Source organism: Hydrogenophaga sp. (assembly GCF_036675665.1).
Lineage (GTDB): Bacteria > Pseudomonadota > Gammaproteobacteria > Burkholderiales > Burkholderiaceae_C > Hydrogenophaga.
In genome coordinates this window covers 1-55423 of the sequence record NZ_JAKFEO010000083.1, presented here as the reverse complement: position 1 = coordinate 55423, position 55423 = coordinate 1, and the positions used below count along the sequence as shown (strand labels likewise).

The 55423-nt window shown below is 67.1% G+C and carries 55 protein-coding genes (1 of these 55 cut by a window edge); 22 read left to right on the top strand and 33 right to left on the bottom strand.

Annotated elements, in window-relative coordinates; genetic code table 11:
* Positions 1-106, top strand: the 3' portion of a protein-coding gene (locus V6M63_RS19995; protein ID WP_332744739.1) for an FAD-dependent oxidoreductase. It extends 1106 nt beyond the left edge of the window; only the last 106 of its 1212 coding nucleotides appear in the window; its start codon lies beyond the left edge, outside the window; it ends in the stop codon at positions 104-106.
* Here the strand turns inward: V6M63_RS19995 and V6M63_RS19990 are convergent.
* Complete coding sequence (locus V6M63_RS19990) at positions 79-489, bottom strand: low affinity iron permease family protein (protein ID WP_332744737.1); 411 nt, start codon at positions 487-489, stop codon at positions 79-81. The genes V6M63_RS19995 and V6M63_RS19990 overlap by 28 nt on opposite strands.
* A gap of 84 nt (positions 490-573) precedes the next feature.
* On the opposite strand from V6M63_RS19990, the gene V6M63_RS19985 reads away from it, so the two are divergent.
* Positions 574-1407 carry a DUF4399 domain-containing protein gene (locus V6M63_RS19985; protein WP_332744735.1) on the top strand — a complete coding sequence of 278 codons (834 nt, stop codon included), beginning with the start codon at positions 574-576 and terminating at the stop codon, positions 1405-1407.
* A 21-nt stretch (positions 1408-1428) separates the two neighbouring features.
* Here V6M63_RS19985 and V6M63_RS19980 read toward each other — a convergent pair whose 3' ends face one another.
* The 4 genes from V6M63_RS19980 to senB are packed head-to-tail and all read right to left on the bottom strand — an operon-like array spanning position 1429 to position 4598.
* The gene (locus V6M63_RS19980) at positions 1429-2124 is read right to left on the bottom strand and encodes a haloacid dehalogenase type II (RefSeq protein WP_332744733.1); all 696 of its coding nucleotides are present in this window, start codon (positions 2122-2124) and stop codon (positions 1429-1431) included.
* Positions 2121-2504 (bottom strand): RidA family protein, encoded by a 384-nt coding sequence (locus tag V6M63_RS19975; protein ID WP_332744731.1) that lies wholly within the window; start codon positions 2502-2504, stop codon positions 2121-2123. The genes V6M63_RS19980 and V6M63_RS19975 overlap by 4 nt, the downstream gene beginning before the upstream one ends.
* A gap of 3 nt (positions 2505-2507) precedes the next feature.
* On the bottom strand, positions 2508-3581 hold the full coding sequence (gene selD / locus V6M63_RS19970) for a selenide, water dikinase SelD (RefSeq protein ID WP_332744729.1): 1074 nt from the start codon (positions 3579-3581) through the stop codon (positions 2508-2510).
* A gap of 48 nt (positions 3582-3629) precedes the next feature.
* Positions 3630-4598 (bottom strand): selenoneine biosynthesis selenosugar synthase SenB, encoded by a 969-nt coding sequence (gene senB / locus V6M63_RS19965; protein WP_332744727.1) that lies wholly within the window; start codon positions 4596-4598, stop codon positions 3630-3632.
* A 22-nt stretch (positions 4599-4620) separates the two neighbouring features.
* On the opposite strand from senB, the gene senA reads away from it, so the two are divergent.
* On the top strand, positions 4621-5790 hold the full coding sequence (gene senA / locus V6M63_RS19960) for a selenoneine synthase SenA (protein ID WP_332744725.1): 1170 nt from the start codon (positions 4621-4623) through the stop codon (positions 5788-5790).
* A 3-nt stretch (positions 5791-5793) separates the two neighbouring features.
* Here senA and V6M63_RS19955 read toward each other — a convergent pair whose 3' ends face one another.
* Complete coding sequence (locus tag V6M63_RS19955) at positions 5794-6588, bottom strand: AraC family transcriptional regulator (protein WP_332744723.1); 795 nt, start codon at positions 6586-6588, stop codon at positions 5794-5796.
* A 96-nt stretch (positions 6589-6684) separates the two neighbouring features.
* Here V6M63_RS19955 and V6M63_RS19950 point away from each other — a divergent pair, with 96 nt between their 5' ends.
* Complete coding sequence (locus tag V6M63_RS19950; protein WP_332744816.1) at positions 6685-7635, top strand: DMT family transporter; 951 nt, start codon at positions 6685-6687, stop codon at positions 7633-7635.
* Between the two features lie 92 nt (positions 7636-7727).
* On the opposite strand, the gene egtD is transcribed toward V6M63_RS19950, so the two are convergent.
* On the bottom strand, positions 7728-8729 hold the full coding sequence (egtD, locus tag V6M63_RS19945) for an L-histidine N(alpha)-methyltransferase (protein ID WP_332744722.1): 1002 nt from the start codon (positions 8727-8729) through the stop codon (positions 7728-7730).
* A gap of 157 nt (positions 8730-8886) precedes the next feature.
* On the opposite strand from egtD, the gene V6M63_RS19940 reads away from it, so the two are divergent.
* The 4 genes from V6M63_RS19940 to phnE all read left to right on the top strand — a co-directional run bounded on the left by V6M63_RS19940 (position 8887) and on the right by phnE (position 12352).
* Complete coding sequence (locus V6M63_RS19940; protein ID WP_332744720.1) at positions 8887-9747, top strand: putative selenate ABC transporter substrate-binding protein; 861 nt, start codon at positions 8887-8889, stop codon at positions 9745-9747.
* 16 nt (positions 9748-9763) lie between these two features.
* Positions 9764-10597, top strand: a complete 834-nt coding sequence (locus tag V6M63_RS19935; protein WP_332744719.1) for a phosphonate ABC transporter ATP-binding protein — start codon at positions 9764-9766, stop codon at positions 10595-10597.
* 2 nt (positions 10598-10599) lie between these two features.
* Positions 10600-11442 (top strand): PhnE/PtxC family ABC transporter permease, encoded by an 843-nt coding sequence (locus V6M63_RS19930; protein ID WP_332744718.1) that lies wholly within the window; start codon positions 10600-10602, stop codon positions 11440-11442.
* 163 nt (positions 11443-11605) lie between these two features.
* Positions 11606-12352, top strand: coding sequence for a phosphonate ABC transporter, permease protein PhnE (phnE, locus tag V6M63_RS19925; protein WP_442909623.1), 747 nt, complete (start codon positions 11606-11608; stop codon positions 12350-12352).
* Between the two features lie 31 nt (positions 12353-12383).
* Here the strand turns inward: phnE and egtB are convergent, their stop codons facing one another.
* From egtB to V6M63_RS19900, 5 genes are all read right to left on the bottom strand, one after another.
* Positions 12384-13754: an ergothioneine biosynthesis protein EgtB gene (gene egtB, locus V6M63_RS19920; RefSeq protein WP_332744715.1), complete on the bottom strand. Its 1371-nt coding sequence runs from the start codon at positions 13752-13754 to the stop codon at positions 12384-12386.
* Between the two features lie 9 nt (positions 13755-13763).
* Positions 13764-14882: a PQQ-dependent sugar dehydrogenase gene (locus V6M63_RS19915; protein ID WP_332744713.1), complete on the bottom strand. Its 1119-nt coding sequence runs from the start codon at positions 14880-14882 to the stop codon at positions 13764-13766.
* Between the two features lie 86 nt (positions 14883-14968).
* The gene (locus V6M63_RS19910; RefSeq protein WP_332744711.1) at positions 14969-15553 is read right to left on the bottom strand and encodes an NnrU family protein; all 585 of its coding nucleotides are present in this window, start codon (positions 15551-15553) and stop codon (positions 14969-14971) included.
* 143 nt (positions 15554-15696) lie between these two features.
* On the bottom strand, positions 15697-17169 hold the full coding sequence (locus tag V6M63_RS19905) for an aldehyde dehydrogenase (NADP(+)) (RefSeq protein WP_332744709.1): 1473 nt from the start codon (positions 17167-17169) through the stop codon (positions 15697-15699).
* Positions 17166-17936, bottom strand: coding sequence for a FadR/GntR family transcriptional regulator (locus V6M63_RS19900; RefSeq protein WP_332744707.1), 771 nt, complete (start codon positions 17934-17936; stop codon positions 17166-17168). Before V6M63_RS19900 ends, V6M63_RS19905 begins: the two co-directional genes overlap by 4 nt.
* Before the next feature lie 166 nt (positions 17937-18102).
* On the opposite strand from V6M63_RS19900, the gene V6M63_RS19895 reads away from it, so the two are divergent.
* The 9 genes from V6M63_RS19895 (at position 18103) to V6M63_RS19855 (ending at position 27175) form a co-directional block, all read left to right on the top strand.
* The gene (locus V6M63_RS19895; RefSeq protein WP_332744705.1) at positions 18103-18912 is read left to right on the top strand and encodes an NAD-dependent epimerase/dehydratase family protein; all 810 of its coding nucleotides are present in this window, start codon (positions 18103-18105) and stop codon (positions 18910-18912) included.
* A 5-nt stretch (positions 18913-18917) separates the two neighbouring features.
* Positions 18918-19820 carry an SMP-30/gluconolactonase/LRE family protein gene (locus tag V6M63_RS19890; RefSeq protein ID WP_332744703.1) on the top strand — a complete coding sequence of 301 codons (903 nt, stop codon included), beginning with the start codon at positions 18918-18920 and terminating at the stop codon, positions 19818-19820.
* A gap of 48 nt (positions 19821-19868) precedes the next feature.
* Positions 19869-20852, top strand: a complete 984-nt coding sequence (locus tag V6M63_RS19885; protein ID WP_332744701.1) for a TRAP transporter substrate-binding protein — start codon at positions 19869-19871, stop codon at positions 20850-20852.
* A 132-nt stretch (positions 20853-20984) separates the two neighbouring features.
* Positions 20985-21530 carry a TRAP transporter small permease gene (locus V6M63_RS19880; protein WP_332744699.1) on the top strand — a complete coding sequence of 182 codons (546 nt, stop codon included), beginning with the start codon at positions 20985-20987 and terminating at the stop codon, positions 21528-21530.
* Positions 21530-22816 (top strand): TRAP transporter large permease, encoded by a 1287-nt coding sequence (locus tag V6M63_RS19875; protein WP_332744697.1) that lies wholly within the window; start codon positions 21530-21532, stop codon positions 22814-22816. The genes V6M63_RS19880 and V6M63_RS19875 overlap by 1 nt, the downstream gene beginning before the upstream one ends.
* A gap of 28 nt (positions 22817-22844) precedes the next feature.
* Entirely contained in the window at positions 22845-24134 is a 1290-nt protein-coding gene (locus tag V6M63_RS19870; protein ID WP_332744695.1) for a glucarate dehydratase family protein, read from the top strand.
* A 43-nt stretch (positions 24135-24177) separates the two neighbouring features.
* On the top strand, positions 24178-25146 hold the full coding sequence (locus tag V6M63_RS19865) for a Bug family tripartite tricarboxylate transporter substrate binding protein (RefSeq protein WP_332744693.1): 969 nt from the start codon (positions 24178-24180) through the stop codon (positions 25144-25146).
* Positions 25147-25181: 35 nt separating this feature from the next.
* Positions 25182-26093 (top strand): 5-dehydro-4-deoxyglucarate dehydratase, encoded by a 912-nt coding sequence (gene kdgD, locus V6M63_RS19860; RefSeq protein WP_332744691.1) that lies wholly within the window; start codon positions 25182-25184, stop codon positions 26091-26093.
* A 5-nt stretch (positions 26094-26098) separates the two neighbouring features.
* Complete coding sequence (locus V6M63_RS19855) at positions 26099-27175, top strand: aldose epimerase family protein (RefSeq protein ID WP_332744689.1); 1077 nt, start codon at positions 26099-26101, stop codon at positions 27173-27175.
* A gap of 12 nt (positions 27176-27187) precedes the next feature.
* Here the strand turns inward: V6M63_RS19855 and V6M63_RS19850 are convergent, their stop codons facing one another.
* The 3 genes from V6M63_RS19850 to V6M63_RS19840 form a co-directional block, all read right to left on the bottom strand.
* Positions 27188-27676 carry a hypothetical protein gene (locus V6M63_RS19850; protein WP_332744687.1) on the bottom strand — a complete coding sequence of 163 codons (489 nt, stop codon included), beginning with the start codon at positions 27674-27676 and terminating at the stop codon, positions 27188-27190.
* A 57-nt stretch (positions 27677-27733) separates the two neighbouring features.
* Positions 27734-28987 carry an Hsp70 family protein gene (locus V6M63_RS19845; protein ID WP_332744685.1) on the bottom strand — a complete coding sequence of 418 codons (1254 nt, stop codon included), beginning with the start codon at positions 28985-28987 and terminating at the stop codon, positions 27734-27736.
* 104 nt (positions 28988-29091) lie between these two features.
* Positions 29092-29358, bottom strand: coding sequence for a hypothetical protein (locus V6M63_RS19840; protein ID WP_332744684.1), 267 nt, complete (start codon positions 29356-29358; stop codon positions 29092-29094).
* Between the two features lie 253 nt (positions 29359-29611).
* Here V6M63_RS19840 and V6M63_RS19835 point away from each other — a divergent pair, with 253 nt between their 5' ends.
* Positions 29612-30172, top strand: coding sequence for an outer membrane beta-barrel protein (locus V6M63_RS19835; RefSeq protein ID WP_332744682.1), 561 nt, complete (start codon positions 29612-29614; stop codon positions 30170-30172).
* Between the two features lie 425 nt (positions 30173-30597).
* On the opposite strand, the gene V6M63_RS19830 is transcribed toward V6M63_RS19835, so the two are convergent.
* The 9 genes from V6M63_RS19830 to V6M63_RS19790 form a co-directional block, all read right to left on the bottom strand.
* A complete protein-coding gene (locus V6M63_RS19830) occupies positions 30598-30954 on the bottom strand; it encodes a GIY-YIG nuclease family protein (protein WP_332744680.1) in 357 nt (118 codons plus the stop codon).
* Complete coding sequence (locus V6M63_RS19825) at positions 30890-32293, bottom strand: MATE family efflux transporter (protein WP_332744678.1); 1404 nt, start codon at positions 32291-32293, stop codon at positions 30890-30892. Before V6M63_RS19825 ends, V6M63_RS19830 begins: the two co-directional genes overlap by 65 nt.
* Before the next feature lie 92 nt (positions 32294-32385).
* Entirely contained in the window at positions 32386-32958 is a 573-nt protein-coding gene (locus tag V6M63_RS19820; protein WP_332744676.1) for a DUF2239 family protein, read from the bottom strand.
* Between the two features lie 77 nt (positions 32959-33035).
* On the bottom strand, positions 33036-33278 hold the full coding sequence (locus tag V6M63_RS19815) for a DUF2789 domain-containing protein (RefSeq protein WP_332744675.1): 243 nt from the start codon (positions 33276-33278) through the stop codon (positions 33036-33038).
* Between the two features lie 60 nt (positions 33279-33338).
* Positions 33339-34802 carry an efflux transporter outer membrane subunit gene (locus tag V6M63_RS19810; protein WP_332744673.1) on the bottom strand — a complete coding sequence of 488 codons (1464 nt, stop codon included), beginning with the start codon at positions 34800-34802 and terminating at the stop codon, positions 33339-33341.
* Positions 34795-38037, bottom strand: coding sequence for an efflux RND transporter permease subunit (locus tag V6M63_RS19805; RefSeq protein ID WP_332744671.1), 3243 nt, complete (start codon positions 38035-38037; stop codon positions 34795-34797). The genes V6M63_RS19810 and V6M63_RS19805 overlap by 8 nt, the downstream gene beginning before the upstream one ends.
* Before the next feature lie 12 nt (positions 38038-38049).
* Positions 38050-39297 carry an efflux RND transporter periplasmic adaptor subunit gene (locus V6M63_RS19800; RefSeq protein WP_332744669.1) on the bottom strand — a complete coding sequence of 416 codons (1248 nt, stop codon included), beginning with the start codon at positions 39295-39297 and terminating at the stop codon, positions 38050-38052.
* Between the two features lie 232 nt (positions 39298-39529).
* On the bottom strand, positions 39530-39904 hold the full coding sequence (locus tag V6M63_RS19795) for a hypothetical protein (RefSeq protein WP_332744667.1): 375 nt from the start codon (positions 39902-39904) through the stop codon (positions 39530-39532).
* Complete coding sequence (locus tag V6M63_RS19790) at positions 39901-40269, bottom strand: glutaredoxin domain-containing protein (protein WP_332744665.1); 369 nt, start codon at positions 40267-40269, stop codon at positions 39901-39903. Before V6M63_RS19790 ends, V6M63_RS19795 begins: the two co-directional genes overlap by 4 nt.
* A 201-nt stretch (positions 40270-40470) precedes the next feature.
* Here V6M63_RS19790 and rpoH point away from each other — a divergent pair, with 201 nt between their 5' ends.
* Both rpoH and V6M63_RS19780 read left to right on the top strand, forming a co-directional pair.
* Positions 40471-41418, top strand: coding sequence for an RNA polymerase sigma factor RpoH (gene rpoH / locus V6M63_RS19785; RefSeq protein WP_056269508.1), 948 nt, complete (start codon positions 40471-40473; stop codon positions 41416-41418).
* A gap of 163 nt (positions 41419-41581) precedes the next feature.
* Positions 41582-43321 carry a sensor domain-containing diguanylate cyclase gene (locus V6M63_RS19780; RefSeq protein WP_332744662.1) on the top strand — a complete coding sequence of 580 codons (1740 nt, stop codon included), beginning with the start codon at positions 41582-41584 and terminating at the stop codon, positions 43319-43321.
* 27 nt (positions 43322-43348) lie between these two features.
* Here the strand turns inward: V6M63_RS19780 and lysS are convergent, their stop codons facing one another.
* The 9 genes from lysS to V6M63_RS19735 form a co-directional block, all read right to left on the bottom strand.
* Positions 43349-44902: a lysine--tRNA ligase gene (gene lysS / locus V6M63_RS19775; RefSeq protein WP_332744660.1), complete on the bottom strand. Its 1554-nt coding sequence runs from the start codon at positions 44900-44902 to the stop codon at positions 43349-43351.
* A gap of 144 nt (positions 44903-45046) precedes the next feature.
* Complete coding sequence (locus V6M63_RS19770) at positions 45047-45763, bottom strand: ABC transporter ATP-binding protein (RefSeq protein WP_332744658.1); 717 nt, start codon at positions 45761-45763, stop codon at positions 45047-45049.
* Positions 45764-45894: 131 nt separating this feature from the next.
* Positions 45895-46665 carry an ABC transporter ATP-binding protein gene (locus V6M63_RS19765; protein ID WP_332744657.1) on the bottom strand — a complete coding sequence of 257 codons (771 nt, stop codon included), beginning with the start codon at positions 46663-46665 and terminating at the stop codon, positions 45895-45897.
* A 13-nt stretch (positions 46666-46678) separates the two neighbouring features.
* Positions 46679-47764: a branched-chain amino acid ABC transporter permease gene (locus V6M63_RS19760; RefSeq protein WP_332744656.1), complete on the bottom strand. Its 1086-nt coding sequence runs from the start codon at positions 47762-47764 to the stop codon at positions 46679-46681.
* Positions 47765-47781: 17 nt separating this feature from the next.
* Positions 47782-48711 carry a branched-chain amino acid ABC transporter permease gene (locus V6M63_RS19755; protein ID WP_056269525.1) on the bottom strand — a complete coding sequence of 310 codons (930 nt, stop codon included), beginning with the start codon at positions 48709-48711 and terminating at the stop codon, positions 47782-47784.
* Positions 48712-48943: 232 nt separating this feature from the next.
* Positions 48944-50245, bottom strand: coding sequence for a replication-associated recombination protein A (locus V6M63_RS19750; protein ID WP_332744813.1), 1302 nt, complete (start codon positions 50243-50245; stop codon positions 48944-48946).
* A complete protein-coding gene (gene lolA, locus V6M63_RS19745) occupies positions 50242-50877 on the bottom strand; it encodes an outer membrane lipoprotein chaperone LolA (RefSeq protein WP_332744811.1) in 636 nt (211 codons plus the stop codon). The genes V6M63_RS19750 and lolA overlap by 4 nt, the downstream gene beginning before the upstream one ends.
* Positions 50878-50920: 43 nt before the next feature.
* Positions 50921-53269, bottom strand: a complete 2349-nt coding sequence (locus V6M63_RS19740) for a DNA translocase FtsK (protein WP_332744655.1) — start codon at positions 53267-53269, stop codon at positions 50921-50923.
* Positions 53270-53349: 80 nt separating this feature from the next.
* Entirely contained in the window at positions 53350-54024 is a 675-nt protein-coding gene (locus V6M63_RS19735; protein ID WP_056269533.1) for a Crp/Fnr family transcriptional regulator, read from the bottom strand.
* 152 nt (positions 54025-54176) lie between these two features.
* On the opposite strand from V6M63_RS19735, the gene trxB reads away from it, so the two are divergent.
* Positions 54177-55124 (top strand): thioredoxin-disulfide reductase, encoded by a 948-nt coding sequence (gene trxB, locus V6M63_RS19730; RefSeq protein ID WP_332744653.1) that lies wholly within the window; start codon positions 54177-54179, stop codon positions 55122-55124.
* A 190-nt stretch (positions 55125-55314) separates the two neighbouring features.
* A partial coding sequence (gene rpmB / locus V6M63_RS19725; protein ID WP_332744809.1) for a 50S ribosomal protein L28 occupies positions 55315-55423 on the top strand: 109 nt, incomplete at its 3' end.

The window sequence follows — 55423 nt, the reverse complement described above, 5'->3', positions numbered from 1 at the left end:
GGACCGCATCGACCGGGGCTTCATCGAACGCTACCGATTGAACCCCACACCCCGAAAACCGGGCGCGGGTCCCGGCGCTCAGGCCTCGGGCGAACCGGTGTCCTGATCACCCCGCTCCAGGTCTTGCCTGGCCTCGCTGGCCAGCAACTGGTAGCGCCGTCGGAACTCGTCCAGGTTGTCCTGCTCCAGTTCTTCGAGATCCAGCAGCGCGTTGTGCGCGCCCCGGGTGGCGCGGATCAATTCATCGATCTTGATCTGCAAGGCTTCGGAATCGCGGTTCTGCGTGTTCTGGATCAGGAACACCATGAGAAAGGTGACGATGGTGGTGCCGGTGTTGATCACCAGCTGCCAGGTGTCGCTGAAGCCGAACAACGGCCCGGTGACCAACCAGACCACGATCACCGCGGCGGCGAGCGCAAACGTCTTGGGCCGTCCGCTCATTCGGGCAATGCTCTTCGCGAAGTTGGAATACCAGGCCCGATTGTTCATGTTGAAATCCCTCCTGTAACGTGGAGGCGGTCTCCCGCCACACGCAGCATTCTTCACCGCTTCATCACCCGACCATACAACGCCATGTCCACATCCCTGAACCGACTCGCGATCTCACTGCTGTCGAGCACGACCTTCCTGATCGCCCTCTCCGCCCATGCGCAGCCTGGCGCTGCACAGCCCGCCATCCCAGCGGGCACGCCGAAGGCACATCCGTGGCAGGCGGCTCCTCCCAGGTTGACGGCCGAGGCCTACTTCACCAACCTCAAGGACGGGGACCGGATCGAGACGCCGTTCGTGGCGAAGTTCGGCCTCACGGGCGGCTGGGGGCTGGCGCCCATCGCGCAGCCGGGCCGGGCCCGCAGCGGCCACCACCACCTGCTGGTCAACCGCGACCTGCCCTTGAATTTCAAGGAAGCCCTCCCGTTCAACGACCAGTACATCCACTTCGGCAAGGGCCAGATGGAAACCGTGCTCACGCTGGAGCCGGGCACCTACACGCTGCGCATGCTGCTGGCCGACCAGAAACACCTGCCTCACTTCGTCTTCAGCAAGCCCACGCGCATCACGGTGACGCGCAAGACCGGCGTCGACCCCAAGACCCTGTCGGTCAAGGGTCTGTCCATCGGGCTGGACCGCTCCACGCTGAGAAACCCGATGCGCGTGCAGTTTCACGCCTCGGCGCTCGAAGTGGCACACCGCTCGCAAGGCATTGCAGGCACCGGGCATTTCCGCCTGACCGTCACACCCGACGGCAACCGGGGCACGCCCGCCGTGCTCGAGTTTCCAGAAGGCCAGACCGAGGTGTGGCTGGCACCCCCCGCCGGCAACTACGCGCTTCAGCTGGATCTGATGGACAACCTGAACCCCGGCAAGACGCTGATCGAGCCGGCGCGCGCGACGGTGCGCGTCGAGTGATCCAACGGCGCTGACCGGCCTTCAGCAGCCCAATTGTTCGGCCAGGTGCACCAGGCTGCGGGCGTGGAAGGTGTTGGCCGCATCGGGCGACACGTCCTTGGGGTGCTTCGGCCCGAATTCCAGCGCCCGCTCGATGTAGGCCGTGCGCAGGCCGCAGGTCCGGGCCGCCGCGAGGTCTTCCTGGTGGGCGGCCACCAGCATCACGTCGGAAGGCGCCACGTCAAACACCCGGGCCACGCCGAGGTAGGTGGCCGGGTCGGGTTTGTAGGCCCGAAACACCTCGGCCGAGAGCACGCAGTCCCACGGCAGGCCGGCGCGCTTGGCCATGTTCGTGAGCAGGCCGATGTTGCCGTTGGACAGGCTGCAGATGGTGTGCCGGGCCTTCAGGCGCGTGAGCCCGGCCACCGTGTCGGGCCATGGGTCCAGCCGGTGCCAGACCTTGTTGAGGTGCTGCTTCTGCGCTTCGGTGAGCGAGGTCAGGCCGAACGTGGGCAACAGGTCGTCGAGGATCAGGCGGTGCAGATCGTCGATCAGCGTCCAGCCCAGTTCGCCCGAGCGCACCCGTTGCATGGCCGGCTGGTAGCCCGCGCGCCAGGCGAGCGCAAAGGCATCGGCATCCACCTGCGGATACAGCGCGGCCACCTCACGCACGATGCTGCCGTGCCAGTCGACCACGGTGCCAAAGATGTCGAAGGCGAGGATGGAGGCGGGGGTCATGGCTGCTTCATGGCCGTGACCTCGATCTCGATCTTCATGCGCGGATCGAGCAGGCCGGCGGTGATCATCATGGCCGCCGGGCGTGCCGCGCCCAGGTGTTTGCGCAGCACCGGCCAGCAGGCCTCGAAATCAGCCCCATCGGGCAGCACGTAGTTCACGCGCACCACGTCGTCCAGGCTGGCGCCCGCCTGCTTGAGCGCGGCGGCGATGTTCTGCATGCACTGCTCGGCCTGCTCCACCACGTTGTCCGAAATGGTCATGGTGGTGTAGTCGAAACCCGTGGTGCCGGAGACGAACACCCAGTCACCGGCGACCACGGCGCGCGAATACCCGATCTGCTCTTCAAACGGCGAGCCGGAGCTGATGCGTTGGCGCGCCATGGCTCAGCGCACTTCCAGGCGCACGCCGTCGGCCGCGGGCGCCACGATCTCGCCGATGTCGGTCGCGCCGGCAAAGCCGTGCTTCTCGAAGATCGCCAGCACCGCTTGCACCGCTTCGGGTGCGCAGGCCACCAGCAGGCCACCGCTGGTCTGCGGGTCGGACAACAAGGCCTGGTCCACCGGCTGCAGGCCGGCACCCAGGCGCACCTCGTGGCCGTAGGCGGCCCAGTTGCGGCCCGAGGCACCGGTGACCATGCCGGCGGCGGCGAGCTCGCGCACACCCGCGATCAGCGGCACACGGGCCATGTCGATGCGCACGGTGGTGCTGGAACCGCGCGCCATTTCCATCACGTGGCCGGCCAGGCCGAAACCGGTGATGTCGGTGAGCGCGTGCACGCCGTCCAGCGCCGCCAGATCGGGGCCCGGGGTGTTGAGCTGGGTGGTGTTGGCGATCATCTGTGCGTAGCCCTCGGTGCTCAGCGCGTCCTTCTTCAAGGCGGCCGAGAGCACGCCCACGCCGATCGGCTTGCCCAGGATCAGGTGGTCGCCCACCTTCGCGTCGGCGTTGCGCTTGACGCGCTTGGGGTGCACCAGGCCCAGGGCCACCAGGCCGTAGATGGGCTCGACCGAGTCGATGGTGTGGCCGCCCGCGATCGGAATGCCGGCGGCGCGGCACACGTCCTGCCCGCCTTGCAGGATCTTGCCGATGGTCTCGGTGGACAACACGTTGATGGGCATGCCGACCAGGGCCAGCGCCATGATGGGCGTGCCACCCATGGCGTACACATCGCTGATGGCGTTGGTCGCGGCGATGCGACCGAAGTCGTACGGGTCGTCGACGATGGGCATGAAGAAATCGGTGGTGGCGATCAGCGCCTGCTCGTCGTTGAGCTGGTAGACGGCCGCGTCGTCCGCCGTCTCGATGCCGACCAGCAACGCCTTGGGCATCGGCATGGCCGCCGTGCCTTTGAGGATTTCGCTGAGCACGCCGGGCGCGATCTTGCAACCGCAACCGCCGCCGTGCGAGAGGCTGGTGAGGCGGGGTTGGGTGGCGGCGGTGGGGGTGGGTGCGTTCATGGGTGTCTCCAGAGAGAAGGGAAATCGGTGCCGATGGGGTGCGGAGCCTCAGTGCAGCTCGCGCAACAGGGCCAGCAGGGCGGCCTGCTCGATGCGCGGATCGAACAGCGGCGCGCGGGCCTCACATTGTGCTTGCAGGGCGGCCAGCCTGCCAGCCGGCTCGCCCATGCCCGCACGGCAGGCGCGCAAGGCCTGCACCAGCGCGGGCACATCGCCCGGCGGGAAATAGCCGCCGTAGTCGGCGCCCAGCATGCCCACGTTGCCGTCGATGCGCGAGGCCAGCACCGGCGTGCCACCGAGCACGGCCTCCATCAGCACATGGGCCCCGCCCTCCATGCGGCTGGTGTGCACCAGCAGGTGGGCGCGCTGCATGCGCGAGCGCGTGGCGCCATGCGACAGGCCACCGAGCCAGCGGTAGTGCGGGCAGGCCTGCGCGGTCGCTCGGGCAGCCTCGCCCAGCACGGGGTCGATCGCGGCACCGATGTGGTCGATGCGAATGCCCTCGTCGGCGCGCAGCAGGCGTGCCGCTTCAAACAGGGTCTGCGGCCATTTTTCGTCGCGCAGGTGGCCCACCATCACCGCCCGCAGGTGCGCCGTGGTCTTGGCCAGCGTCTGGCGGCGCGTGCCCGACTGGAACACCACCCGGCACTTGCCCCGCTGCGCCTCGGGCAGCGCCAGCGGCCCTTGCTCCTGCAGCACGATGAGCCGGTGCGCGAGGGCCAGCGAACGCTGGGCATCTGCGTCCGTCGCGATGTCGCGGTAGAGGTCGGTGCCGGTCAGCGCCAGCACCAGCGGGCGATCGGGATGCGACCGGGCCCAGGCGGCCACCGATGCGGCCGAGCGTCGCGCGTGCAGGGCCAGCAACACATCGGCCTCATCGCCCTCGGACCACGCCTTCGCGACCCTCACCCGATAATGCTCCGAGAGCATGCGCGCCCAGCGGCGCGCGGTTTGCCAGTTGCCGTTGTTGGCATCGGCCAGCGCCGGCGTGACGATGCACAGGGAAGGTTTTTTCATGGGCTTGAGCGAGACATCGATTGTGCGCGATGCACCTGCGCACGGACCGTCCACCGCCGACATCGCCCGCCACGCGGACCGGGCAGCGCTGGCGGGCGCGCTGGTGGATGCGCGCGAGCGCACGCTGCGACAGTTCACGGCGCTGGAGGCGGCGCTCGGCCCCGACCTGCCCGTGCCCTGCACGCCCGAGCTGAACCCGCCGTTGTGGGAGTTGGGACACGTCGGCTGGTTTGCCGATTGGTGGATCGCTCGCAACCCGCAGCTCGGAAGCGGTGTGCGGGCGGACCCGCTGGTGGCCCGCCGCGCCGCGCGTCAGGGCATGCGCGGCATCGAGGCCGATGCGCTGTACGACTCCAGCACCGTGCCGCACGACCGGCGCTGGCAGCTGGACCTGCCCGATGCCCACGCCACACGCGCCGACCTCTCGGCCAACCTGGAGCAGACGCTGGCGCTGCTGCGCGACGCACCCGACGACGACACCGGGCTGTACTTCTTCCGGCTCGCCCTGTTCCACGAAGACATGCACGCCGAGGCGGGCGTTTACATGGCGCAGGCCCTGGGCATCGACGTGGGCCACCGGCCCATGGCCGTGCGCGCGCAGCCTGGCGAAGCCAGCGTTTCCGCCACCGCCTGGCGCCTGGGCTGGGCCGGCCCGGGCTTTGCCTTCGACAACGAACTCGGCGCGCACGTGGTGGCGGTCAACGCGTTCGAGATCGACACCTGCGCCGTCACCTGGGCACGTTACCTGCCGATGGTCGACGCCGGCCTGGCCGCCGTGCCGCGCTACCTGCGGCGCACCCCCGGCGGTTGGCAGGTGCAGCGCTTCGGCACCTGGCAGGCCCTGGACCTGCAGGCCCCGGCCTGCCACCTCAGCGCGCGGGAAGCACAGGCCTGGTGCCGCTGGGTCGGGCGGCGCCTGCCGACCGAAGCCGAGTGGGAAGTGGCGGCGCACACGGTGCCGGGCTTCGCCTGGGGCGAAGTCTGGGAATGGACCGCGAGCACCTTCGCACCCTTTCCCGGCTTCAAGCCCCACCCCTACCTGGACTACTCGCAGCCCTGGTTCGATGGCCGCCCGGTGCTCAAGGGCGCCAGCACCGCCACCCACCCGCGCCTGCGCCACCCCAGGTACCGCAACTACTTCACCGCTGAACGCAACGACATCTTTGCCGGCTTTCGCAGCGTGCGCGCCTGAGCCTCATCGACCCTTGCGGTACCCATCAGGTGTTTCGCCAGTCAGGCGGCGGAACATCGCGATGAAGGCCGAGGTCGACGCATAGCCCAGGTCCTGGGCGATGTGCTCCACCTTCTCCCCGGCTTTCAGCCGGGCCATGGCCTTCACCGTGCGCAGCCGCTGCCGCCATTCGGCCAGCGTCATGCCCAGCTGACGCTGGCAGCGCCGCATGAGCGTGCGTTCGGTGGTGTGCACGAAGGCCGCCCACTCGGCCACCGACCGTGGATCACCGGGCGCCGCTTCCAGCGCCCGCAGCACGGGCGCGAGCAGCGGGTCATCCGAGGCGGGCAGATAGCTGCCCGTGACCGGAGCCACCTCCAGCTGGTCCAGCACCACCTGCAGCAGCCTGTCGTGCGACGCGCCCTGCGCCAGCGCGGGCGGTGTCTGCCGCAGGTGCTCCAGCAAGCCGTGCAGCAAGGGACTGACGCTGAGGGCGCACACCTGGGCCGGCATGCGGTCCGCGCGCTCGGGCACCACGTAGACCGAACAGAAGGACGTCTCCTGGCGGTTCATGCCGGTGTGGTCCACGTCCGGCGGCAACCACAGGCCGTATTGCGGCGGAATCAAATAGTGCTCGGTGGCGAGCTGCACCTCCATCACACCGCTGAAGGCGTAGACGAACTCACCCCAGTGGTGGCGGTGGTGCGGGTACGCCGCGTCGGCGGGCAGCTGCGCCGCGCGGAAGACGATCTCACCGGGCAGTGCGTCGGTGAATGGCGCGGTCTGCAAATGTCTGGCGGGGGCGCGGGCGCGCGGCATTTTGACGGTCCGGGGGGATGGTTTGTCTGATTCTCGTTATCTGCCGCGCAGCAGTCAAACGCACAATCACCCTCCGATCAACCCATGACTGCACCTGTGGACACCCGACAAGCCCTCGACGCCCGAGCCATCGGCCTCATGGTCGTGCTCTGCCTCACCTGGAGCCTGCAGCAGATCGCGCTGAAAGCAAGCGCACAGGACTTCTCGCCCATCCTGCAGATCGCGGTGCGTTCGGGCATCGCGGCGGCCCTGGTGGGTCTGCTCATGTGGCGCCAGGGCGAAGGCTCGCTGCTGGCCGGTGGCGCGTGGAAACCCGGCGCGGTGGCCGGTGCCTTGTTCGGCCTGGAATTCCTGCTGGTGGGCGAAGGGCTGGGCCACACCTCGGCCGCGCACATGGTGGTGTTTCTCTACACCGCGCCGATCTTCGCGGCACTCGGTCTGCAGTGGAAGCTGCCGTCCGAACGGCTGGCGCCAGCGCAATGGCTGGGCATCCTGATGGCCTTTGCGGGCATTGCCATTGCCTTTCTGCTGCGCGACACACAGGGCCACCAGGCCTGGTCGCGCATGCTCTGGGGCGACGCACTGGGTCTGCTCGGTGGGGTGGCCTGGGGCGCCACCACGGTGGTCATCCGCACCACGCGCCTGAGCGGTCTGCCGGCCACGCAGATCCTGCTCTACCAGCTGCTCGGCGCCTTCGCGCTGCTGCTGCCGGCGGCCTTCCTCATGGGGCACACCACGTTCAACCCCACGCCCATGGTCTGGGCCACGCTTGCGTTCCAGTCGGTGGTGGTGGCGTTTGTCAGTTTTCTGGTCTGGTTCTGGTTGATGCGCCACTACCTCGCCTCGCGGCTGGGCGTGCTGTCGTTCCTCACGCCCTTGTTCGGGGTGGTGCTGGGCGCCTGGCTGTTGAACGAACCCATCGAGTCCGGCTTCCTGGCGGGCGCGCTGCTGGTGCTTGCCGGGGTGGTGCTGGTGAGTGGTCACGCCTGGTTCGGCCAGCTGTGGCGGCGCATGATGGGCGAGAGACAGGGTTTGTCTGCTCCTTGATCCGGTTCGGGCCTCAACCACTTCCTGCCCAAGCCCTGCACCGCCGAAGTCATGCTCCGGCTGATCGACACGGTGCTCAAAGGCCAGGTCTGTCAGGCAGGCGCCCAGAACACGCTGAACCAGCCTTGGGCGTCGCTCCAATGGCGCGCCCGACCGAAGCCGGCGTCCTGCAGCAAAGCCTCGAAGGCCTCGGGCTGCCACTTGTACGAACTCTCGGTGTGCAGACGCTCGCCTTGCCCAAACACCCGCTCGCCGTCGGGCCAGCGCACGGTCTGCCGCGCGGTGGCTTCCAGGTGCATTTCAATGCGCGAAAGCGGGGCGTTGAACAAGCCCACGTGGCGCCAGGCCGCCGGCGCGAAATCGGCGCCGAGCACGCGGTTCACGTTGAGCAGGAGGTTGCGGTTGAAAGCCGCGGTGACACCCAGCGCGTCGTCGTAGGCGGGCTCCAGCACGGCCTTGGGCTTGACGCGGTCCACGCCGATCAGCAGGCCCCCGCCTTGGCCACCCGAGCGGCACACCGCATGCGCCTGTTTGAGCAAGGCGAGCGCCACTTCCGGGTTGAAATTGCCGATGCTCGAGCCCGGGTAGAACACCACGCGCGGCGCCTGCGCCGCAGGTCCGTCGGCCAGCCAGTCGGCCACGTCGGCGCCGAGCGCGAAGCGGCTTGAAAAATCCATGCCCAGGCCGAGCATGGCCAGCGACGGATGTTGTTTCTGCAGTTGCTGCAAGGTGTCGCGCAGGTAGTCCACCGAAATGTCGATGGCCACATAGGCGGTCGGACGCAGCACCGGAAACAGGCGCGCGGCCTTGGCGCAGCTGCCGGCGCCCAGGTCGAGCAGGATCGAGCCACCGGGCACCACGCGCGCCATGTCGGCGCCGTGCTGCTGGAAGATCGCCGCTTCGGTGCGCGTGGGGTAGTACTCGGGCAGCTCGGTGATGGCATCGAACAGGCGCGAGCCCAGGGCGTCGTACAGGAACTTCGGCGCAATGTTCGCGGGCGTCTCCAGCAGGCCGGCCACGAGCTCGGCACGCAGCGCGGCGCGGTCCTCGTGGTGGAGCTGGATGAAGGGTGGGGTCTGGGTCTGAAGGGACATGGGCGCTTTCGAGATCGGTCTTTATAGCGGAGGTGTGTTTCAAAGTCTGCGCGGCGACCCGGTTTCTTACAGGGTCTTGCAAAACTGACGGCCACTGCCAGGTTGGAGCAGGTCGGGTCTAATACGCCCTCCCCAATCCCTCTTCATCGGATTCACCATGCTCACAAACACCTCCCGCACCCTGCGCGCACTCTTCACCTGCGCCGTGCTGTCCCTCACCGCCGCCGCGCATGCGCAAGCCGTGTTTCGCGTGACCGCGATCCCCGACGAATCACCCACCGAACTGGCCCGCAAGGCAGCTCCGCTGGTGAAACACCTCGAAGCCACCCTCGGCATGAAGGTGGAGTTCACACCTGTGTCCGACTATGCGGCGGCCGTGGAGGCGCTGGTCAACAAGAAGGTTGACCTGGCCTGGTTCGGCGGCTTCACCTTCGTGCAGGCCAATGCACGCTCAGGCGGCAAGATCATTCCGCTGGTGCAACGCGAAGAGGACGAGCAGTTCAAGTCGGTGTTCATCACCAGCGAACCCGGCATCAAGACGCTCGCGGACCTCAAGGGCAAAGACGTGAGCTTTGGTTCGCAGAGCAGCACGTCGGGCCACCTCATGCCACGCAGCTTCCTGCTGCAAGCCGGCGTGGACCCCGACAAGGATTTCAAGCGCGTGGCGTTCAGCGGTGCACACGACGCCACCATTGCGGCCGTGGCCTCGGGCAAGGTGCAGGCTGGCGCACTCAACATCTCGGTGTGGGAGCGCTTCGTGGCGGACAAGAAGGTCGACACGACCAAGGTCCGCGTGTTCTACACGACCCCGCCGTATTTCGACTACAACTGGTCGGTGCACGCCGACATGCCAGCGGCCACGCGCGAAAAGTTGACGCGGGCCTTCCTGTCGCTGAACAAGACCACACCCGAAGGCAAGGACATCCTGGAGCTGCAGCGCGCCACCCGCTTCGTGCCCACCAAGCCCGAGAACTACAAAGGCATCGAGGCTGCAGCGCGCAGCGCCAGCCTGCTCTGATCGAAAGGTCGCCCGGTTGAACATCGAACTGCAAGGCGTCTCGGCCCGCCACCCGGCGGCGCGCGTGGGCCACGCGCCCGCGCTGCGCTCGCTCGATGTGCGGATCGCCTCGGGCGAGCAGGTGGCCGTGATCGGACCTTCGGGCGCGGGCAAGACCACGTTGCTGCAGGTCATGGCCTGCGCACTGCCACCCGCGTCTGGCCACTTGCGGCTGGACGGCCGCGACCCCTGGGCGCTGCCGCGCCCTGCCCTGCAGCGCCAGCGCGGCCAGCTCTTTCTGGCGCCGCAGGTGCCGCCGCTGCCCCCGCGCCAGCGTGTCGTCACCTCGGTGCTGGCGGCCCGCCTGCCTTCCATGGGCCTGCTGGCCAGCCTGCGATCGCTTTTCTACCCCGACGACATCCCGGCGGCCTTCGACGCGCTGGACCACTTTGATCTGGCCGACAAGCTCTTCGAGCGGGTCGACCGGCTCTCGGGCGGCGAACGCCAGCGCGTGGGCCTGGCGCGGGCGCTGCTCGCACCGGCCAGGGTCTGGCTGATCGACGAACCGTTGTCGGCGCTCGACCCCACCCGTTCGAAACAGGCCGTGGCCACGCTGCTGGACGGTGCCCGCGAGCGCGGCGTGACGCTGGTGGCCACGCTGCACCAGGTGGATGTGGCACTGGCCCATTTCCCGCGCATCGTCGGCCTGCGCGACGGCCAACTGGCCTTTGATCTGCCAGCCGCCGAGGTGACGCAGGCGCGCCTGGCGCGCCTGTACGACCAGTTCGAACACGAGCTGCGCGGTGAGGTGCCGGTGGTGGTGGCGGTCGAACCGACCGCCGCACAGCCCGCGGTGATGCACTGCCGTTGAGCATGACGGCAGCGGCGAACGCCTTGCGCAGCGCACCCGCGCGCGACCCCGCCTGGGCATCGCGCGTGTTCTGGCTCGGCCTGGGCGCCGTGCTGCTGTGGCCCCTCATGGTGGCCACCGAGTTCAAGCCCTGGATCTTTCTGGAGCCCGACAACCTCAAGATCAGCCGCCAGTTCATCGCCACCTTCTGGCCGCTGGTGGTCAACGCGGAATTCATGACCATGATCGCGCGCGAGACGTGGCGCACCGTGGCCATGGCCACCGCCGGTGTCACGCTCGCGCTGGTGGTGGCGATCCCGCTGGCGCTGATGTCGGTGCGCCTGCTCTCGATCTCGGCGCTGTCGGGCCGCATGGCGCGCGCGCCGTTCTGGTTCCGGCAGTCGGTGCGCTGGTTGCTGATCTTGCTGCGCAGCGTGCCCGAACTGGTGTGGGCGCTGGTGTTCGTGCGCGTGGTCGGCCTGGGGCCCACGGCCGGCGTGCTGGCCATCGCCCTCACCTACGGCGGCATGCTGGGCAAGGTGTACGGCGAGATCCTGGAAAGTGGTGAATCACACGCCACCGAGGCCCTGCTGCGCAACGGCAGCTCACGCCTGCAGGCGTTCTTCTACGGCCTGCTGCCGACCAACGCGGCTGAGCTCACCAGCTACACCGTGTACCGATGGGAATGCGCGATCCGCTCGTCGGTGGTGCTCGGTTTCGTGGGCGCGGGTGGCCTGGGCCAACAACTCGACAACTCCATGAAGATGTTCAACGGTGGCGAGGTCGCCACCATGCTGCTGGTGTTTGTGTTGCTGGTGGCGCTGGCGGATCGCGTGAGTTCGTGGCTCAGAAAATCGTTGGGCTGATGCGATGAAAAAAGCCGAGCAGCGCCGGGCCGCCCCAAGCAGCGAGAGCCCCCTTGGGGGGCAGCGCAGTACACGAAGTGACCAGCGTGGGGGTCATGCCGCCAACCCGCCCTACAAGTTGCCGCCGCGCCTGTTCGACGCGCGCTGCAAGGCCTGCTGGTTCATGGCCGGTCTGGTCGTGCTGGTGGTCGCCAGCTTCGCTTCGCTGGATCTGCAATGGGGCCAGTTCCTCTCGCTCGACGCGGCGCGCAGCATGGGTCGCTTCGTGGCCGAATTTTTCCCACCCGACCTCTCGCCGGTGTTCGTGAAGAAGGTGGCCATCGGCGCCTGGGAAACGCTGGCCATGTCGGCGCTGGGCACGGCGCTGGCCGCCGCGGCCGGTCTGGCGCTGGCCCTGCCCGCCAGCCGCCTGCACGAAGCCGACGCCGCCTGGGCCAGAGTCCCCACACGCTGGTTGCTCAACGCGCTGCGCAGCATCCCCGAGCTGGTGTGGGCCGCGCTGCTGCTCATCTCGGCCGGCCTGGGCCCGTTTGCCGGCACGCTGGCGCTGGCCTTTCACACCACCGGTGTGCTGGGCCGCCTGTTCGCCGAAGCGATCGAAAACGCCCCACCCGGCCCGGGTGAGGCGCTGCGCGTGCAAGGCGTGGGCAATGGCCGCGTGTTCCTCTACGCGACGCTGCCGCAGGTGCTGCCCCAGCTCATGAGCTACACGCTGTACCGCTGGGAAAACAACATCCGCGCTGCCGCCGTGCTCGGCGTGGTGGGCGCGGGCGGCCTGGGCCAGCTGCTGGCTTTCCACATGGGCCTGTTCCAGATGAACAAGACCGCGACCATCCTGGGCGCCATGCTGCTCATGGTGGCGGTGGTGGACGCGTCGAGCCATGGCGCGCGGCGGCTGCTCACGCGGTGAGTGATCCGGCGCCGGGCCGCCCCAAGTCGGATCAGCCCCCTCGGGGGGCAGCGACCCGCGCAGCGGCTGAGCGTGGGGGCGATGACTTGGCGAGCCTGAGCCCGCTGAACTGCCAGCGCGCATCGGTCGGAAAGAAGTTGCGGTAGCTCGCGCGGATGTGCGAGGCGGGTGTGGCGCACGACCCGCCGCGCAGCACGGTCTGGTTCACCATGAACTTGCCGTTGTACTCACCCACCGCGCCCTCGGCGACCTGGTAGCCCGGATAGGCGCTGTAGCTGCTCGCGGTCCACTCCCACACGTCGCCAAACATCTGCGTCAATCCGTCGCCCGCCGCGCGCGCCGGCATGGGGTGCAGGGCGCGGGCTTCCCGCAGATTGCCCTGCACCGGCAGAGCGGTCGCAGCCGCTTCCCACTCGGCTTCGGTGGGCAGGCGGGCACCGGCTTGGTCGGTGTGCGTGGCCGCGCTCCAGCGGGCAAAGGCGTCGGCCTCGAAGTAGCTCACGTGCACCACCGGCGTGTGCGGGTCCAGCGGCATCTCGCCGTGCAGGGTGAACACGGTGGGCAAGGCGTTGGCGTCTTGTGGCAGGGTCCAGTAGAGCGGCGCCCGCACGCCCTGCGCGCGCACCCAGTCCCACCCCGCTGACAACCACCACAGGGGATCGGCATAACCACCATCGCGCACGAAATCCAGCCACTCGCCGTGCGTCACCAGGCGGTTCATCAGCGCATGCGGTTCCAGCCACTGCCGGTGGCGCGGTGTTTCGTTGTCGAATGCAAACCCATCGCCGTGGTGACCGATGTCGGTCAGGCCGCCTTCGCACGCGACCCAGCGCGCGGGCACGGGCGAGACCGACACCAGCGGCCAGGCGCGCTGGTAGGCCGGGCGCAGCGGGTTGATGGAGAGCAGGTGCTTGATGTCGGTGAGCAGCAGTTCCTGGTGTTGTTGCTCGTGGTGCAGGCCCATCTCGATCAGGCGCAACGCGGTGGCGTCGTCGGTGCGCTGGATCAGCCGCGCGATGCGTTCGTCCACCTGTTCGCGCCAGCGCCACACCTCGGCCAGATCGGGCCGCGTGACCAGCCCGCGCTGGGGCCGCGAAAACTGTTCGCCCACGCCGTTGTAGTAGCTGTTGTAGAGCACGCGAAAGGCCGGGTTGAAGGGCTTGAAGTCGGGTTCGAAGGGTTCGAGCACGAAGGTCTCGAAGAACCACGTCACGTGGGCGAGATGCCATTTCGCGGGGCTGGCGTCGGGCATCGACTGGGCCTGGCAGTCTTCCGGCGACAGGGGCGCCGTGAGCGCACGCGACTGATCGCGCACCGCCTGGTAGTGCCGTGCCAGCGCCGCACGATCCGCATCGGGGCGCACGCCCGCCGCTGCAATGGCCTGGGGTGAATCTTGTCGCATGGTGGCCTTTCAGCGCCCGGGCATCAGGCGCAACAGCTGGCCGTTTCGGTCGTCGGTCAGCAGGTAGATGAAGCCGTCGGGTCCCTGGCGTACATCGCGCACGCGCTGGTTGAGGTCGGGCAGCAGTTTCTCTTCGCGCACCACACGCTCGCCTTCGATGACCAGACGCGAAAGGTAACGGAACTTGAGCGATCCCGCCAGCAGGCTGCCCTGCCAGGCCTGGCCGTAGCGCTCGCTCGTCACGAAGGCCAGCCCGGAGGGCGCGATCGACGGTGTCCACTGGTGCAAGGGCTGCTCCATTCCGGGCTTGCGGGTGATGCCCTCGCCAATGGCACCGCCGCCGTAGTTCTCACCAAAGGTGATGACGGGCCAGCCGTGGTTCTTGCCGGCCTGCGGCCGGTTGATCTCGTCACCGCCCTGCGGGCCATGCTCCGAGGTCCAGAGCCGGCCGTCGGGCGCGAGCGCGGCACCTTGCAGGTTGCGGTGGCCGAAGCTCCAGATTTCGGGCAGGGCGCCCGCGCGACCCACGAAGGGGTTGTCCGGGTGGGCACCGCCGGTGGCGAGCACGCGCACCACCTTGCCGTGGTGGTTGTCCAGGGTCTGCGCGTCGTTCATGCGCGAGTAGCGGTCGCCCAGGGTCAGAAACAGGCTGCCGTCCGTGGCCTGCACGATGCGACAGCCGAAGTGCGACCGGCTGCTCACCTTCGGCGCCTGGCTGAAGATCACCTTCAGATCATCCAGGCGCGCCGCGTCAGCAGAGAGCGTGGCTGAGGCCATGGCGGTCGAATTGCCACCCCCGCTGGCCGCAGGCTCCGAATAGCAGAAATAGACCCTGCGGTTGCTGGCGAATTCGCGGTCGGTGATCACGTCGAGCAGGCCACCCTGGCCGCCGGCGTCCACCGGGGGCAGACCCGCCAGTGGTGCGCCCAGGCGGCCATCGGCGCCCACCACGCGCATGCGCCCGGGCCGTTCGGTCACGAGCATGCGGCCTTCTCCGATGAAGGCCACACCCCAGGGGTTCTGCAGGCCACTGGCCACCACCTCGGTGGTGACGGCCTGGGCAGCAGCGGGCGGCAAGCTGCCCAGGGACAACAACGCCACCAGGGGCAGTGCAAACAAACGGGTCATGGGGTTCTCCAGGGTGGGTGCGGCGGGCTCGGTCCCATTGGTGCGCCCGGACACCCCGGGGTTCCCGGGGCAAGACGGATGCCTGCTCAGCCGAACGGCCGCACGCCGATGAGCCAGGCGTGCGCCCAGACGACAAACAGCCCATAGATCGCCAGCCCACCGACCAGCGCGATCGCATCATTCGCCTTGCCGCCCGGCAGCACCGGGCCAGGGCGCAGCAGACCAGCGGCGGCACGCTTCTTCACCGAGATGCGGTCCACCACCGCCCAGGCGAGGAAACCGCCGAAGAGCAGCACATCGGCCAGCGTGCCGTTGGCCAGCAGGTGGGCCAGCGCCCACAGCTTCACCGCCAGCAGCATGGGGTGCTTGGCGGCACGCTGGATGCGCCCGGGCAAATAGGCCGCCAGCAGCAGCACGAACACCGGGAGCATCAACACGGCCGCCAGGTGGCGCAAGCCATTGGGCACGGTGTAGAGCAACACCGGCGCTTCGCGCGCCGCGCCATAACCCACGACGATGAGCACGAAGCCGGCCAGCGAGACCAGCGAGTACAGGCCCTTCCAGGGCCCTTCGCCCAGTTGTTTCACCAGCCGGTGGCGCCCGTCGGGCGACACGATGGACACCGAGTGCACACCGAGAAACAACACCAGACCCAGGATCAGCAACAACATGAAGGCACTCCCCGCGCCGTCGGTGGCGGACCATCCGGCCATCCGAGCGCATGGCGGCACTGTAGCCGCGAAGCCGCAGGTCCGCGCAGGGCGGGGTCAAGCGGGCGCGAGTGCGGTGAGGCAGTCCGTATCAGCCGAGCCGCTCAGCACGGCCTGCCTTGGCGCGCGAGCAGCCAGGCCGGTGCATCCTGCAGGCTCACCGGGCGCAGGAAACGCGCCAGCGCGGCGTCGCCCACCGAGGTGGTCATGGGCGCGGTGGACGCGGGCCAGGGGCCGCCGTGCTGCTGCGCGGCCGTGACGGCCACACCCGTGGGCACGCCGGCAAACAACACGCGACCCGCGATGGCCATGGCACCGCGCACCAGCGCGCGGGTGTCATCGGACTCGGCGTCTGCCCCCCACACCGTCACGGTGAGACTGCCGCCCACGGCGGCCAGCACCGCCAGCACCTCGGCGTGCGAGGCCGCGCGCACGACCAGGCTGGACGGGCCGAACACCTCGTCGTGCAGCGCGGTCTGTTGCAGGAATTGCGCGGCAGTCACCTGCAGCAACTGCGGGCCGGGCGCCTGTGCGCTGCCGGGCTGTTGCACCAGCGGCTGCGCGCCGTGTTCGACGAAACGCGCCACACCCGCGTCGAACGCGCGGCGCATGCCGGCGGTGAGCATGGCGTGCGGCTGTTGCGTGGTGAGCGCGTTGGCGAGCTGCGCCACGAAGGCGTCGGCCTCGGCGCCGTCGATCAGCACGATCAGGCCGGGGTTGGTGCAGAACTGGCCGCAGCCCTGCACGATGGAGCCCGCCAGCAGGGTGGCGAGTTCGGCACCCTTGGCTTGCAACGCGGCGGGCAAGGCCACCACCGGGTTGATGGAGCCGAGTTCGCCGTAAAACGGAATCGGGCGTGGGCGTGCGTTGGCCTCGGCTTGCAGCGCCGCGCCACCGCGCGTGGAACCGGTGAAGGCGCCGGCTGCGATCAGCGGATGGCGCACCAGCGCCACACCCACCTCCACCCCTGCGCCCTGCACCAGACCCACCAGCCCGGCCGGCAGACCCTGCGCCTGCAGCACGCCCTGGATGAGGCCGAACACGCGCTGCGACAGCTGCGGGTGGCCCGGATGCGCCTTCACCACCACCGAACAACCGGCGGCCAGGGCCGAGGCGGTGTCGCCACCGAGCACCGAGAACGCGAACGGGAAGTTGCTCGCGGCAAACATGGCGACCGGTCCCAGCGGCACGCGCTGCAGCACCATGGCCGGGTGGCCCACGGGCGGCGCGCCGGCCACGGCCGGGTCGTCCAGGCGCTCGAACGGCACACCCCGCGCGGCGATGTCGGCAAAACGGCGCAACTGGAACGCGGTGCGGTCGAGCTCGCCGTTGAGGCGTGCGGTGCCCAGCGCTGTCTCCACATCGGCCAGCGCCACCAGCGCTTCGCGATCGGATTCCAGCGCAGCGGCGAGCGCGTTCAAGAGCTCGGCGCGCTGCGCGCCGGTGCTGCTGCCCCAGGTGCCGAAAGCGGCGGCAGCGGCTTGCGCGGCCGCGTCGATGGCTTCAGGAGTGGAAGCGCGCAGGGGTTCGCCGTGCGCGGCGCCAGAGCGCGCGTCAAAAGATGGCAGGTCGTTCATGTGGGGGAGTCGGGTTGTGCGCGGCGCAAGCGTTCGCGGCTGTTGGAGAGATGGGTGCGCATGGCCATGCGCGCGGCGTCGGCGTCGCGCTGGCGGATCGCGTTGAAGATGTTCTGGTGCTCGGTGTGCACGCGCCGCAGATAGGCCAGCCGGCCTTCGGGCGCGCTGCTCGCGGTGTTGATGCGGGTGCGCGGAATGATCATGGTGCCGAGGTAGGTCATGAGGTCGGCGAAGTGGCGGTTGCCGGTGGCGCGCGCCACCTCCATGTGGAACTGGAAGTCCGAGGGCACGGCGTCGGACGACTCGGCGATCGAGGCCTCGAAGGCCGCGAGCGCGGCGACCATGTTCTGCAGGTGGCTGTCATCGCGGCGCTGCGCGGCCAGGCTGGCCGCTTCGCTCTCCAGGCTGATGCGCAGCTCCAGCAGCGAGATCACGTCGGACACGGTGGCGAAGTCTTCGGGTGCGATGCGGAAATTGCTCTGCTCCTGCGGCGCCATCACGAAGGTGCCGATGCCGTGACGCGTCTCCACCAGACCCGAGGCTTGCAGGCGCGAGATGGCCTCGCGCACGACCGTGCGGCTGACCTCGAAACGCCCCATCAGCTCGGATTCGGTGGGCAGCTTGTCGCCGGTCTGCAGACGGCCTTCGCGCATGTCGGCGGCCAGGGTGTCGACGATCTCGGGCACCAGGCCGCGTGGGCGGCGCGGGCGCGTTGCCACGGCTTCGATCGCGACCGGTTCGGCACCTAGGGTTTTCACGGAGAGCATTGTTTTTTCCTTGACACCCCATCGCAGGGTTCACACAATTCGCCCAGTTGTCTGACAACCGACAACAGACAACACAGATGTGCGGACTGTAGCAAAGCACTTGCGATAAGTCCAAGCCCTTCGAAAAAATGCCGCCCAAAAACGTCAGACCGGACCGCCGAGCCCCATGGAAAACACCCTGAAAACCCACCACCGCTTGCTGCTCACGGGCGCCGCCGGCGGCCTGGGCACCGCGCTGCGCGAGCGCCTCAAGGGCAACTGCGAGGTGCTGCGCCTATCCGACAAAGCCGGCCTGGGCGCGGCGCAGGCCGGCGAAGAAATCGTGCTGGCCGACTTGTCCAACGCCGACGAGGTCGACGCCATGGTGGCCGGCTGCAACGCCATCGTGCACATGGGCGGCATCTCGGTGGAGGCGCCGTTCGCGTCCATCCTGCAGGCCAACATCGTGGGCGCGGTCCACCTGTACGAAGCCGCGCGCAAGCACGGCGTGAAGCGCGTCGTGTTCGCCAGCTCCAACCACGTGACCGGTTTCTACAAGCAGAGCGAAACCATCCACGCCGACCACCCGGCCCGCCCCGATGGTTTCTACGGCCTGAGCAAGGCCTTCGGCGAAGACCTCGCCCGCCTCTACTTCGACCGCCACGGCATCGAGACCGCCTGTGTGCGCATCGGCTCCTCGTTCCCCGAACCGAAAGACCGCCGCATGCTCGCCACCTGGCTGAGCTTCGACGACCTGCACCGCCTCATCACCGCCTGCCTGAGCACGCCGGTGCTGGGCCACAGCATCGTGTTCGGCATGTCGAACAACGCCGTGACCTGGTGGGACAACAGCCGTGCGCGCCACGTGGGCTATGTCGCGAAGGACAGCTCCGACGTGTTCCGCGAAGCGGTGTTCGCCCGCACCAGCGCGCCGGATCCGAGCGACCCCGCCGCGATCTATCAGGGCGGCGCGTTTGTCAAGGCAGGTCCGTTCTGAACGCCATGAGCTCCACCGCCGAACTGCTGATCGATGCGCGCAACGGCGTGGGCGAGAGCCCCGTCTGGGACGCGCAGCGCCAGTGCCTGTTCTGGGTCGACATCCCGGCTCGCGCGCTGTGGTGCTGGAACGCCGCCACCGGCCAGTCGCGCCAGTGGCCCACGCCCGAGATGACGGGTTGCGTCGCGCTCGCCGCCGGCAGCGAGGCCACGCCCCACGGCCGCTGGGTCGCGGCGATGGAAACCGGCGTGGCCGTGCTGACACCCCATGCCGATGGCAGCCTCACGCACGAAGCGCTGGCCAGCGTGCAGCATCCGCAAGGCGGCATGCGTTTCAACGACGGCCGCTGCGACCGTCAGGGCCGCCTGCGCGCCGGCACCATGGTGATGGACATGTCGCTCGCCGCCGCGGCAGGCAGCCTGTACGCGCTGGAAGGCGGCCAGCTGCGCGCGCTGCAGGGCGGGCTCATCACCCCCAACGGCATGGCCTTCAGCCCCGACGGGAAGACGATGTACCTCTCGGACTCGCACCCCGACGTGCAGACCGTCTGGGCCTTCGACTACGACACGGACAGCGGCACGCCGAGCCAGCAGCGCGTGTTCGTCGACATGAAGCCCCTGCCCGGCCGGCCCGACGGCGCGGCGGTGGACGAAGACGGCGGCTACTGGATCTGCGGCAACGACGCCGGCCTGGTGCACCGCTTCACGCCCGAGGGTCGGCTCGACCGATCGCTGGCCGTGCCGGTGAAAAAGCCGGCCATGTGCGCCTTCGGCGGCAGCGGATTCGACACCTTGTTCGTCACCTCCATCCGGCCGGGTGGCGATCTGTCCGACCAGCCGCTGGCCGGTGGCGTCTTTGCACTGCGTCCAGGCGTGAGGGGCCTGGACGAGCCGCGCTGTGTCGTCTGACGCTCGCGGCCATTTTTCACCTCGCCTCACCAACCCAACGGAGACAACATGAAGACCCAACGCCGATCGATCCTGAGCCTGGCCCTGGCCATGGCCAGCCTGCTGCCCTTGAGCGTCCATGCCCAGAACATGGTGCTCAAGGCCCACGACACCCACCCCGCCGGCTACCCCACCGTGGCCGCCGTCGAGAGCATGGGCAAGAAGCTCGACGCCGCCACCAACGGCCGCATCAAGGTGCAGATGTTCCCCGGCGCCGTGCTCGGCCAGGAGAAGGAAGCCGTGGAGCAGACCCAGCTCGGCGCGATCCAGCTCGCCCGCATCTCGCTGGGCGTGATCGGCCCCGTCGTTCCCGAGGTGGACGTGTTCAACATGCCCTTCGTGTTCCGCGACATCGCCCACATGCGCAAGGTGATCGATGGCGAGGTCGGCGACGAACTGCTGGCCAAGGTCACGGCCAGCCCCGCACGCCTGGTCGGACTGGGCTGGATGGACGGCGGCTCGCGCAGCCTCTACACCAAGAAGCCGGTGCGCAGCCCGGCCGACCTCAAGGGCCAGAAGATCCGCATGATGGGCAACCCGGTGTTCGTGGACACCATGAACGCCATGGGCGGCAACGGCATCTCCATGGCCTATGGCGAGGTCTTCACCTCGCTGCAGACCGGCGTGATCGACGGTGCGGAAAACAACCCGCCCAGCATGTTCACCAGCAACCACTACACCACCGGCGCCAAGTACTACAGCCAGACCAACCACCTGATCATTCCCGAGATCCTGGTGATGTCCAAGGTGACCTGGGACAAGCTGACCCCGGCCGACCAGGCGCTGGTGAAGAAGCTGGCGCGCGAAGCGCAGCTGGAGCAGCGCGCGCTGTGGGACAAGAGCGTGACTGAGTACTCGGCCAAGCTCAAGGCGGCCGGCGTGGAGTTCATCGAGCTCGACAACAAGCCCTTCTTCGATGCCACCGCCCCGGTGCGTGCCAAGTACGGCGCCCGTTTCACCGACCTGATGCAGCGCATCGCCTCCGTCAAGTAGACGCCCCCCTGCGCCGCTTCGCGGCTTCCCCCCGGTGGGGGGACGCGCCCTGTGGACCGGCGGAGCCGGATCCACGGGCGCTCTGGGTGGCGTCACCTCTTCCGGCGCACTGTGCCTCGCCCTCACCAAGCAATGAAACGAACCACCATGGCAGATTCGATCCACCGCGCGCTTGACGCCGTCTACCTGGCCTGCATCTGGGTGGCCGGGACGTGCATCTTCCTGATGTCGCTCTTCATCCCCTGGGGCATCTTCACGCGCTACGTGCTCGGAACGGGTTCGCAGTGGCCCGAGCCGATCTCGATCCTGCTCATGGTGATCTTCACCTTCCTCGGCGCGGCGGCGGCCTACCGCGCCGGCGCCCACATCGCCGTGGCCATGCTGACCGAGCGCATGCCCGCCGGCGCGCGCGGCGTGATGGCCTTCGTCGTCAACCTGCTCATGGTGGGTGTCAGCGCCTTCATGGTGTTCTACGGCACCAAGCTGTGCATGGGCACCTGGGGCCAGTCCATCCCCGAGCTGCCCTGGCTGCCCGTGGGCCTGACCTATGTGCCGGTGCCGCTCGGCGGCTTCGTCACGCTGCTGTTCGTGCTGGAGTTCCTGTTCCTGGGTGACCAGAGCCAGCGCAACGTGGTCCAGTTCGACCTTCTCCCCGATTCCGAAGAAAAGGCCGCCTGATGGACGCGCTCATCCTGCTCGGCAGCTTCTTCGTGCTGATGCTCATCGGCACACCCGTGGCCTACGCCCTCGGCATCGCCGCCCTCATCGGCGCCTGGTGGATCGACATTCCGCTGGACGCGGTGATGATCGCCATCAGCAGCGGCGTCAACAAGTTCTCGCTGCTGGCCATTCCCTTCTTCGTGCTGGCCGGCGCCATCATGGCCGAGGGCGGCATGGCGCGCCGGCTGGTGGCCTTCGCCAACGTGCTGGTCGGCTTCATCCGCGGCGGCCTGTCGCTGGTCAACATCCTGGCCTCCACCTTCTTCGGCGCGATCTCCGGCTCGTCCATGGCCGACACGGCCTCGGTCGGCGCGGTCCTGATCCCCGAAATGGAGCGCAAGGGCTACCCGCGCGAATTCGCCACGGCGCTCACCGTCAGCGGCTCGGTGCAGGCCATCCTGATCCCGCCCAGCCACAACGCCGTGATCTATTCGCTCGCGGCCGGTGGCTCGGTGTCGATTGCCGCCCTCTTCCTCGCCGGCGTGTTGCCCGGCCTGCTGCTGGGCCTGACCCTGGCCACAATGTGCCTGGTGATCGCCAGACGCAAGAACTACCCCAAGGGCGATGTGATTCCGCTGCGCCAGGCGCTGAAGATCTGCGCCGATGCGCTCTGGGGCCTGATGACCATGGTGATCATCCTCGGCGGCATCCTCACCGGCGTGTTCACCGCCACCGAATCCGCCTCGATCGCGGTGCTGTGGGCCTTCGGCGTGACCATGTTCGTCTACCGCGACTACCAATGGCGCGAACTGCCCAAGCTGGTGCACCGCACCGTGAAGACCTTGGCGATCGTGATGATCCTGATCGCCTTCGCCGCGAGCTTCGGCTACATCATGACCCTGATGCAGATCCCGCTGCAGATCACCACCGCGTTCACCACGCTGTCGGACAACCGCTACGTGATCCTCATGATGATCAACATCATGCTGCTGGCCCTGGGCACGCTGATGGACATGGCGCCGCTGATCCTGATCCTCACACCCATCCTGCTGCCCGTGGTCACGTCCATCGGCGTCGACCCGGTGCACTTCGGCATGATCATGATGGTCAACCTCGGCATGGGCCTGATCACACCACCGGTGGGCGGCGTGCTGTTCGTCGGCAGCGCGATCGCCAAGCTGCCGATGGAAACCGTCGTCAAGGCCTTGTTGCCGTTCTATGTGGCGCTGTTCGCCGTGCTCATGGCCGTGACCTACCTGCCCGCCATCTCGCTGTGGCTGCCGCAGACCGTGCTCAGCCACTGACCCGCTCGTTCTCTTGCCCACCCCTTCGATGACTTCCCACGCCATCCGACACGTCCGTGTCACGCCGATCGCGTTCCGCGATCCACCGCTGCTCAACGCCGCCGGCATCCACGAGCCCTGGGCACTGCGCTCGATCATCGAGATCGAGACCGACTCGGGCCTGGTCGGCATCAACGAGAGCTACGGCGACCTGCCCATGCTCGAAGCGATGGCCAAGGCCGCGCCAGCGCTCGCGGGTCTCTCGCCCTGGGCGCTCAACGACATGGAAGTGCGTGTCGCCGCGCTGGTCACGCCCCGGCACACCGCGTCGGAGTTCCTCGGCACCCAGGTTTCGCTGGCGCCGGGCACCCACGTCTCCAAAACCGTGGCCAAGGTGACCAGCGCCTTTGACGTGGCGATGATGGATCTGCAGGGCCAGCTCGCCAACGCGCCGGTCGTGGACCTGTTGGGCGGCGCTGCGCGCGAGAGCGTGCCCTTCAGCGCCTACCTGTTCTACAAGTACGCCGAACACATCGAGAAGCCCTGCGCACCCGACCCCTGGGGCGAGGCGCTCACGCCCGAGCAACTGGTGGCGCAGGCGCGCCGCATGATCGGCCAGCACGGCTTCAAGAGCATCAAGCTCAAGGCCGGCGCGCTGCCACCCGACCAGGAAACCGCCGGCCTGCTGGCCCTGGCCAAAGCCTTTCCGGGTGCACCGCTGCGCATCGACCCCAACGGCAACTGGAGCGTGGCCACCAGCCTGAAGGTGGTGGAGCAACTGCGCGGTGTGCTGGAGTACTGCGAAGACCCCGCACCCGGCCTGGACGGCATGCAAGCCGTGGCGAAAGCCTGCGACGTGCCGCTGGCCACCAACATGGTGGTCACCGACCTCCAGGAATTCCGCCGCAACGTGGAGATGGGTTGCCCGGTGAAGATCGTGCTGTCCGACCACCACTACTGGGGTGGCCTGCGCGCCACGCAGCGGCTTTCGCTGATGTGCGAAACCTTCGGCCTGGGCCTGTCGATGCACTCGAACTCGCACCTCGGCATCAGCCTCATGGCCATGACGCACCTGGCCGCCTCGGTGCCGCACCTCTCCTATGCCTGCGACACGCACTACCCCTGGCAGGACGAGGAAGTGGTCACGGGTGGGCGGCTGCGTTTTGAAGACGGCAGCCTGCGCGTGACCACGACGCCCGGCCTGGGCGTGAGCATCGACCGCGAGGCCCTGGCCCGCCTGCACGAGAACTACCTCGCCACCGACATCCGCAACCGCAACGACCTGGCGCAGATGCGCAAGTACGAGCCCTCGTTCACCGGTCGGCAACCGCGCTTCTGAGTGCCGCCGACCACTTTTCCCGCTACACCTCAAGGAGCTCCCCATGTCATTGAACCGCAGGCAAGTCATCGCGGCGTCCGCCACCATCGCCACCGTGGGTTTCCCCGCGCAGGCGCAAAGCTTCCCCAACAAGCCGGTGCGCCTCATCGTGCCCTACCCACCGGGCGGCTCGTCCGACATCATCGCGCGCGCCATCAGCCAGCTGCTCTCGGAGAGCCTGGGCCAGCCGGTGGTGGTGGAGAACCGCGCCGGCGCCAACGGCAACATCGGCGCCGACCTGGTGGCCAAGTCCGCACCCGACGGCCACACCATGCTGCTGTGCGACGTGGGCGCGCTGGCCATCAGCCCCTCGGTCTACACCAAGCTGGCGTTCAACCCCAGCAGAGACCTGCGCGGCGTGACCATGCTGGCCTACTCGCCGCACATGCTGGCGGTGCACCCCTCGGTCAAGGCGAACAACCTCAAGGAGCTGGTCGAACTCTCCAAGACCTCCGACCTGAACTTCGCCGTGACGGCCGTGGGCAGCGCACCGCACGTGGCCGGCGTGGCCGTGCAGCGCGCCACCGGCGCCAAGTGGATCTACGTGCCCTACAAGGGTGGTTCGCAGGCCGTGACCGACACCGTGGCCGGTCAGACCCACGTGATCATGAACGGCATGCTGGCCACGCTGCCGCACGTGCAGAGCGGGCGCCTCAAGGTGCTGGGCATTTCCAAGAAGACACGCATGCCACTGGTGGGCAGCGTGCCCACGCTGGCCGAACAGGGCGTGACCGGTTTTGAATCCGGCACCTGGCAGGGCGTGCTGGTGGCCAACGGCACACCGCCGGCCATCATCGCGCGCCTGAACACCGAGCTGATCAAGATCATCCGCAGCCCCGACGTGCGCGCGCGCCTGACCGGCCAGGGTGCCGAGGTGGTGACCATGCAGCCCGCCGAGCAGGACGCCCTGTTCGAGCGCGAGCGCAAGCGCTGGGGTGAGGTGGTGGCCGAGGCCAACATCAAGCTCGACTGACTGTTCAACAAGATTTTCAAGAAGAGGACGTTTACGTGAATCCCCAGGATCTCAAATCCATCGTCAGCAGCGGACTGCTGTCGTTCCCGGTCACCGACTTCGACGCACAAGGCGAATTCAACGCCCAGGGCTATGCCGCGCGGCTGGAGTGGCTGGCGCCCTACGGTGCCAGCGCGCTGTTCGCGGCCGGTGGCACGGGCGAGTACTTCTCGCTCAGTGGCCCCGAGTACGGCGCCGTGGTCAAGACCGCGGTGGACACCTGCCGCGGCAAGGTGCCCATCATCGCCGGCGCGGGTGGCCCCACCCGCACCGCCATCGCGCATGCGCAGGAGGCCGAGCGCCTGGGCGCGCACGGCGTGCTGCTGCTGCCGCACTACCTCACCGAGGCCGGCCAGGAAGGCCTGATCGCGCACGTGGAGCAGGTCTGCAAGAGCGTGAAGTTCGGCGTGATCGTCTACAACCGCAACGTCTGCAAGCTCACGCCCGAGTCGCTCGCGATCCTGGCCGATCGTTGCCCCAACCTCATCGGCTTCAAGGACGGCGTGGGCGACATCGAACTCATGATGTCAATCTACCTGAAGATGGGCGAGCGCTTCTCGTACCTGGGCGGCCTGCCCACGGCCGAGGTGTATGCGGCGGCCTACAAGGCGTTGGGCACACCGGTGTATTCGTCGGCGGTGTTCAACTTCATCCCGAAGACCGCGATGGACTTCTATGAAGCCGTGCGCACCGACGACCACGCCACGCAGCACCGCTTGCTCAAGTCCTTCTTCATGCCCTACCTGGACATCCGCAACAAGGGCCAGGGCTACGCGGTGAGCATCGTGAAAGCGGGTGCCCAGCTGGTGGGCCACGGCGCCGGCCCGGTGCGCGCCCCGTTGACCGACCTGAAGCCGGCCGAGATGGAACAGCTCGACCAGCTCATCCGCGCGCTCGGCCCACAATAGGGCCGATGAGCCCAGCACCCATCCCCTCGCCTGTCCCCTCGCCGTTCCCGCACCTGCTCGACCCGGCCCGTTTCACGGGCAGCGTGGACGGGCGGCCCACCGCGCTCTTTCTGCTGCGCAACACGCGCGGCATGGTGGTGGCCATCACCAACCTCGGCGCCAAGGTGCTGCAGATCGTGGTGCCGGATCGGCACGGGGTGCTGGACGACGTGGCGCTGGGCTACGACAGCCTCGATGCCGTGCTCACCGGCTCCCCCTCCATGGGTGCGTTCGTGGGGCGTTACGCCGGGCGCATTGGCGGCGCACGTTTCACGCTCGCCGGCCTTGAGCACCGCCTCACACCCAATGCGGGAGCCCACTGCATCCACGGCGGGCCGCGCGGCGCGCGGCACCGCGCGTTTGACGCGCGACAGGTGGACGCGCAGACGCTGGAACTGCGCCACCGTTTTCTGACCACGGAAGACGACTTTCCCGGCACGCTGGACCTGCAGCTCACCTACCGCCTGACCGACGACAACGCGCTGGTGATCGAACACCTGGCCACCGCGCTGGACGATCCCGGCCCGGCCAGCTTCACCAGCCACATCTATTTCAACCTCGATGGGGTGGCGCACACGACCATCGACGACCACGTGCTGCAGGTGACCTCCAGCGAGGTGCTGGCCACCGGCACCGACGGCATCGCCACCGGCATGACGGTGTCGTTGGACGATCACCCGCAAGACCTGCGAGCCGCGCAGAGGCTGGGCACCCTGCCCGACATCGACCTGAGCCATGTGCTGGCTGCCGAGTCCACCACCGAAGCCCGGCTGTGCGCCCAGCTGCACAGCCCGGTCAGCGGCCGCACGCTCGACGTGTGGACCACCGAACCCTTGCTGCAGGTCTACACCGCCGGCCAGCTGGGTGCGGCCGAGAAGCCCGATGTGGGCAAACGGGGTGTGCGGCATCGCCCGCGCTCGGCCGTGTGCCTGGAGCCGCAGTGGTTTCCCAACGCACCCAACTGCCCCACGCTGCCACAAAACCTGGTGGCGCCGGGACGGCCCTACCGTGGCACCACGGTCTACCGCTTCGGCGCGCTCTGAGGCAAGGCCCGGTCAGGGCGTGTAGTTGTCGACTTTTCGCTGGCACTCCGGTGGCTCGCCGAAGCCGGCCGAGCGCACGGTCTGGTCTTCTGCAATTTCGATCTGAAACCAGCGGCAAAACGGATTGTCGTAGCGGTAGCTCCACACCACGCCTCGGGACCGGGCCAGCCCCTGCACCTCGCCAGCACGACCCACGATCTGACGGGCCTCGTCCTGGCGCATGCCGGGAAGGATCCGATTGAAATTGGTCTCGGTCAGCACCTGCTCGACGCGGGTGGCGCGCCCGTTGGCGTCGAGGTACACAAACCAGGTGTGGCGGCCATACGGGCCGCGAGGAAACTCGAGCCGGGTGCCACCTTCCACCTGGCGCTGCGTCTCCGGCGGCCCCATGCGGGCCAGAATCTCGTCTCGGGTCACACCGGTCACCTGGTTCGGCGGCGCGTAGCCACTGCAGGCCGTCAGCACCGACACGGCGGCCAGACACGATAAAACAATGCGCATGGTTCGATCTCCTGCGTCAACGATCCGGCGGGTTGGAGTGTGGGTTGGGCGGCAAGTTCACCGGCTGTACGCCAGGCCCGAGGCCACGCCGCCAAACAGATCACCCTCGACCATGGCCACGCCGGGAAACTCGGCCTGCAGCGCACGCTGGAACGGCCGCAGGGCCGAGGAACCGCCGGTGAGGTAGATGGCGTCCAACGTGCTGTCGGTGAGGCCGGCGCGTTGCACGCAGTCGCGCGCGCAGGCCACGGTGCGCGCGAGCAGGCTGCCCAGGTGATCGCGCATCGCGTCGGCGTCCATGGCCGCGCCCAGCCCGCGCTCCACCTCGGACAAATCCACCCGCGTGGCGCCGTCCTGCTCCGAGCAGCGGATCTTGGCCTGCTCCACCTCGTGCGCGATGCGGTGGCCGTCGCGGTGCTTGAGCACCTTCATCAGGCGCTCGTGCAGCGCCACGTTGGTGTAGTTCACCCGCAGCTGCTGTGCCTGGCTCAAGGCGCGCGGCTGGTACAGCCACTGGATCAGGTGCCAGGTGGAGAGGTCGAAGAACACGCGGCTGGGCACCTCGCGCTGCTGCGGCCCCAGGTGCTTGTAGCCCAGCAGGGGCATCACCTGCTCCAGGCTGAGCTTGTGGTCGAAGTCGGTTCCGCCGATGTGCACACCGGTGGTGGCCAGCACGTCGCCCGCGCGGTCCGTCAGTTTCATGCGCTGCGGGCCCAGCCGCACCACGGTGAAATCGGACGTGCCGCCCCCCAGGTCCACCACCAGCACCACGCTCTCGCGCTCCAGCCGCCGCTCGTAGTCCAGCGCGGCGGCAATCGGCTCCAGCTGAAACGACACCTGCCTGAAACCCACGGCCTGCGCGGCCTGCAGCAGGGATTCTTGCGCCAGCGCATCGCGCTCCAGGTCATCGTCGACAAAATGCACCGGCCGGCCCATGACCACCTTGGTGGGCGCCACGCCCAGCGACTGCGCCGCGCGCTCGCGCAGCGCGGCCAGAAAGGTGGCCACGATCTCCTGGAAACTGATCTGCTGGTGGTTGACCACCGTGGTCTCCAGCAGCAGCGGGCTGCCCAGCAGGCTCTTGAGCGAGCGCATCAGCCGGCCCTCGGTGCCGGCGAGGTACTGCGCCACCGCGTCGCGGCCGAAATGCGTGCTGCTGTCTTCCGAGTTGTAGAAAACCGCCGTGGGCATGGAGACCGACGCCCCTTCCAGCGGAATCAAGCGCGCCGTGCCCCGCACATCGGCCCACGCCATGGCCGAGTTGGAAGTGCCGAAATCAATGCCGAGCGTGCCGTGGAGCGGAGGAGTCATGGGGAAGCGGGTGGGAAGGGACCCCCGAGGCACGAACGGAAGCGCCGGCTCATGGGGAGCGCGGATTCTGCCACCGATGCGTGGCGGGCCTCTGCAAGCGCCCGCTATTTGCGGCGAACGCTCTTGGCGTCCTGGCGCGGCGGTTGACCGCCCGCGCCCGGCACGTGCTTGGCACGTTGCTCCGCGTCCTGCCCCGGTGTGGCCCGCATGTCGGTGTCGACCTGGCCTTGCTTCAGGTCCATGTAGGCCTGCAGGATGACCGGGTCTGGCTTGTTGTCGGTCATGTCCGTGTGTTCGTCGCGCTCGTGCGGCAGCCGCAAGGGCGTCCCCTCCAGCGGTTGGGGTTCCTTGGACTTGACGGTCTTTTTCATGGGTTGGATTCCAGCGGGCAGACACACATCCTGAAAGGATCCGGTCCCGGGGTCTGTGCGCTATCGAACCAGCGAACAACTGGCCCGGGTGAGCCCCGAGTCACTGAAACCGCCTTTTGATGCAACACACATTTGGGGGATGTTTTCAGAAGATGCGTTGTTCACCCACAACTTATTGAAACGTAAGGTCTTTTCGTTGTTACGCTGGCCGCTCTCCCTAACTTTTACCTTCTGTTTTTTACACATTTCTACAATGAACCTCACCCACAAAGCCCTCGCCGCAGCCGTCATCTCCATCGCTGCCGCAGGCGCTCAAGCCCAGGTCCAGGCCCCCACCAAGATGTACGCTGAAATCGGCTACGCCGCCATTGGCCTGGACGTCACCGATGGCACGGACACCCTGAAAGCCGGCCCCGGCGCATTGACCGGCGTGTTCGGCTACCAGCTGCACCCCAACCTCGCCGTCGAAGGTTTCCTGGGCCTGGGCCTGACCAAGGACGAGATCGAATTCAACGGCGCTCCCTCGGGCGTCAACGCCAAGATCAACAACACCTACGGCTTCTTCATCAAGCCAGGCTTCAAGGTGAGCGAGGGTGTTGAACTGTTTGCCCGCCTGGGCTACCTGCGCACCAAACTCTCGGTGTCCGCTGGCGGCGTGAGCCTCAGCGATACCGACACGGGCGCAGCCTACGGCGTGGGCGTGAACCTGAACCTGACCAAGACCTCGTACCTGCAGGCCAACTGGATGAGCTACTACAAGGACGACGGCGTGAAGGCGCAGGGCGTTGCGCTGGCCTACGGCATGCGGTTCTAAGTTTGACTGGATGAAGAGCCGCTCCGAAGCGGCTCTTCATCATGCATATTTTTCAGTTCAGACAAAGTTGGAGTTCACCAATGCGGGATCGAAGCCAGCGAGATCGCAACTGAAGACTGCGGGTCGGGTTCCGGCCAGCTGCGATCCATCGCCTTGATCCGATGGGGACTGCTGTGGTCGTTGGCACGTACGTCCGCAGGTCCCAGATCGGGCTCGCTTCACGATACGTGGGCGCCGAAGCGAAATCAGGCTACACAGGCGTTCGCGGCTGTGTCCCGCGCCTCGTGCAGCAGCCGTCGGCCTTGCGGGGAGCACGAAGTCGGCCCACGACAGGCCGTGACGGGTGCCGAGTTCGTCGTCGAGCACGAGCACCAAGGCCGCGTGCTCCAGGTGCCGGTCCACGCAGGCTTGCAAGACTTCTTCGCTCATGGCGCCAGCCCTTGCAATTCGCGGTAGATCTGCTCCAGTGCTTTCAGTTCGCCCGCATAGTCGAAGTCCGCATCCTCGCGTTCCTTCACGAGTTCCAGCACGTCGAAGGCGAGTCCGTCCACACCGCTTCGATTCCACTCGGCCTGCAGTACGCGGTCCGCGTGCTTGCCCATGCGCAGTTCAAAGCGAGCGCGATTCAGCGCCGCGTGCACGCTGCGGCTCGCACCGAGCAGCAGGTGACCGCTCGCGCGGTCGCGGATGGCATAAATGCCCATGGGCGGGAAGGCGTCACGCGCCTGGCGCGCGGCCACCCGCCGCGCCAAGCGCGACGCCCGGTTGGCGGAAGAGTCCATCTTTTTTCTCCTTGTGACGGTAGTAGAGGCCGTGCAGCACCAGCATGGCCAGGAAGGCGACAGGACAGGCCCAGAACACGCCCGCCAAGCCGAAGCGCGCTTCCAGTGCCACGGCAACCGGCAATTCGATGCCAACGATGGCAGCCATGCTCAGGAGCGCCGGCACGAGCGCCGCGCCGCTTGCGCGCATCGCACCCACCAGCACGTTGCTCCATCCGAGCAGCACCACGCTCCAGGCGACGGTGCGCACGATGCTGACCGACTGCTCCAGCACGGGCCCGGGTTCCAGGAACACGCGCAGCGCGAACGGCGCGAGCAGGTGCGCAGCCACCGCGAACAGCGCGGTGACCACGGCGTTCAAGCACAGCCCAGTACCCACGATCGCCGGCAACCTTTCGCGCCGTCCCGCGCCAACTGCGTGCGCGCTGAAGATCGCTGCGGCAATGCCCAGGCTCATCGCGGGGAACTGCACCCAGCTCAGGACCTGCGTCGCTGCGCCATAGGCGGCGGTCGCGGTCGACCCGTGACGGTTCACCAGGCCCAACAGCACGATCTCCGCAAGCGCCATCGCCAGCATCTGCAACGCGGCCGGCAGGCCGATGTGCAGCATGCGTTTGGCGATGGCCCCACTCGGCTTCCAGTCCGACCACCCCGCGCCGGGGGCGAGTGGATGCCCGTCCCGACGCCAGCGCCGGATCAACACGGTTAGCGCAGCCAGCTGCGCGACGAGCGCCGAGACTGCCACGCCAGCCGCGCCCAAAGGCGTGCCCGCAACGAGCAGCGGCGTGCACACCGCGCCCACCAGCGTTGCGGCCAGCAAGGACCACATCGGCGAGTGCGCGTCGCCGGTGCCGCGGCTCAGGGACAGGCCCGCCCACGTGACGAACACGAAGGGCATCACCAGCAACATGGCGCGCGCATAGTGGATCGCGGCCGGCAAGATGTCCGGCGGCGTGCCGAGAGCTTGCATCAACCACGGCGCAGACCACGCACCGGCAACCGCGACCGCAAGCCCGACGCCAAGCGCAGCCACGAAGGCCGTCGCACCCACGCGCCGCACCTGCGCCGCATCACGCGCGCCCCATGCCTGTCCCGCTAGGATGGTCGCGCCAGCGCCCAGGCCAATGATCAGCGACAGCAGCATGAAGAACACGGGAAAGAACGACGCGGCCGTCGCGATGCCGCGCACGCCCAGCAGGCGCCCGAGCCAGAAGCCATCGAGCAGTCCGCCCGCGCTTTGCAGCGCGTGCGTCAGGATCAAGGGTGTCAGCAGTGCAAGGTAGTGCGTGCGCAGCGTCGGCGCCGGTCCGGCAGGGGTTGTCGTTTCTGGCTCGTTCATGAGGGCTCCTGTGTATCGCGGGCGTGCGTGTGCCCGCAGCGCTGCGGCCCGCAGCCGCGCGCTGGTTGCAAAAAAAGAGAAAGAGGTCCGGCTTAGTCGGGTGCAGGTTCGGCGAGCTGCAGCACGTACGCCCGCACGTCTTGCGGCCATGCGGCCATCTGCGCCACCAGCCGCTCGTGGTCGCCGGCAAACAGCGCCCGCGATGCTTCCTCGAAGCCGGCGAGGTTGCCGGCCAGCGTGGACATGGCGTGATACGCGCGGTCGCGCGCCTGGCGCGTCCGGACCCGGTCGCCGCCGTTGCGCCGCGCTTCGTGCACGAGCTTGCGCAAGGCCACGGAGGCGCCGCCGGGTTGCGCCGCGAGCCAGTCCCAGTGCTCCGGCAGCAGCGTCACTTCCCGCGCGACCACGCCGAGCTTGGGGCGACCGCGGCCCTTGGGCGCTTGGGTCGGCGCGGCCACGGTGTAGCGCGCCGCGACGGCTTCCTCGCCGCCGCGCAGGTCCAGGTCGGCAGACTGGCCACTCGCATTGTTGAAGACCAGCGGATGCCCCTCGGGTTGCGCCTGCTGCGCCCGCCACACGACCACGGCAACCTCGTGCAAAGGACCCGTGGTGAGGCGACGTCCCTCCAGGAAAGCGGTGTAGGTGAGTGGCATGACTTGGTTCATGCCGAGAATTTTATCCGGGTTAAATTACCAAGTCAATAACACCCGGGTAAAAATTCAACTTGCCAGATCGTCGTCGATCAAGCCACCGGCCCCCGCAGCGCCGCATTCAACTGATCCACCACCTCCGCCCAATCCGCATCCTCCAGGATCTCTTCGCGCAGCAACGCGCTTTGCGAGGCAGACCAGAATGGCGCATCGGCCAGGCGCACATCGTCGGGCAGGGGTGCGTGATCGAGCAGAAACGCTTCGATGGATTCGGGGTCGGACGGCAGGCCGAGTTGGGCGAACAGATCCGAGAAGCGGTGGAATGACTTTTCCATGGTGGGTACCTTGAAGACAGATGGGTTGCCCAAAGGGTACTCCCCGCGCCGCGCCAGCCGCTACCGGCTCTGGCCTACCGTGGTGGCCGTCGCAACAGGCGGCGTCCATCCGCCGCCCAGGGCCCGGTACACCGTCACCAGCGCGGTGGCGGTGCCCACCCGGGCCTGCACGAGCTGGTCGCGGGTGTTGAGCACTTCGCGTTCGGCGTCGAGCACGGCCAGGAAGTCGGTCACGCCGGCGTCATAGCGAAGCCGGGCCAGTCCGGCGGCTTCTTCGGCGTTGCGGGCGGCCTCGTCCAGGCTTGCAGCGCGTTGCGCGCTGCGGCTGTAGCTGCTGAAGGCGCCTTCGGTTTCTTCCAGCGCCACGGCCACGGTCTGCTCGAAGCTGGCCAGGCTTTGCCGGGCGCGCGCTTCGGTGGCTCGAATGCGCGAGCGGATGGCGCCGAAGTCGAACGGGGTCCAGCTGATGCCAGCACCCAGTGCGTAGCGGACCGACTGGCTGTCGTTCAAGTCGCCGATGCGCGCGGCGTTCAGGCCCAGCAGGCCCGAGAGCGACAGACGCGGGTACAGCGCGGCGGTGGCCACGCCGATGTTGGCGGTGGCGGCGGCCAGTTCGCGTTCGGCGGCCATCAGGTCGGGGCGGCGTTGCAGCCACTGCTCGGGCGTGCCCACGGGCAGTGTGGCCAGGTCGGTCACGGGCAGGCCGGGCAGCGGCGCGGGTGCGCTCAGCTCGGCCAGCAGGGCGCGGGGTGCCTGCGCGGTGAGCGTGGCCAGGCGGAACACGCTGCGCTCGATGGCTGTCTGCAACGCCGGCAGCGCGGCTTCGGTGCTGGCCACCAGGCCACGGGCGCGCGCCAGGTCGAGCTGGGTGCCGCGGCCGTTGTCCACGCGGGCGTTGGTGATGCCCAGCGCGTCGCGCTGGTTGACCAGGCTGGCCTCGGTCACGCGCAGGCGCTCCTGCAGACCGCGCAGTTCCAGGTAGTTGCGCGCCACCTCGGCCGCCACGGCGGTGTGGGCGGCGTTCAGGCCGGCCTCGCTGGCACTCACGAGGGCAGCTGCGGCCTCGCGGCCCCGGCGCACGCCGCCAAAGAGGTCGATCTCCCAGTTGGCGACAAAGCTGGCGTCATACGCGGTGCCGGTGCGCGCGCTGCGGGTGGTGCCGGGCTGTTGCGTGATGGGGCGGATGGAGCGCTCGGCGCTGGCATCGATGCCCACGCCCGGCAGGCCGGCCGCGTCGGCCTCGCCCTGGTTGGCGCGCGCCTCTTGCAGGCGGGCCTGTGCAATGCGCACGTCGCCGTTGGCCTGCAGGGCGCGTTCGATCAAGGCGCTCAGGCGCGCGTCGTTGAAGCCGCGCCAGAAGGTGGCGATGTCGGCCGCGGGCGCTTGTGCGTTGACAGCGGTGGCACCGGCGGCGATGAAGCCGGCGTCCAGCGCTGGGGTGGGCCGCTGGTGGTCGGGGCCCACGGCGCTGCAACCTGAGAGCACGGCGGCGAACAGCGCGGAAGGCACGAAGCGTCTATTCATGGCTGGCTCCCTGCACGGCCACGTGGGGTGCGGTGGCGCTTCGGCGGGCCTGGTGGCGGCTGCGCAGCAACGCATAGAACACCGGGGTGAGGAAGATGCCGAACAAGGTGACGCCCAACATGCCGGAGAACACGGCAATGCCCATGGCGCGGCGCATTTCGCTGCCCGCGCCGCTGCCCAGAATCAACGGGATCACGCCGGCGCAGAAGGCGATCGAGGTCATCAGGATCGGGCGCAGCCGCATGCGGCAGGCGTGCACGATGGCGGCAAACAGCTCTTCGCCGCGCTCTTCGAGGTCCTTGGCGAACTCCACGATCAGGATGGCGTTTTTACAGGCCAGGCCGACCAGCACCACCAGCGCCACCTGCGTGAAGATGTTGAGGTCCCCCGGCTGCGAGAACGGCGGGAAGCTGGAGAGCCACACGCCGAACAGCGCCGAGAGGATGCCCATGGGCACGATCAGCACGATCACCATCGGCAGGCTCCAGCTCTCGTACTGCGCGGCCAGCACCAGAATCACCAGCAGCACCGAAATGCCCAGCACCGCCGCGAGGATGGGCACATGGGTCTGCGTGCCGGGCAAGGTGATGTCGCGTGTGAGGCGGTCCTGGTAGCTCAGTTCGGTCCACTCGTAGCTCATGCCGCGCGGCAGGGTCTTCTTGAGCAGCGCCTCGATCTCGCCTTCGGCCTGGCTCGAAGAGAAGCCCGGGTTGGGCGCGCCGTTGATGTCGGCCGAGGGAAAGCCGTTGTAGCGCGTCACGCGCGTGGGGCCAAAGGTGGGCTCCACCGTCATGAGCGCGCCCAGGGGCACCATCTCGCCGGCACCGTTGCGCGTCTTGAGGTTGGTGATGGCTTCGGCGTTGTTGCGGAACGGCGCGTCGGCCTGCACCACCACCTGGTAGGTCTTGCCGAACTGGGTGAAGTCGTTCACGTAGAGCGAGCCCAGGTTGACCTGCATGGTGTCGTAGATGTCGGCGAGGTTGATGCCCATCTGCTTGGCGCGCGTGCGGTCCACGTTGGCGTAGAGCTGCGGCACGTTGATGTCGTAGCCGGAAAACGGCGTGCCGATGCTCGATTGGGGGTTGCCGTACACCTGCCCCAGCGTGCCCCACACCGCGCCATACAGCGCCTGCTCACCGAGGCCACCCCGGTCCTGCACCTGCAGCTTGAAGCCGCCGGCGTTGCCCAGGCCGTCCACCGCGGGCGGCGGCACCACGAACATGCGCGCCCCCTGAATCTGCTGGATCGCACCGTTGATCTGCCCCAGGATCGCGCCTTTGCTGAGCTCGGGTGTCGTGCGCTCTTCGAACGGCGCCAGGCCGAAGAAGACGATGCCTTCGTTGGGCGCGGCCGAGAAGCCGGCGATGGAAAGACCGGGGAAGGCCACCGAGTCGATGATGCCGGGCACCTTCAAGGCAATGTCGCTCATCTCGCGGATCACCTTGTCGGTGCGGTCGATGGACGAGCCCGCGGGCAATTGCGCGATGCCGATCAGGTACTGCTTGTCGGGCGCGGGCACGAAGCCGGCAGGGATGCGCGTGAACAGCAGCGCCGTCGCGGCCAGCAGGATGGCGTAGACCGCGAGCGAGGCCGTCTTGTGCCGCACGATGTAGCCCACGCGGCGGCCATAGCCTTCGCTGCCGCGGTGGAACACGCGGTCGAACCAGCGGAAGAAGGGGCCGAACACCTTGTCCATGGCGCGCGTGAGCCGGTCGGGCGACTGGTCGTGCGGGTGCAGCAGCAGCGCCGAGAGCGCCGGGCTGAGCGTGAGCGAGTTGAAGGCCGAGATCACCGTGCTGATGGCAATGGTGACGGCGAACTGCTTGTAGAACTGGCCGGTGAGCCCGGGCACGAAGGCCAGCGGCACGAACACCGCGCAGAGCACCAGCGCGATCGCAATGATGGGGCCCGAGACCTCTCGCATGGCCTGGATGGTGGCGTCGCGCGGCGACAGGCCCTCCTCGATGTTGCGCTCCACGTTTTCCACCACCACGATGGCGTCGTCCACCACGATGCCGATGGCCAGCACCAGGCCAAACAGCGTGAGCGTGTTGATGGAATATCCGAGCAGCAACAGGAAGGCGAAGGTGCCCACGATGGACACGGGCACCGCCAGCAGCGGGATGAGCGAGGCGCGCCAGGTCTGCAGAAAGACGATGACCACCAGCACCACCAGCGCGATGGCCTCCAGCAGCGTGATCACCACTTTTTCGATGGAGGTCTGCACGAAACGCGTGGGGTCGTAGACGATGTCGTAGCTCATGCCGGGCGGAAAGTTCGCCTTCATCCGCTCCATGGCCTCGCGCACGCTGTTGGAGAGCGCGAGTGCATTCGAGCCCGGCGCCTGAAACACCGCGATGGCCGCCGCTTCCTTGTTGTTGAGCAGGCTGCGCAGCGCATAACTGCCGGCGGAGAGCTCGACCCGGCCGATGTCGCGGATGCGGATCATGCCGCCGGTGGCGGGCTCGGCGCGAATGATGATGTCGGCAAATTCCTGCTCGGTGGTCAGGCGGCCCTGCGTGTTGACGGCGAGCTGGAACTCGGTACCGGTGGGTGCGGGCGGCGCGCCCACGGTGCCGGCGGCCACCTGCGCGTTCTGCTCGCGGATCGCGCTGACCACCTCGGCCGTGGTCAGGCCGCGCGCGGCGAGTTTGGTGGGGTCGAGCCAGACGCGCATGGCGTAGTCGCCCGCGCCAAACAGGATGACCGAGCCCATGCCCGGTATGCGCAACAGATCGTCGCGCACATTGAGCTGGCCGTAGTTGCGCAGATAGAGCGCATCGCGGCTGTTGTCCGGGCTCACCAGGTGAACCACCATGGTCAGGTTGGGGCTGCTCTTCTCGGTGGTCAAGCCGATCTGGCGCACGATGTCGGGCAGGCGGGGCAGCGCGCGGTTGATGCGGTTTTGCACCGCGGTTTCAGCGGCTTCGGGGCTGGTGCCGATCTTGAAAGTGACGGTGAGCGTCATGGCGCCGTCGGCGGTGGCCTGCGAATCGAAATACAGCAGGTTCTCGATGCCGCTGATCTGCTCTTCCAGCGGCGTGGCCACGGTCTCGCTGATCACGCGCGGGTTGGCGCCGGGGAACTGCGCGCGCACCACGATCTGTGGCGGCGCGACCTCGGGGTACTCGGAGAGCGGCAACTGGAAGATGGCCAGCGTGCCGATGAGGAAGATGAAGATCGACAACACGGCGGCAAAGCGCGGCCGGTCGATGAAAAAGTGCGAGATGTCCATGGGGCGCTCCGCTCAGGCCGCGCGGGCGTCGGCGGCGCGCTGCGACGTGGGCGGCGGACCACCGGCCGGCGCAGGGGGTGCGGCCGGAATCGGCATGCCCTGGGCATCCACCTGCAGCACCTGCGGCGCCACCGGCACACCGGGCATGATGCGCTGCAGGCCGTCCACCACCACGTTCTCGCCGGCCTTGATCTGCCCCCCGCCCACCACGCGCATGCCGCCCTGCAAGGCACCGAGCTGCACATTGCGGAACTGCGGCTGGCCATCGGCGCCCACCACCACCACGAACTTCTTGCTCTGGTCGGTGCCTATGGCGCGCTCGGGCACCATCACCGCCGGGTAGGGCGCGCTGGTGGCCATGGTCAGGCGCGCGGCCAGGCCGGGCACGAACTGGCCCTTGCCGTTGTCAAAGCTGGCGCGCAGGCGGATCGCACCGGTCTGCGGGTTGAGGCGGTTGTCCACGAAATCGAGCGTTCCCACGTGGGGAAATCCGTCCTCGTTGGCCAGACCCATGCGCACGGCGGGCGTCTTCTCGTTGGCCGCGCGGATGCGCAGGAAAGTCTGCTCGCTGCCGTCGAAGTAGGCGTGGACCCGCGACACGCCGGCGATCGAGGTGAGCACGCTCTGCTCGGTGACCAGATTGCCGGCCGTGATGTTGGCCCGCGAGGCGCGCCCGGCGATCGGTGAGCGCACGGTGGTGTAGGACAGGTTGAGCTGCGCCACCCGCAGCGCGGCCTGGGCGGCCTTGATGTCGGCGTCGGTGGTGCGCGAGCTGGAAGAGAGCTGGTCGAACTCCTGACGCGAGACGGCCTTGGCATCGAGCAGTTTCTGCGCGCGGGCCACCTCGGTGGTGGCGAGCTCTGCGCGTGAGCGCGCGGCGGCCAGCTGCGACTCGGCACGGGCCACCTCGGCCTGGAACGGACGCGGGTCGATGGTGAACAGCAACTGCCCTTTGGAGACCAGCGCGCCATCGGTGAAATGGACCTTGTCCACCACGCCGCCCACGCGGGGGCGCAGTTCCACGTATTCGGCCGCCTCCAGTCGGCCGCTGAAGGTCTCGCTGTCGGACACGGTGCGGGCCACCGCGGGGGCCACGCTCACCGGCGCGGCCTGGGGTGGGCCGCCTTGCGCGTCGGCCGGGCCGCCGCAACCGCTCAGCCAGGACGTGGCCACCAGAAAAAGAGACCACAACGCCAGAGGGATGCCCCGGCGCGGAGCGCGCGACGAATAGTTCATGTTCAACTGCCTGAAAGGGTTCATGACCGCTCCCGAACCAGGAAGGCGCAACGGTGAAAGCGCGCCATCAAGTTCCGTGCAGCGTGTTGACGCGGCAGGAACTTTCCAATCGGGTCTTTATCGACCGCGCGAGCATACGACCACTCGGCCGGTTTGGTCGACCCCCAAAGGTGGCAGCTTGCGTCGGACGACAGGCCTTTCAGACGGGAGACACGTTGCCACCCTTTTTGTGAGCAAACGTCACAAGTGCGGGACGTCAGCCGCCCGGCAGTTCTTCCCGCGCTTCCACCGCCAGCTGGCGCACGACCGAGCCGGAAGCCGCCGCCACCGCGCGGATGCGCAATGCCCGCCCGGGCGCCAGCTCCACGCGGCAGTGGTAGTCCAGCCCGTCGGTCTGGCCCGGGCTGCTGCTGGCAATGCGGCGCGACCATTGGCGCTTGCCGTCAAGTTCCACAGAAAGTTCGTGCCAGGCGCCGTCCAGCGGCTGCGGCACCCGCACCACGAGCATCGCGTCCACATCGAAGCTGCGATGCCGATCCAGCGAGCCGGGGATGTCGAGCACCGCCACCGACGCGGCGCCCACGTCGCAGCGCCAGACTTCGGGCTGGGTCGAGCGGGATCCAGGTTTCATGCGGCCAGAAGCTGTTTCAGTTCACCCGACTCGGCGAGCCGTTGCACGTCTTGCGCGCCCCCCACCAGCACGCCGCGCACAAACACCATGGGAAAGGTGGGCCAGCCGGTCCACATCTTGAGCGCATTGCGCCGGCGCCACTGCGAGAAATAGCTGCCGATCTCCAGGTAGCCATGGGCCACACCGGCGGCGTTCAGCGTCTTGCGGGCCCGGCCCACCCAGGGGTTGCCCGACATGCCGAACACCATCACGGTGTTGGACGCCACGTCGGTCTGGACCTGGCGCAGCAAGTCACCGTTGAGGTTGGCCACTTTCTGCTGGATGGCGGGGTGGATGGCGGCTTCATCGAGAACGGGGCGGGGCATGGTCTGTCCTTGTGGTTCGGGCAACCGAACTGTAGTGGCTTCGCGTCATGTCCAGAAAATTCCGCCATGCCATGCACATGTGCGCCAACAACAAGCGCGCATGGCCAAGGCCCTAAGGCAGCAGAGGGAGTGGAACTTCCTCCTTAGCACTCGATCACAGAGAGTGCTAATATTCTTCGAACAGTCCTGAGGAGGTTCTGCATGTCCCACTCACTTGCCCCCGTTTCCGCCGTTTCCAGTGGCCAGATCGCTGTTGCGAACCCATGGGCGCTGGTGCCGCCCTTGGGCAATCTGGATGCCTATATTTCCGCGGTCAACCGCCTGCCGCTGCTCACCCTGGACGAAGAGCAGAAGGCGGCGCGCCGCCTGCGCGACGACAACGACCTGGAGGCCGCGGGCCAACTGGTCATGTCGCACCTGCGCCTGGTGGTGTCGATCGCCCGCCAGTACCTGGGCTACGGCTTGCCACACGGCGACCTGATTCAGGAGGGCAATGTCGGCTTGATGAAGGCGGTGAAGCGCTTTGACCCCGACCAGGGCGTGCGTCTGGTGAGCTACGCCATGCACTGGATCAAGGCCGAGATCCACGAATACGTGCTGAAGAACTGCCGCATGGTCAAGCTGGCCACGACCAAGGCCCAGCGCAAGTTGTTCTTCAACCTGCGCTCGCGCAAGCAGGGCTTCCGCTCCGATGCGCTGGACGGCGACACCCACCGCGAAGTGCTGAGCGACCATGAAGTGGGCGTGATGGCCAGAGAACTCAACGTGAAGCCGGAAGAAGTGCGCGAAATGGAAACCCGGCTCTCGGGTGGCGACGTGGTGCTGGATCCGAGCCCGGGTGATGACGGCGAAGACGCCTTCGGCCCCATTGCCTACCTGGCCGACGCCACCCACGAGCCCACCGCGGTGCTGGAATCGGCGGAGCGCGACGCGCTGGCCACCGAAGGCGTGGCCTTGGCCATGAGCGAACTCGACGACCGCTCGCGCCGCATCGTGAGCGAGCGCTGGCTCAAGGTGAACGATGACGGCTCCGGCGGCATGACGCTGCACGAGCTGGCTGCCGAATACGGCGTGAGCGCCGAGCGCGTGCGCCAGATCGAAGTGGCGGCCATGAAGAAAATGCGCAAGGCGCTGGCCGCCTACGCTTGAGCGCGGACGCCACCGTCTGCGCACACCCCGGCTGCCCTGGCACCCGGGGTTTTTTTTGCCCGTCACGCACCGGCTTGGTGCCCTGGTGGAATCCGTTTGCCCGTCTGCCAAGACACAATGGAGCCCTTTTTCGCTTTCGCGCGTCTGGCGCACCGACCTGCTCGTGACCCCATTCCTCCGTCTGTGCGCCCTTCTGGGCTTGGCGCTGCTCGCACTCAACACGGCCTCGGCCCAATCCGTACCGCCTCCTCGCGCCTTGATGCTGGACGGCAGCCAGAACACCCTGCCGCTGGCAGGGCGCAGCACATTCTGGGTGGACGACAGTGGCGCGCTGACACCCCAACAACTGGAAACCCGGTACCTCGACCTGCCCTTTGGCGTGCGGGCGCGGGGCAGCCGAGTGCAATTGGCCCAAGGTGCGGTGCTGTGGGTGCGCTTTGACGCCGAGGTCAAAGACAACAGCGCGCATTGGGAGCTGGAGCTCACCCACTCCGGCACCGACCGGGTGAGCCTGTTCCACCGCCGGGCCGACGGCAGTTGGCATGCGCAACACGCCGGCGATCACATTGCCGTGCGCGACTGGGCCTATCCCGACCGCTATCCGGTGTTTGCGCTGGATCCACGGCTCGATCAGGCCGTCACGTACTGGGTGCGCATCGAACACGCCCGCGTGCCGTTCTCGGGCGAGCTGCTGGTCCACAACCACAACACCCTGCGCGAACTGCGCATCCACCAGCAGTTCTTGCTGGGTGCGTATTTCGGCATGGCGGCGCTGCTGATCGCCACCGCCATCGCCAACGCCCTGGTGTTCCGGGACACCAGCTTCGCCGCCTACGCCATTTACGTCACCGTGCTGGGCCTGGCACTGGCCGCGTCGCTGGGGGTCGGTGGCCAGTTCCTGTGGCCCGCCTGGCCACGCTGGAACAGCCTGGCCGAGTTCGTGTTGCTGCCGCTCACGGCCGTCTCGGGCCTGCTGTTTGTGCGACATGTGGTGCAGCCACGGCGCATCGGCCGCAGGCTGGACCGGCTGGCCTTGAGCCTGGCGGGCGTGTTCATGGTCCTGACCGCCTGGGACGTGGTGCACCCCACCACCACCAGTCTGCAGGCCGTGACCGCCGCGGGTGCACTCACCATGGTGCTGGTGTACGCGATGCTGTGGGCGGCCTGGCGCACCGGAGACCGCTGGGTGCGCTGGATCGCGCTGGGCGTTCTGCCTGTGCTCATCGCCGGCACCTTGCCCGTGCTGCGCAACTTCGGCCTGTTGTCCTCGGGCGTCCTCTCGCAGTACGGGATGGTGATGGCTGCGGCCATCGAAGCGCCGTTGCTCATCTATGGCCTGCTGCAACGATCGTCCATGCAGCACGAGGCACAGACCCGCGCCCGCGCGCTGGCGCTGACCGAGCCGCTCACGGGCCTGACCAACCGCCACAACTTCATGCTGCGCCTGCACGAGAGCCTGGTGCGCGCCCAGCGCTACCAGCACCGCAGCGCCCTGCTGCTGATCGATCTGGACAACCATGGCTGGTTTGCCGAGACGCACGGGCGTGAAGTGGCCGACCGGGCGCTGGTGCTCACGGGTTCGCTGCTGAGGTCGGTGGCGCGCGACGTGGACACTGCCGGCCGGGTCAACGACAGCACACTGGCCTTGCTGATGGAAGGCCCGGTGCGCGAAGCCCAGGTGGTGGCCGCGGCCACCAGCATCGTTGCAGGTGGCCTGCGCCCCTCGAACCAATTGCCGGTGGGTACCACCTTGAAGTTCAAGGTGGTCTTGGCGCTGCTGCCCGACGCAGCCAGCAGCTCCGATCTGGAGAGCAACGCACAGGCCCATCTGGACTGGCTGCGCAGCGGGCTGGATACCCTGCGTCAGGAGAACCGCAGGACCATCCTGAAGCTCAACTTCTAGCAGGGCTCAAACGATCCTGCGCGGGGCTCAGTTCTCCCTGCGCAGCGCAGGGAACAGGATCACGTCGCGGATGCTGGCGCTGTCGGTCAGCAGCATCATCAGGCGGTCGATGCCGATGCCGCAGCCACCGGCCGGCGGCATGCCGTATTCGAGCGCGCGAATGTAGTCGGCGTCGAAATGCATGGCCTCGTCGTCACCACCGTCCTTGGCCGACACCTGCGCCTGGAAGCGCGCGGCCTGGTCTTCGGCATCGTTGAGCTCCGAGAACGCGTTGCCGAATTCTCGGCCCGTGATGTAGAGCTCGAAGCGCTCGGTCACCTCGGGCTTCAAATCGTTGGCGCGGGCCAGCGGCGAGATCTCGGTCGGGTGGTCCATGATGAAGGTCGGGTTCCAGAGCTTGTCCTCGACCTTCTCCTCGAAGTACATCACCTGCAGGCTGGCCAGGCTGCGCGTGGAGAGCTGGTGCTTGGTCTCACTCAGGCCGAGCTTCTTCAATTGATTCAGCAGCCATTCCACGCTGTCCACGTTGTTGCCCGCCTCGGTGTGCTTGAGGATGGCCTCGCGGATGGTGAGCCGTTCGAACGGCGAGGTCACGTCCACTGGCTGCCCTTGGTAGGTCAGCGGCACATCGCCGCGCACCTCTTGCACCACGTGGCGGATGAGCTCTTCGGTGAAGCTCATCAGGTCCTGGTAGTTCCAGTACGCCGCGTAGAACTCCATCATGGTGAACTCGGGGTTGTGCCGGACGCTGATGCCTTCGTTGCGGAAGTTGCGGTTGATCTCGAACACGCGGTCGAAGCCCCCCACCAGCAAACGCTTCAAGTACAGCTCGGGCGCGATGCGCAGGAACATCTCCTGGTCGAGCGCGTTGTGGTGCGTCTTGAACGGCTTGGCATTGGCACCACCCGGGATCGGATGCAGCATCGGCGTCTCGACCTCCAGGAAGCCATGGCTGACCATGAAGCCGCGCAGGCTGGAAATGCCGCGGCTGCGGTTGACGAAACGCTGGCGCGCACTCTCGTCGGTCATCAGATCCACATAGCGCTGGCGGTACTTGATCTCCTGGTCGTGGATGCCGTGGAACTTGTCGGGCAGCGGGCGCAGGCTCTTGGTGATCAGGCGGATGCTGTCGGCGTGGATGGTGAGTTCACCGGTGCGGGTGCGAAACAGCACGCCTTCGGCCGCCACGATGTCGCCGAGGTCCCAATGCTTGAACGCGTTGTGCAGCGCTTCGCCCACGCTTTCGTTGTTCAGGTAGATCTGGATGCGGCCACCGCTGGGGCCAAACGAGGCGTCTTGCAGCGTGGCGAAGCTGGCCTTGCCCATCACGCGCTTGAGCATCATGCGCCCGGCAACACAGGCGCGCACCGGGGTGGCTTCGAGCGCTTCCTTGGTGGTCTCGCCGTGCACCGCGAACAGCTCGGCGGCCTTGTCGGAAGGTTTGAAGTCGTTCGGAAAGGCCACACCCTCGCCCCGCTGCTGCGCTTCGCGCATCGCCTTGAGCTTCTCGCGGCGCTCCGCGATCAGCTGGTTGTCGTCGTGCGCGGGGGCGCTGGTGTCGGGGGTGTGGACTTGTGTCATGAATGAAAAGAGGGTTGAGCACCAGTGTGCGCAACCCTCCATTGTAGTTTTGCCCTGAAAGCGCGATTCGCCGCCGGGCCGCCCCAAGGCGAATCAGCCCCCCTGGGGGGCAGCGACCCGCGCAGCGGCGGAGCGTGGGGGCTGTTATTCGCCGAGGTACGCGGCTCTCACTTTCGGATCGTCGAGCATGTCGCGGCCCTTGCCGGTCATGATGATTTCGCCGGAGTCCATCACGTAGCCGCGATCGGCGATCTGCAGCGCGCGGCGGGCGTTCTGCTCCACCAGCAGGATGGTCACGCCCTGCTTGGACACGTCTCGCACCACCTCGAAGATCTTGTCGACCATGATGGGCGACAGGCCCATGGACGGCTCGTCGAGCAGCAGCACCTTGGGCTGACTCATGAGCGCGCGCGCCATGGCCAGCATCTGCTGCTCGCCTCCACTCATGGTGCCGGCGAGCTGGTCCTTGCGCTCGCGCAGGCGCGGGAAGATGCCGAACATCTTCTCGATGTCCTGCGCGATGCCGGCCTTGTCGCTGCGGATGTAGGCGCCCATCTGCAGGTTCTCGGTGATGGACATGCGGGTGAACACGCCTCGGCCTTCCGGCACCATGGCCAGGCCCTGCTTCACCAGGTCCCAGGCGCCCTTGCCCTTGATGCTCTTGCCCATGTACTCGATGTCGCCAGCTTCAAAAGCCAGCGAACCGGTGACGGCCTTCATCGTGGTGGTCTTGCCAGCGCCGTTGGAGCCGATCAGCGAGATCAACTCGCCTTCGTTCACTTCGAGATCGATACCCTTGACGGCCTTGATGCCGCCGTAGGCGACCTTCAGGCCGCTGATTTTGAGGAGTGTGTTTGCCATGTCTTTTCCTTGTTCGTTTCGGCATCCGGCGCGAATGGCCTCAGCCGGGAACACCGCCGGTCCGGCTTTGCCGGTCGGCAGGTGTTGCCCCCTTGAGGGGGTGACGCGAAGCGGCGCGGGGGTGGGTCATGTCAGTGGCCACCGGTGCCGAGGTAGGCCTCGATCACCTTGGGGTCGCGCTGCACATCGGCGGGCGTGCCAGACGAGAGCTGTTTGCCGTAGTCCAGCACGGTCACACGGTCGCACAGGCCCATGACCAGTTTCACGTCGTGTTCGATCAGCAAGATGGTGCGGTCGTCCTTGCGGATGCGGTCGATCAGCTCGCGCAACTGGATCTTTTCGGTCGCGTTCATGCCGGCCGCGGGCTCGTCCAGCGCGATGAGTTGCGGGTCAGTGGCCAGGGCGCGTGCAATTTCCAGTCGGCGCTGGTCGCCGTAGCTCAGCGTGCGCGATTTGTAGTCGGCGAATTTCTCGATGCCCACATAGGCCAGCAATTCGCGCGCGCGCGCTGTGATCTCAGCCTCTTCGCGCTTGAAACCTGGTGTGCGCAACACGGCTCCGATCAGGCCCGAATGGGTGCGCACATGGCGCCCGACCATCACGTTTTCCAGCGCCGTCATTTCGGCGAACAGGCGGATGTTCTGGAAGGTGCGCGCGATGCCGGCCTTGGCCACTTCGTGCACCGCGCTGGGCGTGTACGGTTTGCCCGCCAGCTCGAAGGAGCCGCTGTCGGGCGAATACAGGCCGGTCAGCACGTTGAAGAAAGTCGTCTTGCCGGCGCCGTTGGGGCCGATCAGGCCGTAGACCTGGCCGCGTTTGATTTCAATGCCCACATCGCTCAGGGCCTGCAGGCCACCGAAGCGCTTGGAGACGTTCGCCACTTTGAGAATCGTGTCAGTCATCTGGATTCTCCGTTCACTTGGACAAGGACTTGCCATGCTCGGGCGAGGGCCACAAGCCTTTGGGCCGGAGCAACATGACGATCACCATGGCCAGTGCGATCAGCAGCTGGCGCAGAATCTCGGGGGCCAGGCGGCCGTCGGTCATGGCCGTGAGTGGGTGCGCCACGTGGCGCAGCAGCTCGGGCAGTCCGGCCAACAGCAGGGCACCGAGCACCACGCCCGGGATGTGCCCGATGCCACCGAGAACGACCATGGCCACCACCATGATCGACTCCATGAGCGAGAACGATTCGGGCGACACGAAGCGCTGGAACGAGGCGAACAGCACGCCGGACACGCCACCAAAAGAAGCGCCCATGCCGAAGGCCAGCAACTTGAGATTGCGGGTGTTCAGGCCCATGGCCTTGGCAGCGATCTCGTCTTCGCGGATGGCCATCCAGGCGCGGCCGATGCGCGAGTCCTGCAGGCGGTACGAAATGATGATGGCCAGCACGACGAAGAAGAGGAACAGGTAGTAGTAGAGCGTGACCGGCTGGAAGGTGTAGTCGCCAATGGTCAGGCGCTTGCCGAGATCGAGGCCGAAAACCGAAATGGTGTCGATCTGGCTGATGCCCTTGGGTCCGTTGGTGATGTTCACCGGGCGGTCCATGTTGAGCAGGAAGATGCGGATGATCTCGCCGAAGCCCAGCGTGATGATGGCCAGGTAGTCGCCGCGCAGCTTGAGTGTGGGCGCGCCCAGGATCATGCCGACCACGCCCGCGATCGCCGCCGCGAGGATCATCACCAGCCAGATGTTGTAGTGCAGGCCGTTGGGGAACATCGCCTTGATGGCGGGGAAGGTATCGGCGAGGTGGGGCGAGCCCAGCAGCGCGAACACGTAAGCGCCAACCGCGAAGAAGGCGATGTAACCCAGATCCAGCAGGCCGGCGTAGCCCACCACGATGTTCAGGCCCAGGGCCAGCAGCACATACATGAGCGCGATATCGACAATGCGCACCCAGGAGTTGCTGCCGGTGGACTGCAGGATGATGGGCAGCAGCAGCAGGGCCGCACCCGCGATCAGGAAAACGATCAGCTTGCCGGTTTTGGTGTTCATCATGTGAGTTCTCCTACCGGTCAGGCGCGGTCCGCCACACGTTCACCCAGCAGACCCGAAGGGCGCAGCGTGAGCACGATGGCCAGCACGATGAAGGCAAAGATGTCGGTGTACTGGCTGCCCAGCACGCCCCCGGTGAGCTTGCCGAGGTAACCGGCGCCCAGGGATTCGATCAGGCCCAGGGCAATGCCCCCGACCACCGCACCAGCGAGGTTGCCGATGCCGCCCATGACCGCGGCCACGAAGGCCTTGAGGCCGGGCATGAAGCCCATGGCGTGTTGCACGGTGCCGTAGTTGGACGCCCACATGATGCCGGCGATCGCGGCCAGCATGGCGCCGATGATGAAGGTGGCGGAGATGACCACATCGGGTTTGATGCCCATGAGCGCGGCCACGCGAGGGTTCTCGGCCGTGGCGCGCATGGCGCGACCCAGATTGGTGCGGTTGACCAGCCACATCAGGAAGGCCAGCGTGATGGCCGTGGTGGCCAGGATGGTGATCTGCGTGATCGAGATCACCGCGCCCGCGAACTCCACCGGCTCGGTGGGCAGCATGTTCGGATAGGACTTGGGATTGGGCTTCCAGATGATCATGGCAAAAGTCTGCAGGAGCAACGACATGCCGATGGCGGTGATCAAGGGGGCCAATCGGTTCGAGTTGCGCAGCGGCCGGTAGGCCAACTTCTCGATCGTGAAGTTCAGCGTGGCGCAGACCACCATCGCAATCACCGTGGCCAGCAGCAGCACCAGCCAGCCCGGCAGATCGGGTGAGGCCTCCCTCATCCAGCCGATCAGGGTCCAGCTGGTGAGCGCCCCCACCATCAGCACGTCGCCGTGTGCAAAGTTGATCAAGCCGATGATGCCGTAGACCATGGTGTATCCCAGGGCCACCAGCGCATACATGCTGCCCAGCACCAGACCGTTGATGATCTGCTGTAGCAAAACTTCCATGAAAGATTCTCCGTGTGTGTGACAGGCCGAAAGGTGCTCGTGGCGCCGGCCTGTTTCAACCTAGCAAAAAACCCGCCAGACATGACCTTGAGACAGGACAGACTGCGGGTTGGTGGACGGATTGTAATGACGCGCTTTTGGAGGTCGCATGCGTGTATGCCCTTAGCGCACAAGGGTTTACCCGGCATTTGGACGGAGCACCCTCGCTTGCATCAGCGCGAATGGGAACGCATTAGTTATTTTGATTGTTGCGAATCTTGAGCTCGCGCAGCTTATCGGCGATGCGCAACTCCAGACCACGGTCCACCGGCCGGTAGAAACCGGGTTCGGCCATGCCCTCGGGCAGATAGCTTTCGCCCGCGGCAAAACCACCCTCTTCATCGTGCGCGTACCGGTAGCCCTTGCCGTAGTCGAGCTCCTTCATGAGCTTGGTGGGCGCGTTGCGCAGGTGCATGGGCACGGGGCGTGTGCCGTCTTTCTTCACGAACGCCTTGGCCGCGTTGAAGGCCTTGTAGACAGCGTTCGACTTGGGCGCCACGGCCAGATAGATCACGCACTCGGCCAGCGCCAGTTCGCCCTCGGGGCTGCCCAGTCGCTCGTACACCTCGGCAGCGTCCAGCGCCAGGCGCAAGGCACGCGGATCGGCCAGACCGATGTCTTCACTGGCCATGCGGATGAAGCGCCGCGCCATGTAGCGCGGGTCGGCACCGCCGTCGAGCATGCGCACGAACCAGTACAGCGCGGCGTCCGGGTCGGAGCCGCGCACGCTTTTGTGCAACGCGCTGATGGTGTCGTAGAACTGCTCCCCTCCCTTGTCGTAACGGCGCATGCGTTCGCCCAGCACCTTGAGCAGCCAGGCATCGGTGATCTCGCTGAGCTTTTCACGCCCGGCGGCCACGGCCAGCGTTTCCAGCGTGTTGAGCAGGCGGCGGGCATCACCATCGGCGTAGGCAATCAGGCGCTCGATCGCCGCGGGTTCGATGGCGGGTACCGCATCGATGCCCTGCGCCTTGGTGACGATCAGCCTCAGGTCGTCTTCCGACAGCGGCTGCAGCACATACACCGCTGCGCGCGAGAGCAAGGCCGAGTTGACCTCGAACGACGGGTTTTCGGTGGTGGCCCCGATGAACGTGAACAGGCCACTTTCCACGTGCGGCAGGAAGGCGTCCTGCTGGCTCTTGTTGAAGCGGTGCACTTCGTCCACGAACAGGATGGTGCGCTGGGCTGTCAGACCGCTGCGCGCGGCCTCGGCGCGCTCCACCGCATCGCGGATGTCCTTCACCCCGCCGAGCACCGCGCTGATGGTGAGGAACTGCGCGTCGAAGGCATCGGCCATGAGCCGCGCGATGGTGGTCTTGCCCACACCGGGCGGGCCCCAGAGGATGCAACTGTGCGGCTGACCCGATTCAAAGGCCAAGCGCAGCGCCATGCCCTCGCCCAGCATGTGCTGCTGGCCGATGACTTCGCCCAGGGTGCGTGGGCGAAGTCGCTCGGCCAGAGGCGCGTGGGGGCTGGGGGCGGCCACGGACTTCAGGGCCGCATGACAGACGCGCCGGCCGGTGGCTGGAACTTGAAGTCGGCCGCCTTCAAGGGCGCGTTGGCCTGCCAGTCGTTGAAGGTGAGCACCGACCGCTGGCCGAGGTTGTCCTCGATGTCGAGCACCGACAACTGGCCTTGCCTGAATCCCACGCGCACCATCTGCAACTGCCCGTTGCGGTCCTTCGGCTTTGCTTCCAGCCACTCCAGGCCGTCCTTGGCCGCTGCGGGCTTGAGGTCAAACGCGTCCGAGAGGCCTTTGAGGTCGGTGCCGGCCGCAATCAGGGCCGCGGGCGTGCTGCCCAGCACCTCTTTCTGGCCGCGCGCAGTGACCTGGTTCAGGTCCACGTCGTGGAGCCAGAGCGTCTGGCCATCGGCCACGATGGTCTGCTCGAACGGCTTGGTGTATTCGAACCGGAAGCGGTTGGGGCGCAAGAACTCGAACGTGCCGGTCGAGGTCTTGCTGCGTGCAACGGTCTCGGTGGAGCGTTTGGGCGAGGTCACCACCTGGGTGAAGCTGGACTTGCCGCTGCCCACCTCGCGCAGGAATTTCTCCAGGTCCTGAAGCCCATCGGCCCAGGCGCCCAGGGCCGCAAGGCTCAGGGCGGTGGCGATCGTCAATTTTTTCATCATGGGGTCTGATCCTGTTGGGCCGGCGGGGTTCAAGCCGGCGTCATTCTCCGCGTGCCGGCACCAGGATGTCCCGCTGCCCGCTCGATGTGAGAGCACTCACCAGACCCGCGTTTTCCATGTCTTCAAGCAAGCGGGCGGCGCGGTTGTAGCCGATCTTGAGCTTGCGCTGCACGTAGGAAATGCTGGCCTTGCGGTCCTTGATGACGATCTCCACCGCCTGGTCATAGAGAGCATCTTTTTCACCATTGCTCTCACCGCCACCTTCGCCGAACAGATCACCGCCCTCGCCATCGGCCACGCCGCCCTCAAGCACGCCGTCGATGTAATTGGGCTCGCCACCCTGTTCCTTGAGGTAGGCCACCACGCGGTGCACTTCGTCATCGCTCACGAACGCACCATGCACCCGGATCGGGAATCCCGTACCCGACGGCATGTAAAGCATGTCACCCATGCCCAGCAGACTCTCCGCGCCCATCTGGTCGAGGATGGTGCGGCTGTCGATCTTGCTGCTCACCTGGAATGACAGGCGCGTCGGGATGTTGGCCTTGATCAGGCCGGTGATCACGTCCACGCTGGGGCGCTGCGTGGCAAGAATCAAATGGATGCCGGCCGCGCGCGCCTTCTGCGCCAGGCGGGCAATGAGCTCCTCGATCTTCTTGCCCACCACCATCATCAGGTCGGCGAGTTCGTCGATCACCACCACGATGTAGGGCAGGCGTTCCAGTGGCTCGGGTTGCTCGGGCGTGAGGCTGAACGGGTTCCCGATGAACTCACCGCGCGCCGCAGCCTCGTCGATCTTCACGTTGTAGCCCGCGAGATTGCGCACACCCAGCTTGCTCATGAGCTTGTAGCGCTTCTCCATCTCGGCCACGCACCAGTTCAGGCCATTGGCCGCGTGCTTCATGTCGGTGACCACGGGCGCCAGCAGGTGCGGAATGCCTTCGTAGACGCTCATCTCCAGCATCTTGGGATCGATCAGCAGCAGGCGCACATCGCGCGCGTCGGCCTTGTAGAGCAACGACAGGATCATCGCGTTGATACCGACCGACTTGCCCGAGCCGGTGGTGCCGGCCACCAGACAGTGCGGCATCTTGGCCAGGTCGGCCACGATGGGCTGGCCACCGATGTCCTTGCCCAGGCCCATGGTCAACATCGACTTGGCATCGTTGTAGACCTGCGAACCCAGGATCTCGCTGAGCTTGATGGTCTGGCGCTTGGCGTTGGGCAACTCCAGCGCCATCAGGTTCTTGCCCGGGATGGTCTCGATCACGCGGATGGAGACCAGCGAGAGCGAACGCGCCAGATCGCGCCCGAGGTTGACGATCTGCGAACCCTTCACGCCGGTGGCGGGCTCGATTTCGTAACGCGTGATCACCGGACCCGGCGCCGCGGCGACCACGCGCACGTCGACGCCAAAATCCTTGAGCTTCTTCTCGATCAGGCGGCTGGTCATCTCCAGCGTCTGGCTGTCCACGCCGGCCTGGTGCACTGGCGCGCTGTCGAGCAGGTCCACCTGCGGCAGCTTGCTGTCGGGCAACTCGGTAAACAGCGGCTTCTGGCGTTCCTTGGCCACGCGCTCGCTCTTGGGCACATCGACCAGCGTGGGCTCGATCACCACCGGCGTGGGATGGTGCTCTTCGATCTCCACCCGCTCGACCTTCACCACCTCTTCGCGTTCGCGCGCCGCCTTCTCGCCGATGCGCTGGTCCTCCACCGCTTCGCGTTTCTCGCGGCGGGCCTCAAACCAGCCGTCCAGCGTGTGCCCGACCTCTTCCGCCCAGTGGCCCCAGGAAAAGCGGAACACACGAGGCAGGCAGACCAGCAACAGGGCCAGCATGGTCAGCGCCGAACCGGTGAATCCGAGCCAGCGCATGGAAAACGCGCCGAGGCCATGGCCGAGCACACCGCCCGCATGGCCTGGCAACAACGCTTCAAGACGGTACAGGCGGCTCCACTCCAGCACCGTGCTGGCGGCCATCAGGGTGACAAGCGCCAGCCAGAACAGGGTGCGGCGCGCCCAGGGGCGGTGCCAGATGCGCGGATCCGGTCCATCACCACCCTCGTCCCGCGTGCCGCGAATCCAGCCGGCCAGGGCGGACAACCAGGCCCTCACACCGACCAGGAAACACCACCAGACCGAGAAGCCGAACAGGTAGTAGCTCCAGTCGGCCAACAGCGCTCCCAGCCGGCCGCCCCAGTTGCCCACCTCGGTCGCGGTACCGGTGGTGCTCCAGGCCGGATCGGCCAGCGAGTGGCTCAGCAAGGCCAGCAGCCAGAAGGCCAGCGCGGCCGCACCCAGTACCAGACCGATTTCCTGGGCAAAACGGGAAACGCCGACCTGCGGTTGGCCCGCACGGTCGGCGTTGAGGGTGTTCAGTGAGTAGGTCATGGGCTGTTCAAATGTCCAGCAGCTAGCTTACCCCAAGCCCATGCCCGGCAACCCTGGCCGCACGGAGGCGGCCACCGGGCTCAACCGAGGGAATTCAGCCGTTCCTTGATGACGGTGCTGCCGTCCTCGGCCATCTCGATGAAGCCCCGGTCTTCGAGGTCTTTCATCACGCGGCTGACCATCTCGCGCGAGGCGCCGATCATCTTGGCCACGTCCTGACGCGACACCCGGTCCTTGATCGTGAGCTGGCCGTCCTTGTCGGGTTGGGCAAATTCAAGCAGCGCGCGAGCCACCCGGCCATACACGTCCATCAGCGCGAGCGATTCGATCTTGCGGTCGGCGTGGCGCAGGCGCTGCACCAGACCCTTCATGACCGCGTAGGCCATGGAGCTGTTCTCGGGAAGGCAGCGGGCGAATTCGGCACGACCCAGGATCAGCACATCGGTCTGCACCTCGGCCTTCACCGTGGCCGAATGCGGCTGGTTGTCGATCAGGCTCATCTCACCGACGTAGTCGCCGGGATTCATGGTGGCCAGGATCACCTCCCGCCCCCGCGTGTCGGTGGTCACCACACGAGCCCGTCCCGTCAACACAATGGCGAGGCAATTGGACTTCTTCCCCTGCTCGACGATGCACTCGCCGCGCTTGAAGCGCCGCTTGATCACGGAGTCGGCAACCGATTCGGCCTGGGCCTGGGTCAGGGTGGAAAACAAGGGAACCCGGCGGATCAGATCGAGATTGGACAGGAGAGACATGCGTGTATTCCTTGTTCTGGGAAGCGCTTGCAGCGCCGTTTCATACAATGACCTGAAGTCAAGGTCCCTGCACCGCAGGCTTCTGACCTGACGCACCAATATAACCGCCGACTCTAAACCACTTGCCCCTGAATGCGATGGGGACATGCACCATGAAACACGCCAAAGTACTGATCCTCGGCTCCGGACCGGCCGGCTACACTGCCGCCGTCTACGCCGCTCGCGCCAACCTCAACCCGGTGCTCATCACCGGCATCGCACAAGGCGGCCAGCTCATGACCACCACCGATGTGGACAACTGGCCCGCCGACGCCGAGGGTGTGCAGGGACCGGACCTCATGCAGCGCTTTCAGGCGCATGCCGAGCGATTCAAGACCGAAATGATCTTCGACCACATCAACGCGGTCGACTTCAGCCAGCGCCCGTTCGTGCTCAAGGGCGACAGCGGCGAATACAGCTGCGATGCACTCATCATCGCCACCGGCGCCTCGGCCAAATACCTCGGGCTGCCGTCCGAAGAAGCTTTCATGGGCAAGGGCGTGTCGGGCTGCGCCACCTGCGATGGTTTTTTCTATCGCGGGGAAGAAGTCAGCGTGATCGGCGGCGGCAACACCGCTGTGGAAGAAGCACTGTACCTGTCGAACATCGCCAGCAAGGTCACGCTCGTGCACCGCCGCGACACCTTCAAGGCCGAAGCCATTCTGATCGACAAGCTGATGGACAAGGTGGCCGCCGGCAAGATCGAGCTCAAGCTGCACAGCACGCTCGACGAAGTGCTGGGCGACAAGACCGGCGTGACCGGCGTGCGCCTCAAGAGCGTGAAGACCGGTGCCACCGAAGACCTCACGCTGAAGGGCTGCTTCATCGCCATCGGCCACCAACCCAACACCGACATTTTCAAGGGCCAGCTCGACATGAAGGACGGCTACATCACCACCCGTTCGGGCCTGCAGGGCATGGCCACCATGACCAGCGTGCCCGGCGTCTTCGCCGCTGGCGACGTGCAGGACCACGTGTACCGCCAGGCCATCACCAGCGCCGGCACGGGCTGCATGGCCGCGCTGGACGCCCAGCGCTTCCTGGAGCAGGGCGCTTCCTGAAGACGCGCTTGCCCCGCGAGATCGCCGATTGGCTATAATCGCGGGCTTTGCTGAGATTGACCGGTTCGTCCGGGACCAAAGCAGATTCGGGTTACCGCCACCCTTTCCTGGCGAGGTGAGGCTGCAGGGGCCAGACACGGAATGTCTTCCGGTCGTGGCCAGCAGCTGTTTGAATGATCGGAGTGTCCTCATGGCACGCGTCTGCGACGTCACGGGCAAGAAGCCCATGGTCGGGAACAATGTTTCCCACGCCAACAACAAAACCAAGCGCCGGTTCCTGCCGAACCTGCAATACCGCC

What these genes read in the sequence shown, in the direction of transcription:
- V6M63_RS19990 (WP_332744737.1), bottom strand. Translation starts at nt 489, where the DNA reads ATGAACAATCGGGCCTGGTATTCCAACTTCGCGAAGAGCATTGCCCGA.
- V6M63_RS19985 (WP_332744735.1), top strand. Translation starts at nt 574, where the DNA reads ATGTCCACATCCCTGAACCGACTCGCGATCTCACTGCTGTCGAGCACG.
- V6M63_RS19980 (WP_332744733.1), bottom strand. Translation starts at nt 2,124, where the DNA reads ATGACCCCCGCCTCCATCCTCGCCTTCGACATCTTTGGCACCGTGGTC.
- V6M63_RS19975 (WP_332744731.1), bottom strand. Translation starts at nt 2,504, where the DNA reads ATGGCGCGCCAACGCATCAGCTCCGGCTCGCCGTTTGAAGAGCAGATC.
- selD (WP_332744729.1), bottom strand. Translation starts at nt 3,581, where the DNA reads ATGAACGCACCCACCCCCACCGCCGCCACCCAACCCCGCCTCACCAGC.
- senB (WP_332744727.1), bottom strand. Translation starts at nt 4,598, where the DNA reads ATGAAAAAACCTTCCCTGTGCATCGTCACGCCGGCGCTGGCCGATGCC.
- V6M63_RS19955 (WP_332744723.1), bottom strand. Translation starts at nt 6,588, where the DNA reads ATGCCGCGCGCCCGCGCCCCCGCCAGACATTTGCAGACCGCGCCATTC.
- egtD (WP_332744722.1), bottom strand. Translation starts at nt 8,729, where the DNA reads ATGTCCCTTCAGACCCAGACCCCACCCTTCATCCAGCTCCACCACGAG.
- V6M63_RS19940 (WP_332744720.1), top strand. Translation starts at nt 8,887, where the DNA reads ATGCTCACAAACACCTCCCGCACCCTGCGCGCACTCTTCACCTGCGCC.
- V6M63_RS19930 (WP_332744718.1), top strand. Translation starts at nt 10,600, where the DNA reads ATGACGGCAGCGGCGAACGCCTTGCGCAGCGCACCCGCGCGCGACCCC.
- phnE (WP_442909623.1), top strand. Translation starts at nt 11,606, where the DNA reads ATGGCCGGTCTGGTCGTGCTGGTGGTCGCCAGCTTCGCTTCGCTGGAT.
- egtB (WP_332744715.1), bottom strand. Translation starts at nt 13,754, where the DNA reads ATGCGACAAGATTCACCCCAGGCCATTGCAGCGGCGGGCGTGCGCCCC.
- V6M63_RS19915 (WP_332744713.1), bottom strand. Translation starts at nt 14,882, where the DNA reads ATGACCCGTTTGTTTGCACTGCCCCTGGTGGCGTTGTTGTCCCTGGGC.
- V6M63_RS19910 (WP_332744711.1), bottom strand. Translation starts at nt 15,553, where the DNA reads ATGTTGTTGCTGATCCTGGGTCTGGTGTTGTTTCTCGGTGTGCACTCG.
- V6M63_RS19905 (WP_332744709.1), bottom strand. Translation starts at nt 17,169, where the DNA reads ATGAACGACCTGCCATCTTTTGACGCGCGCTCTGGCGCCGCGCACGGC.
- V6M63_RS19900 (WP_332744707.1), bottom strand. Translation starts at nt 17,936, where the DNA reads ATGCTCTCCGTGAAAACCCTAGGTGCCGAACCGGTCGCGATCGAAGCC.
- V6M63_RS19895 (WP_332744705.1), top strand. Translation starts at nt 18,103, where the DNA reads ATGGAAAACACCCTGAAAACCCACCACCGCTTGCTGCTCACGGGCGCC.
- V6M63_RS19890 (WP_332744703.1), top strand. Translation starts at nt 18,918, where the DNA reads ATGAGCTCCACCGCCGAACTGCTGATCGATGCGCGCAACGGCGTGGGC.
- V6M63_RS19885 (WP_332744701.1), top strand. Translation starts at nt 19,869, where the DNA reads ATGAAGACCCAACGCCGATCGATCCTGAGCCTGGCCCTGGCCATGGCC.
- V6M63_RS19880 (WP_332744699.1), top strand. Translation starts at nt 20,985, where the DNA reads ATGAAACGAACCACCATGGCAGATTCGATCCACCGCGCGCTTGACGCC.
- V6M63_RS19875 (WP_332744697.1), top strand. Translation starts at nt 21,530, where the DNA reads ATGGACGCGCTCATCCTGCTCGGCAGCTTCTTCGTGCTGATGCTCATC.
- V6M63_RS19870 (WP_332744695.1), top strand. Translation starts at nt 22,845, where the DNA reads ATGACTTCCCACGCCATCCGACACGTCCGTGTCACGCCGATCGCGTTC.
- V6M63_RS19865 (WP_332744693.1), top strand. Translation starts at nt 24,178, where the DNA reads ATGTCATTGAACCGCAGGCAAGTCATCGCGGCGTCCGCCACCATCGCC.
- V6M63_RS19855 (WP_332744689.1), top strand. Translation starts at nt 26,099, where the DNA reads ATGAGCCCAGCACCCATCCCCTCGCCTGTCCCCTCGCCGTTCCCGCAC.
- V6M63_RS19850 (WP_332744687.1), bottom strand. Translation starts at nt 27,676, where the DNA reads ATGCGCATTGTTTTATCGTGTCTGGCCGCCGTGTCGGTGCTGACGGCC.
- V6M63_RS19845 (WP_332744685.1), bottom strand. Translation starts at nt 28,987, where the DNA reads ATGACTCCTCCGCTCCACGGCACGCTCGGCATTGATTTCGGCACTTCC.
- V6M63_RS19840 (WP_332744684.1), bottom strand. Translation starts at nt 29,358, where the DNA reads ATGAAAAAGACCGTCAAGTCCAAGGAACCCCAACCGCTGGAGGGGACG.
- V6M63_RS19835 (WP_332744682.1), top strand. Translation starts at nt 29,612, where the DNA reads ATGAACCTCACCCACAAAGCCCTCGCCGCAGCCGTCATCTCCATCGCT.
- V6M63_RS19830 (WP_332744680.1), bottom strand. Translation starts at nt 30,954, where the DNA reads ATGGACTCTTCCGCCAACCGGGCGTCGCGCTTGGCGCGGCGGGTGGCC.
- V6M63_RS19825 (WP_332744678.1), bottom strand. Translation starts at nt 32,293, where the DNA reads ATGAACGAGCCAGAAACGACAACCCCTGCCGGACCGGCGCCGACGCTG.
- V6M63_RS19820 (WP_332744676.1), bottom strand. Translation starts at nt 32,958, where the DNA reads ATGAACCAAGTCATGCCACTCACCTACACCGCTTTCCTGGAGGGACGT.
- V6M63_RS19815 (WP_332744675.1), bottom strand. Translation starts at nt 33,278, where the DNA reads ATGGAAAAGTCATTCCACCGCTTCTCGGATCTGTTCGCCCAACTCGGC.
- V6M63_RS19810 (WP_332744673.1), bottom strand. Translation starts at nt 34,802, where the DNA reads ATGAATAGACGCTTCGTGCCTTCCGCGCTGTTCGCCGCCGTGCTCTCA.
- V6M63_RS19805 (WP_332744671.1), bottom strand. Translation starts at nt 38,037, where the DNA reads ATGGACATCTCGCACTTTTTCATCGACCGGCCGCGCTTTGCCGCCGTG.
- V6M63_RS19800 (WP_332744669.1), bottom strand. Translation starts at nt 39,297, where the DNA reads ATGAACCCTTTCAGGCAGTTGAACATGAACTATTCGTCGCGCGCTCCG.
- V6M63_RS19795 (WP_332744667.1), bottom strand. Translation starts at nt 39,904, where the DNA reads ATGAAACCTGGATCCCGCTCGACCCAGCCCGAAGTCTGGCGCTGCGAC.
- V6M63_RS19790 (WP_332744665.1), bottom strand. Translation starts at nt 40,269, where the DNA reads ATGCCCCGCCCCGTTCTCGATGAAGCCGCCATCCACCCCGCCATCCAG.
- rpoH (WP_056269508.1), top strand. Translation starts at nt 40,471, where the DNA reads ATGTCCCACTCACTTGCCCCCGTTTCCGCCGTTTCCAGTGGCCAGATC.
- lysS (WP_332744660.1), bottom strand. Translation starts at nt 44,902, where the DNA reads ATGACACAAGTCCACACCCCCGACACCAGCGCCCCCGCGCACGACGAC.
- V6M63_RS19770 (WP_332744658.1), bottom strand. Translation starts at nt 45,763, where the DNA reads ATGGCAAACACACTCCTCAAAATCAGCGGCCTGAAGGTCGCCTACGGC.
- V6M63_RS19765 (WP_332744657.1), bottom strand. Translation starts at nt 46,665, where the DNA reads ATGACTGACACGATTCTCAAAGTGGCGAACGTCTCCAAGCGCTTCGGT.
- V6M63_RS19760 (WP_332744656.1), bottom strand. Translation starts at nt 47,764, where the DNA reads ATGATGAACACCAAAACCGGCAAGCTGATCGTTTTCCTGATCGCGGGT.
- V6M63_RS19755 (WP_056269525.1), bottom strand. Translation starts at nt 48,711, where the DNA reads ATGGAAGTTTTGCTACAGCAGATCATCAACGGTCTGGTGCTGGGCAGC.
- lolA (WP_332744811.1), bottom strand. Translation starts at nt 50,877, where the DNA reads ATGAAAAAATTGACGATCGCCACCGCCCTGAGCCTTGCGGCCCTGGGC.
- V6M63_RS19740 (WP_332744655.1), bottom strand. Translation starts at nt 53,269, where the DNA reads ATGACCTACTCACTGAACACCCTCAACGCCGACCGTGCGGGCCAACCG.
- V6M63_RS19735 (WP_056269533.1), bottom strand. Translation starts at nt 54,024, where the DNA reads ATGTCTCTCCTGTCCAATCTCGATCTGATCCGCCGGGTTCCCTTGTTT.
- trxB (WP_332744653.1), top strand. Translation starts at nt 54,177, where the DNA reads ATGAAACACGCCAAAGTACTGATCCTCGGCTCCGGACCGGCCGGCTAC.